The following is a 57,671-nucleotide window of genomic DNA, read 5'->3' on the forward strand; positions in this document are numbered from 1 at the left end:
ATGACCCCCTCCGGTTAAAGCAGTTTTGGCAAACTCACTTTAACCCCGTCGCCCGTCAGGGCGGCGGCAGGAGGTCCGCTAGATGATTTTCAATCTAGCCGCCTTCCTTCCTGTTTCGTCGTCCGTCGAACCGCCTAGCCTGTCCAACGAGAATACAAGCGACTTAACGATATCGTTGCCGAGCGCACCGCCCAATATCAAAGCATTGCTTTGATACTCGTATCCATGTTCTGTTTTGCAGTCGTCGATGCACTTGGCAAAGCCGTGGCGCTCAGCTACCCCGCGAACGAAGTCACATTTTTCCGTATGTTATTTGGGATGGTCCCTGCTGTCGCAGTCAGTATGCACGGACCCTCGATAACGGCTCGCATTCGTCATCTTGACATTCGCGGGCAGACTATTCGCGCTCTGACTCTGCTCGGCGCTTCAGCATTGTTTTTCGCGGGACTGCCTTATCTGCCCTTGAGCGAGGCCGTCGCCATTGTTTATTCAGAAGCGATCTTCGTCATTCTTCTCGCGCCATTCCTGCTCGGCGAGCGTTTGCTAGCCCGCAACGCCATTGCTGCTTGCATCGGCTTCGTAGGTGTTCTTTTGGTGGTGCGACCTCAAGGTAGTTTATCGAATCTCATTGGCCCCATCCTTCTGCTATCGAGCGCCCTATGCGGTGCGCTTTCCATGATTCAAATTCGAAAACTCAGAACCAGCGACGACTCCGGCATAACTGTTCTGTACTTCACAGCTTTCGGAACTGTGGTAACCGGCTTGTCTCTTTTTCTCGCTTGGCGCACTCCGACACTCAGAGATCTGGCGATCATGGCATTGCTGGCTGTTTTCGCCACAGTGGGCCAACTCCTTTTCACTGTCGCGGTAAGGCGAGAGAGTGCAGCAGCGTTAGCACCGTATACCTATACCAGTATCATTTGGGCCACGTTATTCGGCTTCATCGTATGGGGCGAGACGCTGAGTTTCTTATCCATCGTTGGAATAGCATCAATTATTGGAAGTTCCATCGCTGTGGCGGTCCGCGAACAACCTCCTGAGGGACCAGCGGTTTAATGCCGGAGCGAGTTCGAGCGTAGAGACTGCTTAGGTGCCAACCAAGTTCTGCCCCGACTGCCGAGCGGCCGTCATCGAGAAAGCTGAAGGTCCCTGAAGGGTCGGTAGCGCGTGTTCCCTTCGCGCTATCGCTGTAGGCCGCCGCCTCGGAGGGGTTGGGCGTCGCGGGCAATCGGTGCCTCGAGGAGACAACCAAACTCGCGGCCAAAGTCGACAGAGACGCGCGCGTGGACGGCGCCCTGCTTGTCAAAGAACCGCTGGGTTCCTTCGAGAGTGAACACACCTTCGTGCCAGATATTTGGATGGATGTAGAGGCCCTGCTGTCCGTCAAAGCGAAAGCACACGAAGTTCTCTGGCGCTATGTCGTCCGCGGGCAACGCCAAGGGAACGTAGAACGGGCGATGGTCGAGAGGAAAGAACAGTTGTCCACCGTCTGGGTGGTAGTTCGCGTGCCAAAGCAACATGCGCTCAGGTACATTGGTGTTGTCGTCACGGGCTGCTTCAGGCTCCACTGCGTACGCAAGGATGTAGTTGCCGCCCACAGCCTCGTTTCGACCGTACAGAATGTCCCCGCGCCATTCGCTCACAAATGTGCCTTCGGTGGTGCCTGCCTCATCACCAGTTCCAGGGTCAACGGGCCTTGCACCCATTGCCGGCCACTGCACAATCTCAATCGAACACTCGCTCGGGTCGGCTACAAGCCTGCCGAATCCATCAAGCGTTGTTGGGGTCGCATCGACCACGGGCATTGACACGCGCCGAAGGCCAGAAGGAAGGCTGGGATTGAGGTAATCGATTTCTTGGGTCATTGCGGCAGTCTACAGGTGTAGAACGTTGGCGGTATCCGCACCGGGCAAATTTCACGAACCCGCCCCAGCAAAGCGTTAGCAGGAATTTTTCCATCCGGCCCTGGCACCATCAAACAATCTTCCCGATTCCCAATCGTCCGGAAGACATCGCCAGTCGCATCATCATTCATCCAGGCTGGTAAGCACGCCCTCGCAGCCTCACTCCCGACGGTGGAAAGTACCTTGCGACACAGAGCCCGTAAATGATCAGCGCCGCGACCGTGTAGGACACGAATCGCGCCGCAAAGAACAGCAAGACCACGACGACCGCGGCCAGCAGCATCTCCAGTCTCGGACCGAGCGCCGACAGCTGCCCGCCGCGCGCTTCGAAAGCGGTGCCCAGCAAAATCAGCAACGGGATCAACGCGAGCACCATGTGGATCGGCTCGAGGATCGGATAAGCCACGAGCATCGTCATCGAAGCGAGCGCGTAGTCGGTGCGGCTGTCCCGATGGCGGCGAAACACCAGATACGCGGACAGCAGGCAAGCAGCCAGCACCAACGCATGCGAAGCAATCGACAGCAACGTACCGGACACCGGCACGCTGACCGTCGCCGATAGCGTCTGCAGCGCGCCCCTCACGGCATTGTTCATCGGCGCGCCGCCACCGCTCATCGCCAGTGCCATGCCGTTCAGGCGCGGCATGTCCGACACGAAGTAGTGCCACAAAACGTCGAAGCCGACGCGCGCTCCGGTGATCAGCGTCAACGCAATCGCAACGACGCTCGCCATCACGAACGTCCGCCATTCGCGACGCAGCAACAGCAGGCCGGCGACGGCCAGGGGCGTGAGCTTGATCGCGATCGCAAAGCCAAGAAGGAGTCCAGCGGCATAACCTTTGCCACGCTCGATCAGCGCGAAAGTCGCAACCAACAGGAAGAACAGCAGTTCGTTCGATTGGCCGTCGTAGGTATCTTCGACGAGCGGAAAGCTCAGCAGCGCGACCGCCACCAGCAGCAAATTCACGCTGCGCTCCGTGCCGCGGTACGCCATCGTGACGACGAGATACAAAGCCACCGAGAACAACACGATCGACGCACTCACCCAGACGATTTTCGCGGCGAGCGGCGTCAGCAGCGCGAGCGGCGCAAACACCAGCGCGAACTGCGGCGGGTAGGCGTAGAAGATGTCGTCGCCCGTCGAGCGCGCGCCGATGCCCTGCAAAAACGCGATGAGCGCGTCGTGATCGTACAGGCGCGCCGGGTCATGCAGCACGACGTTGAAGGCGTACAGGTAGAAATTGAAATCGCCGAAGGCGTCAGGGACGTTGCCACGAAACTTCGCGACGACGTGCAGGATACGCAGCGCGAGGCAGGCTACCGCAATCAGCAAAAGGAGCGCGGCACCCGCGCCGAAGTTCGACCTGGTCCGTACGGCGCCTGCGTTGAACATGGTGTCTCTCCGCGGTACGTCAATCAACGTGGGAGTTGCTGCGCCCTTGAGACCCGCGCTAGCGGGGGCGTACCAGCAGACCATGTCGCCGGTACGGTCCGGGGATGGCCGGCATGGCCGGCCATGCCGGCTTCGCCGGACGACCGGACAGAGATTACCGATTCGCAAAAATCGATCTGTGCGCTTGCCCACACGAGACCGACCTATGTCGGGAACTTCGGCGCGTGAAGATCGTTCGTTGGCGGCGAATCGCGGCGTTAGCGGCGGCGTGCCACGCGCGTCGCGCCGATCGGCGCTTATCGGCTCACGGCTCCCATGCCAGTGCGCGCAACCTCGCGGCGTCGCTTGATCATGTAGCCGCCCCGCATTAGCACGAACCATGTCGGCACCAACCACACCGAGACCGACAAGCCCGGCGTCAGCGCCCCTGTGTTCGCGGCATGTGGTCGCCGCATGTCGCCGCTGGGCGTGGAACGCTGTCGAAGGCAGCGCTGTGGCCGATTGCACGGCTGGACCGTACGGTCCGGCTTGGCAAACCGCTAATTTTATCCGACCGATATTCCTCTGACATTCGGAGCCGTCCGCTTGGTTCTGCGCCGCACTTAAGCGCGCGGATTGTGATTGTCACGGGGATGGCGCCCGGGTATGTTGCCGAAGTCCACTTTTCATGCCGCGGAGCTTCAATATGTTGCCCAAACGTCTGCTTTGCGCCGCCGTGTTGTGCCTCTGTTTCGCGGGCGTCAGTACCTCCGCGCTCGCGCAGACGGTGCCCGCCGCCCAGCAAACGGCCGATGACGCCGCGTCGCAGGCAAGCGGCCAGCCTGCGCCAGCGCCTGCCCCCGCTACTGCCGGCAAGCCGCCTGCCGCCGCGCTCGGCGGCCCGGTGCGCAACATCGTGCTCGTGCATGGCGCGTTCGTCGACGGATCGAGCTGGAACGGCGTGGTCGCGAAGCTGCAGCAAAAGGGTTATCACGTGAGCTCGGTGCAGAACCCGCTGACCTCGCTCGCCGACGACGTCGCCGCGACCCGCCGCGTGCTCGATCGCGAGAACGGTCCGGTGCTGCTGGTCGGTCACTCGTGGGGCGGCGTCGTGATCACCGAGGTCGCCGCGAATGCGCCGAACGTCGCCGGGCTCGTGTATGTCGCCGCGCTTGCGCCGCAACTGCACGAATCGGCGATGGACGTGATGAAGGCCGGCGGCCCGATGCCGGCCGGCCAGAGCATCAGCAAGGACGCGAACGGGTTTTTGTGGATCGATCGCGCGCGCTATCACGCCGATCTCGCCGCCGACGTGCCCGAGACCGTCGCACGCGTGCTCGCCGCCGCGCAGGTGCCGATCGCCGCGAGCGCATTCGACGAACCGGTCGATCAGGTCGGCTGGAAGGACAAACCGTCGTGGTACGTGCTGACGACGAAAGACCACGCGGTGTCGCCCGATCTGCAGAAAATGATCGCCGGACGCATCGGCGCGAAGGTGGTGCCGGTCGCGTCGAGCCATCTCGCGCCGGTATCGCACGCCGGGGCGGTCGCGGAGGCGATCGATCACGCGGCGCGCGAGTTGAGCCGGCAGCAGCAGTAGGCCGGCGGCTCGACGCCGCGCGGCTCAGCGCAGCATGAACGACATCGCCGACAGACAGTTCAGCATCCGCACCGCATGCTCGGCCGACGCCGCACTGAAGCGCAACGTCACGCCATCGACGCGCGTAAGCGTCGGCCATTGGCAGAACAGATCGGCGAGCCCGCTCGTTTGCACGCGCAGTTCGCAGTCGATCGTTCGCGGCTCCGCGCGCGTCGCGGCAGGCGCGCGGCCCGCTTCGACATGCTGACGGACCACGTCGCGCGCGGCGGCCCGCAGTGCCTCGCGCACGCTCGCGGGCGACTGCGTGACGCCGCTTGCTTGCCCGGTCGCGGTCTTCGTGACGACGAAACGCGCGCCGGGAAAACGCGGCGCGGTTTCCTCGGCGAACACGTCGTCACCCGATAAAAGCACCACACGCGCGCCATATTCTTCGGCGAGCGCACCGTACAGCCCCGCTTCGCCCAGCTCCACGCCGTTGAACGCCACGCGCGCGAACGCGAAGCTGTTGATCGTGTGCGCGAGGATGCCGCGCGTTTGCGCCTTCGCGTGATAGCCGATCATGAAAACCAGCGCCGCACCGTATTCGAGCCCGGCCATCATGCCGAGCGTGCGCGGCTTGCCGAGCACGAGCTGGGCGCGCGGATCGAGCAGATCGGGCAACAGGTTGCGAAAGCCGCCGTGCGAATCATTGACCCACACGTCGGTCGCGCCGCCCGCGAACGCGCCTTCGACGGCCGCGTTGGCTTCGAGCGTCATCCAGCGTCGCGCGGCTTCGTATTCGCCGTTGCCCGCGCGCGTCTGCTCGGCATGGAACACGCCGGCGATGCCTTCGATGTCGGTGGAGATCAGGACTTTCATCGCGCGGAATTCCTCAGCAGGTGGGCAAGGTCCGGCACGCTGTCGCGCAGCGACAGCCGCCGATGGCCGTCGCGACCGGTGACGGTCTCGGCGCTCCACAATGCATCGACGATCGCCTGCTCGACGCTGTCGGCGCAGGCGCGAAACAACGGGTCGAGGCCATGATCGGCGACGAGCGGCGGCAGCACGACGAAGTCCGCGCCGTGCGGCACCGTGTACGCGGTCGAAAACGCCAGCGCGATATCGCCGCTGCCGTGGCCGTACACCGAGCCGGTGCGCGCAAGGCCGGCCGCCGCGCGCAACGACAAGCGTTTCAGCTGGCGCGCGTCGAGCGGCGCATCGGTCGCGACGATCATGATGATCGAGCCTTGCTCGGGTTGATCGGGGGGCGCGTTAGCAGCGGCACTGGCAGCATTCGCCGCCTCAGCGACGGCCGCGCGTTCGGCCAGAATGCGGCCGAGCGGCGTGCCGTCGATTGTCAGCATCGGCAGACGGCCGAAGTTGGCAAGCACGAGCGCGCCAACGGCGTAGTCACGGCCCGCCGCACTGAACACGCGCGACGCAGTGCCGATGCCGCCCTTCAGATCGAAACACGACATGCCGCGCCCCGCGCCGAGCGCACCGCTCGCGACATCGGCGCTTGCCGCGTCGAATGCTTCGTTGAAATGCTGTTCGGTCACGACAAACGCCTGAATGTCGTTCAGGTAGCCGTCGTTGCATTCGAACACGAGCGGATTGACCGTCGACCATTCGCGGCCGATGCGCGGATTCGCGCGAATCGCCGCGCGGATCTGCGCCTGCGCGACCGTACCGACGCCGAACGTGTTGGTCAGCGCGATCGGCGTCTCCAGCGTGCCGAGTTCGTCGAGCTGCACGAGCCCGATGCTCTTGCCGAAGCCGTTGATCACCGACGCGGCGGCCGGCACCTTGTCGACGAACGGATCGCCGCGATGCGGCCGGATCACGGTCACGCCGGTTTGCAGCGCGCCTTCGGCAAGCGTGCAATGACCGACGCTGACGCCGTCCACGTCGGCGATCGTGCCGAGCGCTCCGGCCGGCAACGTGCCGATATGCGGCGCGCGCTCAGCCGAATGATGGCTGCTCATGCTCATGGCCGATCCAGCTTCGGATCGAGCGCATCGCGCAGACCGTCGCCGAGCAGATTGAACGCGAGCACGGTCAGGAAGATAGCGAGGCTCGGAAACAGCGCGATATGCGGCGCGGTCACCATGTCGGCGCGAGCTTCGTTGAGCATCGCGCCCCACTCGGGCGTCGGCGGCTGCGCGCCCAAGCCGAGAAACGACAGGCTCGCCGCCGTGATGATCGACGTGCCGATGCGCATCGTCAGGTACACGACGACCGATGAAATCGTGCCAGGCAGAATGTGCCGCACGATGATCGTCCAGTCCGACGCCCCGATGCTGCGCGCCGCTTCGATATAGGTGAGCTGCTTGAGCATCAGCGTATTGCCGCGCACGAGCCGAGCGAACGCCGGAATGCTGAAGATCGCCACGGCGCAGATCACGTTGATCATGCCGTTGCCGAGAATCGCGACCACACCGATCGCGAGCAGAATGCCGGGGAACGCGAACAGCACGTCGGCCACGCGCATTGTGATGCGATCCCACCAGCCCTCGTAGTAACCGGCAAGCAGACCGAAGAACGTGCCGATCACCGCGCCGATCGCCACGGACAGAAAGCCTGCCTCGAGCGAAATGCGCGAGCCGACGAGGATGCGGCTGAAGATATCGCGGCCCAGCGAATCGACACCGAACCAGTGCGCGGCCGACGGCCCCGCGTTCAGCGCGTCGTAGTCGAAGAAGTTCTCGGGGTCGTACCGGACGATATGCGGCGCGATGATCGCGATCACGATCAGGAGCAGAACGAACACGCCGGCGGCCAGCGCGACATGCTGCTTGCGGAACTTGCGCCAGAATTCGCTCCACGGTGTGCGGATCGCGCGTTCGGAGGCAACGGGAGTGGCCGCATTCGGCCCGGTGGCAGTGGTGCTCATGCGGGCCTCACTTGAAACGGATGGTCGGGTTGATCACCGCGTACAGCACGTCGACGATCAGGTTGATGACGATGAATTCGAGCGAGAACAACAGCACCTCGGCCTGAATGATCGGATAGTCGCGCATCGACACCGCATCGACGAGCAAACGGCCGAGACCGGGCCAGTTGAACACCACTTCGACGACGATCGAGCCGCCGAGCAGAAAGCCGAACTGCAGACCCATCATCGTGACGACGGGAATCAGCGCGTTGCGCAGGCAGTGCTTGATGATCACGAGCCGCTCGGGCAGGCCCTTCGCGCGCGCGGTGCGCACGAAGTCCTCGTGCAGCACTTCGACGAACGAGGCCCGCGTGAAGCGCGCCATCACGGCCGCGACCGCCGCGCCGAGCGTCAGCGACGGCAGCACGTAGCTGCGCCACGAACCGTCGCCGACGATCGGCAGCCAGCCGAGCTGCACCGAGAAAATCTGCATCAGCAGCATGCCGAGCGCGAACGCCGGAAACGAAATGCCCGACACCGCGAGCGTCATGCCCAGGCGGTCCGGCCAGCGGTTGCGCCACACCGCCGAGGCGATGCCGATCGCCATGCCGATCACGACCGCCCATACCATGCTCGCGATCGTCAGCCACAACGTCGGGAAGAAGCGTTCCGCAATCTCCTGGCTCACCGGCCGCTTGCTGCGCGTCGAAACGCCGAAGTCGCCATGCGCCATCCGCCAGAAGAAACGGACGAACTGCCGCGGCAGCGGCTTGTCGAGCCCGAGGTCGGAGCGCACGAGCGCCACGGTCGCCTCGTCCGCTTCAGGACCGGCGGCGAGCCGCGCCGGGTCGCCCGGCAGCAGATGCACGAACAGGAACACCAGCACGGCGACGATGCAGAGCGTCGGCAGCAGGCCTAGCAGACGTTTGACGAGGAAGTTCAGCATGAAACCAATCCGGCAAATGAGCGGCAAATGAGCGGCAAATCAGGCGGGCAACGAGGACTCGTGTGCGGCGGCGGGCTGGGTGAACCGCCGTCTGCGCATGCCGCCTCGTCAGCCCATCACTTGATCGCGATCTCGTCGAAGTTGAACGAGCCGTCCGGCGCGACGTAAGCGCCCGACAGACGCTTGCTGCGCGCATATACGACCTTCTCCTTGACGAGGAAGATCCACGGCGCGTCGGCCCAGATGCGCTTCTGCGCGTCGGCGTAGAGCGTGGCCTTCTGCGTGCGGTCGGTGGTTTCGAGCGCCTGCTTCAGATCGTTGTCGACCGCGTCGCTCTTGTAGTACGACGTGTTGACCATCTTCGGCGGAATCGAGTAGCCCGCGAGCAGCGGGCTGATCGCCCAGTCGGCCTCGCCGGTCGACGACGACCAGCCCGCGTAGTACATCCGCACCGGCGCGGTCGCCGGGTCCTGTGCGCTTTCGACCTTGGCGACGCGCTGACCCGCTTCGAGCGCCTCGACGCTGGCCTTGATGCCGACCTGCGCGAGCTGCTGCTGCACGAACTGGATCACCTTCTGCGCGGTCGAGTAGTTATACGCGGACCATAGCGTCGTTTCGAAGCCGTTCGGATAGCCCGCTTCCTTCAGCAGTTCGCGCGCCTTCGCGGGATCGTACGGCCAGGGTCCGAGCTTGACCGCATAGTCGACGCCCTGCGGCACGACGCCGTCGGCCGGCGTCGCGTAACCGGCGAACGCGACCTTCGTCAGCGCTTCCTTGTTGACCGCGTAGTTCAGCGCTTCACGCACCTTCGGGTTGTCGAACGGCTTCTGGTTCATGTTCATGCTGATGTAGCGCTCGATGATCGACGGCGCCGCGATCAGATCGATCTTCGGGCTCGACTGCAGTTGCGCGGCCTGCTCGAACGGCACCTGGAACGCGAAGTCCGCTTCGCCGGTGCGCATCAGCGCGGCGCGCGTGTTGTTGTCGACGACCGGCTTCCAGTCGATCGCGTCGATCTTCGGATAACCCTTCTTCCAGTAGCCGGCGAACTTCTTCACGGTCAGGTCGCCGGCCGGGTCCCACTTCACGAGTTCGAACGGGCCCGTGCCGACCGGATGAAACGCGATGTCCTTGCCGTACTTCTTCAGCGCGTCCGGCGAGATCATCACCGCAGACGGATGCGCGAGCACGTTGATGAACGCCGAGAACGGCGCCTTCAGCGTGACGCGCACCGTGTAAGGATCGACCACTTCCGTTTTCTCGATGCGGCTGAACATGTTGTAGCGCTTCAGCTTGTTGGCCGGATCGGTCACGCGGTCGAAGTTCGCCTTCACGGCGGCGGCATTGAAGTCGGTGCCGTCCTGGAACTTCACGCCATGGCGCAGCTTGATCGTATAGACGCGCGCGTCGGGGCTCGCCTCATAGCTGTCGGCAAGCACATTGACGAGCTTCATGTCCTTGTCGAAGCCGAACAGCCCCTGATAGAACGATTTCGCGACCGCCTGCGACAGCGTGTCGTTCGCGTCGTACGGATCGAGCGACGTGAAGGTCGACGCGACGGCCATCACGACCGTCGTTTCGGCGTGCGCCAGATTGCCCGCGAGCGTCGCGAACACCACCGCGCCGCCGCTGACGAGCGCGCGCAAACGAAACGGAGAGGACGGGAACAGCAGGTTCATGAGATTGCTCCAGGCTGCGAGTTAAGGATGTGACAGGGGCCGTTATGATTGGCGTGGCTTCTATTGCTGATGTTTCTCTTGCTGTTGCTTCGATTGCTGATGCTTCGGGTCTCGCGCTTCGGGTCTCGCGCTTCAGGTCTTCCGCTTCAATGCGATGCGGCGCTTCGCTCAATAAGCGCCGCCGACGCGATGCTGCGCGACGAAATGATCCGGTCCCACCGCGACGAGCGGCGCGACGACCGGCTCGTCGTTGAGCGCGCGAATCGGGCTCGGAATATCGTCGGCGGCGAGCAGGCGTTGCGCGTGACGGCGCGCGGGATCGGCGACCGGCACCGCGCTCATCAGCTTCTTCGTGTACGGATGCTGGGGCGCCTCGAACACCGCGCGACGCGGACCGATCTCGACGATCTGGCCGAAATACATCACCGCGACGCGATGGCTGACCCGCTCGACCACCGCCATGTCGTGCGAAATGAACAGATACGCGACGCCGAGCTCGCGCTGCAGGTCGAGCATCAGATTGACGATCTGCGCCTGCACGGAGACGTCGAGCGCGGACACCGATTCGTCGGCGATCACGACCTTCGGATTCAGCGCGAGCGCGCGAGCAATCGCGATACGCTGACGCTGCCCGCCCGAAAACTCATGCGGATAGCGGCGCGCGGCTTCGGCCGGCAAGCCGACTTTCTCGAGCAGCCACGCGACGCGCGCCTGCGCTTCGGCACCCTGCGCGACACCGTGCACGAGCAGCGGCTCCATGATCGAAAAGCCGACGGTCAAGCGCGGATTCAGCGAGGCGAACGGGTCCTGGAAAATAAACTGGATATCGCGGCGCAACGCCTGCAATGCCGGCCCGCTGAGCGAGCTGATTTCCTTGCCATTGAATTCGATCGAGCCGCTCTGACTTTCGACGAGCCTCAGCAGCGAGCGGCCCGTGGTCGACTTGCCGCAGCCCGACTCGCCGACCAGCGCGAGCGTTTCGCCGGGCCGCAGATCGAAGCTGACTTTTTCGACCGCATGCACGCGGCCTGTCATGCGGCCGAACAGGCCGCTACGGACCGGAAAGCGCGTGACCAGATCGCGCACGCGCAGGATCGGCGGCGTGTCGTCGCGCACCAGCGGCTGCGCTTCTTCGGCGACAGACGCCACCGGCTGCACCGCCGCATCGGCGCCGTTCGCGCCGGCCTGCTCGACGCTCAGGATCGGAAAGCGCGCGGGCTGATCGGTGCCGTGCATCGAGCCGAGCCGAGGCACCGCCGCGAGCAGCGCCTTCGTGTACGGATGCGACGGTGCGGCGAACAGCGTGTCCGACGCGCCCTCCTCGACCTTCTCGCCGCGATACATGACGAGCACGCGGTCGGCCACTTCGGCGACCACGCCCATGTCGTGCGTGATGAAGATCACGCCCATGTTCATCTCGTCCTGCAAGCCGCGAATCAGTTGCAGGATCTGCGCCTGGATCGTGACGTCGAGCGCGGTGGTCGGCTCATCGGCGATCAGCAGCGCGGGCTTGCACGACAGCGCCATCGCGATCATCACGCGCTGGCGCATGCCGCCCGACAGCTGATGCGGGAAACGCGCGGCAACGCGCTTTGCTTCTGGAATCCGAACGAGTTCGAGCAGACGCAAGGTTTCGGCGCGCGCCGCCTCGCGGGTCTTGCCCTGGTGCAGCGCGATCGCCTCGCTGATCTGATCGCCGACCGTGAAGACCGGGTTGAGCGAGGTCATCGGCTCCTGGAAGATCATCGCGATGTCGGCGCCGCGGACCGTGCGCATCGTGCCGGACGACGTCTTCGCGAGATCGAGCACGCTGCCGTCGCGCCGCCGGAATGCGATGCTGCCGCCGGCAAGACGGCCGCCGCCATGCTCGACCAGCCGCATCAGCGCCAGCGACGTGACCGACTTGCCAGAGCCCGATTCACCGACGATCGCGAGCGTCTCGCCGCGCTCGACCGTGAACGACAGATTGCGCACCGCGTTGAAGGTCGAGTCGCCGCGGCGGAACGCGACCGTCAGATCGTCGACCGCGAGCACGCGCCGCGGCGGCAGGGTTTCGATAAGCGGGCTGGCGGTGTGCGAGGAAGTCGGCACGGTGGTTCCTTTGCTTTGAATTCGAACGCGGCTAACGGGGCCTCAGGCATGTGGCGACACGCGCCAGCGGCTAGCGATAGATCGCCGTCACCGGCGCTTCGCCGAGCCGCGCGAAACCGCGGTACATGCCCTCGGTATTGAACGGCAGCGTGACGTTGCCCCGCGCGTCGACGGCGACGAGGCCGCCGCGTCCGTCGATCTTCGGCAAGCGGTTCATCACGACGTCGTGCGCGGCTTCTTCGAGCGAGACCTGGCGATAGGCCATCTGCGCGGCGACGTCGTAAGCGGCGACCATGCGCATGAACATTTCGCCGGAGCCGGTGGTCGATACCGCGCAGGTCGCGTCGTCCGCGTAGCAGCCCGCGCCGATCAGCGGCGTATCGCCGACGCGGCCCGCCTGCTTGTTGGTCACGCCGCCCGTCGAGGTCGCCGCGGCGAGATGCCCGTGGCGGTCGAGCGCGACTGCGCCGACCGTGCCGAACTTGCGATTCGGATCGATCGGCTCGTGCGGCGTCGGGTCGTCGTTGCTCGAAGCCGTGGACGCGAGCGTCGCGGCGTCGTGATCGAGCATCGGACGCTGCTGCTCACGGGCCAGTTGCCATTGGCGATAGCGCGCGTCGGTATCGAAGTAGCTGTTGTCGACGAACTCGAGCCCCTGCGCAGCCGCGAACGCTTCCGCGCCTTCACCGGTGAACAGCACGTGGTCGCTGCGCTCGAGCACGCGGCGCGCGGCGAGAATCGGATTGCGCACGCGCGTCACGCAACAGATCGCGCCCGCGTCGAGCGTGCGGCCGTCCATGATCGCGGCGTCGAGCTCGTGCGTGCCGGCCGCCGTGTAGACCGCGCCGTGGCCCGCGTTGAAGAGCGCGCAGTCTTCGAGCAGCCGCACCGCTTCGCTGACCGCGTCGAGCGCGCTGCCGCCGTCGGCGAGCACGCGCTGGCCAGCGCTCAGCACCGCGTTGAGCGCCGCGTGATATCCGCTTTCGGCGCTGGCCGACATCGACGTGCGCAGGATCGTGCCTGCCCCGCCGTGAATGGCAATGACTGCGTTGGAGTTCATCGTTTGGATCGGGGAGTGCGGGTGGTTCGGGGAGTGCGGGGTGCCGTGGTGGCTTTTGCTTCGGCATCCCTGGCTTTCGCGCTTCTGGCTTCGGTGCTGTCGGCCTTTGCGCCGTCGCTGCGTTTTAGCCTTGCAGCCTTCGCGCGCGCGGCTTTGCTCGGGGCGCGCGCCGGCTCCTGCGCGGCGCCGGCCGCGCCCGACTGCGGATCGAACAGCCACGGCAGCACGAACTCGCTGACCTCGGCGGCCGCCTTGACCGAGCGTTGCGCGCGATACGCGACCGCGTCGCACAACGCCTCGATGACCGCGAGCACGGCCGAATCGGCATTCGACGCGAGACGCCGGTCGGTGCGGACATACAGCGCCAGGTCCGCGAACCGCACGAGCGGCGAGCGCGGACCGTCGGTGAGCGCGAGCACGCGTGCGCCGCGTTCGGAGGCGCGCCGCGCGAGCTCGATCGTGTCCTCGACATAGCGCGGAAACGCGATGCCGATCACGAGATCGCCCGGGCCTGAACCCACGAGGTGCCGCGCCGCATGCGACGGCCCGCCGCTCAGCGCGAGCGAATGCACGTTGTCGTGATACGGCAGCAGTCCGTGCTCCATCAGGCTCGCGAGAAACGCGCTGGCGCCGAAGCCGATCACGAATACGCGACGCGCGGCGATGATCGCGTCGACGGCGGCGTCGGCGGTCGCGCGATCGATCGACGTACGCGTTGCGTGCAGATTGTTGGCGGCCTGCTCGAGCGACGCGTCGATCAGATCGTCACCGGCCGCGAGCGTTTCCTGCGCGCTGCGCAGCCGCTCGACCGGCGCGAGCGTCGCCTCGAAGCCACGCACGAGCGCCTCGCGAAACTGCGGATAACCGTCGAAGCCGAGCGCGCGCGCAAAGCGATTCGCGCTCGCGACCGACGCGCCGACCACACTCGCGAGCTCGTCGATACGCATCGTCGCCGCGCGGAACAGATGGGCCAGCACGTACTCGCCCATGCGCTGGTGGATCGGCGTGAGCGTCGGCATCGCGGCGGTAATGCGCGTGGCAATGGCCTGCTCGGCGGGGTTCGGCACAGCGGACGGGTGATGGATCATGCGGGCGGAAAGGCGCGGTTGTTCGATGCGAACTGGATGAAATTATATTTACATGAAAAATGCGCCAGAAAAAATTCATTTCCACATTCCGAGGGTTTTCACCGACCAATGCCCTTCAGACCAGGGCGTTTCGGCGGCCGAGTCCTGTTGCGCCCCGGTGAAAATCCATTTTCATCGGGGCGATGGGTGGGTTCACCGCGTGCCGCGCTCCGCCGCTCAGCACGCCGCCGCGCTCTGTTCGGGAATGCCCAGGAGCCGCGCCGCCGGCGACATCACGATGATCAGCGCCTGCACGACGAACGCGAGCGACGCGGCGACCAGACACACGTCGATGCTCCAGCGCGAGCTGAGCGCGGCGCCGAGCAGCGCGCCCACCGGCCGCGCGCCGTAGGTGGCGGTGCTGATCAGCGCGGACACGCGGCCGATCATCCGTTCGGGCGTGATCGCCTGACGCAGCGTGGTCGAGCCGACGACCCACAGGATCGGTCCCGCGCCGAGCAGGAAGAAGCTCGCGAGCGCGAGCCAGAACGATGGGACGATCAGCGTCGCCACCATCACGAGCGACGCGAGCAGGCCGCACGACGGTCCGACGATCAGCAGACGGCCGAATGCGAGACGTCGCGCGACCGCGGGCGCGGCGAGCGCGCCGCAGACCATGCCGACCCCGTACGCGCCGAGCGTCACGCCGACCGCCGAGGCATTGAGCCCCAGCCGATGCACCGCGTAAGGTACATAGACCGCCTGCAGGATGAAGAAGCCGAGATTGAAGAACACGGCGGTCAGCAGCATCGGCAGCAGCAACGGATCGCGCAGCACGAAGCGCGTGCCGTCGCGCAGCTCCAGCATGAAGTGCCGTCGCGGCGCGGCCGCGCGCGGCGGCTCGCGCAATCCCGCCAGCAACGCGACCGCGAACGCCGACAACAGCGCCGCGCCGCCATACGCCCAGCCCGCGCCGATCCAGCCGACCAGCACGCCGCCCAGCGCCGGCCCCGCCGAATACGCGACACTGCGCGCGAGTTCGAGCCGGCCGTTCGCGCTCGCATAGGCGTCGCGCGGCACGATCGACGGCACCAGCGACGGCGCCGCAACGTTGTAGGCGACCGTACCCGTCGCGGCGACGAAGCCGAGCGCGGCGAGCAGCGGCAGGTTCAGCGCATGCGTGAGCACCAGCAGCAGCACGCCCAGCATCGCGCAGACCCGTACGCTCTCGGCGAGCGTCATCAGCACGCGGCGCGAGCGGCGGTCGGCCCAGACGCCGAGCGGCATCGACAGCAACAGGAACGGCAGCGTCTGCGCGGTTTGCAGCAGACCGGTATCGCGCGCGTTGGCGCCGAGCGCGAACACCGCGACGAGCGGCGCGGCGGCGAGGCTGATCTGCTCCGCCGATTGCGCGCACAGGTTCGACCAGGCGAGGCGCTGGAATGCGCGGGGCAGACGTTGCGCATTGGACGGCGAAGACGACGAAGGGGAAGACGTGGCGGACATCGATGCACTCCCGAGTTTGACGTGAGGCATTCATCGTCGGCGCTTGGGACTTGCGGGGCGCTCCGCTTCTTGCGGTGTTATTCTTCGCTCGCCATGAATCTCGAAAGCATCCTCTTCACTCAAGGTTTCGGTTCGCGCCGCCAATGCCGCGCGCTGATCGGCGACGGCCGCGTCAGCGTCGACGGTGCGATTTGCACCGATGCCGACGCCGATTTCGCTGTTGATGGCGGCGCGTTGCGCTTTAGCGTCGACGGCGTCGAATGGCCGTATCGCGAGCACGCGTATCTGCTGCTGAACAAGCCCATCGGCTACGAATGCTCGCGCGATCCGCAGCATCATCTGAGCGTGTTCAGCCTGCTGCCGCCGCAGTTCGCCGAGCGCGGCGTGCAGTGCGTCGGCCGTCTCGATCAGGACACCACGGGCCTCCTGCTGCTCTCCGACGACGGCAAGTTCGTGCATCAGTTCACGTCGCCGAAACGCAAGGTGCCGAAGCTCTACGTCGCGACCACGCGCCATCCGCTCGACGACGCGCAGCTCGCCGCGCTGCGCGACGGCGTGCTGCTGCACGGCGAAACGAAACCGAGCGCCGCGCTCGACGCCCAGGCGCGCGCCACTCATACGCTCGCGCTCACCGTGCTCGAAGGCAAATACCACCAGGTCAAGCGCATGATCGCGGCCTCGGGCAACCGCTGCGAGGCGCTGCATCGCGAACGGATCGGTGGGCTCGCGCTTCCCGCGGCGCTCGCGCCCGGCGCATGGCAATGGCTCGACGCAGCGGGCCTTGCCGCGCTGCGGGCCGGGTAAACGACTAGCCGCAACGAGGGCCCGCCTAAGCCCTTGATGCGCCGGACAAACCCCGCGCGCATTGCGGTGCACCGAACATAGGCCGTTGCATTGCAGCATGCCGTTGCTTACATGTCGCCCTATACTCGACTAAACAAACGAATACAAAGGTTTCAAGGAGGGGCGCCATGCATATCGACGGCACGATGGCGTTTTCGCACGCAATGATCGTGTTCATCTGCTTTGCGCTGCTGCTGGTCGGCGGATTGCTGGTCATCATGCGGCTGCGGCACAAGTACCATCCGAATCTGATCGGCGCATTGATCGGCGGCATGCTGTGCTTCCTGTTGCTGGAAGTGTTGCCTACGCTGACCTGATACTGGTTGGACCGCGCAGCTCGTTTTGTGCGGGGCATTGATGCGGTGCGGCGGATACGCTTTGCGGGGGCAACCCGGCCCTCGCGAGGCGGTATTTTGTTTCTGCTGCCAGCCTAGCCGCGTTTCCCGTTCGCCTCGCGCAAAAAATCCTCGACGCTCGGATAGCGCAGACGTACCCGCAATTCCTCCTTCAGACGCCGGTTCACGAGCCGGCGCGACTCGCGCATGAACGACAGCAGCATCGGATCGATCTGCTGCTCCGCCTGCTCTCTCGTGATGCGCGGCGGGCGGGCGAGCCCGAACGCATCGGCGACCGCGTCGAAATACTCCCCCATTTTCAGCGACGAATCGTCGGACGCGTGCAGTGCGCGCGCGGGTCGGCCATGCGTGGCGAGACGCACGAGGATCGCGGCGACGTCGTCGGCGTGGATGTGATTCGTGTAGACGTCGTCGGCATCGACGAGCGCCGGCGTGCCTCTTTCGAGCCGCGCGAGCGGCAGACGGTTGCGCGCATAGATGCCCGGAATCCGCGCGATGCTCGTGGCGACGCTGCCGCGCGCCGTCGCGTGCCGCAACTGCCGCTCGGCCGACACGCGACGTTTGGCGCGCGCATTCGCGGGCCGCAGCGCGCGCGTTTCGTCGATCCACGCACCGCCGCAATCGCCGTAGACGCCCGTCGTGCTCGCGTAAACGATGCGCACCGGTGCCCGCGAAGCGCCGGTCCGGCGCACCCCGTCGGGTACAATATCGGGTGTTTCAGCGTCCAGACCTGAAGCGCGCGCACGGCGCAAGCGCGCGATCGGCACGACGGACAACCTCGCCGCGCAAGCGTTCATGCGGCCCCCGGCACCTAACGTCGCAAGCAGCGCGCGAGTGCGTCGATCGTCGTCGCCGGACTTCTGCGGCGGCGCGAGATGCAGCACCGTCGGCGCGAGGCGCGCGAGCCGTTTGAGGCTGCCGCGCGCGTCGAGATCGCCGACGAGCGGCGTCACGCCCGCGGCGCGCAACTCATCGCAGCGCGCGGCATGGCTCGTCAACGCGAAGATGCGCGCGCGCGGCCGCAAGAGGGGCACGCAGCGCATGCCGACGTCGCCGCATCCTACGATCAGCACGCGCGGCCGGCGGAAGTTTCGTGTCGCTTTCATGGTGGGCGCATTGTAGCGGTCACACGCAACAGGTACCGCGCGGTTGATCCGGCGGGTCCGATTACGATTCCGACTTTTCGATTCCGAACACTTTATGGCATTTAACGTCACGCTCCGGCAAACCGGCCGGCAGTTTCAGGTAGAACAGGATGAAACGGTGCTCTCCGCAGCGCTGCGTCAAGGCATCGGCCTGCCGTACGGCTGCAAGAACGGCGCGTGCGGTTCGTGCAAAGGCACGGTCGTGAGCGGCGAGGTCGAACAGCGCGCGCACTCGTCGTCGGCGCTGTCGAACGACGAAAAGACGCGCAAACTGGCGCTCCTGTGCTGCGCGACGGCGTGTTCCGATCTCGAAGTCGACATCCGCGAAGTGGCCGGCGTCGGCGACGTTCAGGTCAAGAAGCTGCCGTGCCGCGTGAACGCGATCGAGCGCAAGGCCGACGACGTGATCGTCGTGAAGCTGCAACTGCCCGCCAACGAACGTCTGCAATATCTGGCCGGCCAGTACCTCGAATTCATCCTGAAGGACGGCAAGCGCCGCAGCTATTCGATGGCGAGCGCGCCGCACGTCGAAGGCCCGGTCGAGCTGCACATCCGCCACATGCCCGGCGGTGCGTTCACCGACCATGTGTTCAACACGATGAAGGAGCGCGACATCCTGCGCTTCGAAGCGCCGCTCGGCACGTTCTTCCTGCGCGAAGACTCGGACAAGCCGATCGTGCTGCTCGCGTCGGGCACCGGTTTCGCACCGCTGAAGGCGATCGTCGAGCATGCGGTGTTCAAGAACATGACGCGCCCGATGACGCTCTACTGGGGCGCGCGCCGCAAGAAAGACCTGTATCTGCTCGAACTCGCCGAGCAATGGGCGCGCGAGATTCCGAACTTCAAGTTCGTGCCGGTGCTCTCCGAGCCCGATGCGGGCGACGCATGGACGGGCCGCACGGGCTTCGTGCATCGGGCGGTGATCGAGGATCTGCCCGATCTGTCGGCCTACCAGGTGTATGCATGCGGCGCGCCGGTGATGGTCGAATCGGCGCTGCGCGACTTCACGCAGCATCACCAGTTGCCGGAAGACGAGTTCTACGCGGACTCGTTCACCAGCGCGGCCGATCTCGCGAACGCGGTCTGATTGCACGGCGGCAAATTCCCCCCGATGCAGCGCAAGTGCAAATTCATCGTTTACACCAGCGCTTTTCTTATCGTATTCTTTCGCGCATGAACCGCATCCAGTCCGAATTCCGACGTCGCCGCTCGCCGCTCCCATAGGGACGCCGCTGGCTTCGTCACGGACTCGCGCCACACAAAACCTGGGCGCAAGCTGTTCGAATCATGAAAGCCACGGCATGCCGTGGCTTTTCTGTTTTTCCGGCCGCCGTTCTTATTGGCCAAATCGTCACCGTTTCTTCACCCTGCTCTTACCCTTTTGCCTGGAGCCTGCCGTCATGAATTTCAATGAGTATCCAATCGATTCGCTGATGTACATAACGAACCGGCCTGAAATCGTTTTCACGCACGGCAAAGGCTCGTGGATTTACGACAACAACGGCAAGCGCTACCTGGATTTCATCCAGGGCTGGGCGGTCAATAGCCTCGGCCACTGCAACGACGGCATGATCGAAGCGCTGAACCAGCAGGCCAAGCTGCTGATCAACCCGTCGCCGGCGTTCTACAACGAGCCGATGGCGAAGCTCGCGGGCCTGCTCACGCAGCACAGCTGCTTCGACAAGGTGTTCTTCGCGAACAGCGGCGCCGAGGCGAACGAAGGCGCGATCAAGCTCGCGCGCAAGTGGGGCAGGAAGTTCAAGGACGGCGCGTTCGAGATCATCACGTTCGACCACAGCTTCCACGGCCGCACGCTCGCGACGATGTCGGCCAGCGGCAAGCTGGGCTGGGACACGATCTACGCGCCGCAGGTGCCGGGCTTCCCGAAGGCGGACCTGAACGACATCGCGTCGGTGGAAAAGCTGATCAACGAGAAGACCGTCGCGGTGATGCTCGAGCCGATCCAGGGCGAAGGCGGCGTGATCCCCGCAACCCGGGAATTCATGCAGCAACTGCGCGAGCTGACGAAAAAGCACAACATTCTGCTGATCGTCGATGAAGTGCAAAGCGGCTGTGGTCGCGCCGGCACGCTGTTCGCGTATCAGTTGTCGGGCATCGAGCCGGACATCATGACGCTCGGCAAGGGCATCGGCGGCGGCGTGCCGCTCGCGGCGCTGCTGTCGAAGGCGGAAATCGCCGTGTTCGAAGCGGGCGACCAGGGCGGCACCTACAACGGCAATCCGCTGATGACCGCGGTCGGCTACTCGGTAATCTCGCAGCTGACGGCACCGGGCTTCCTCGAAGGCGTGCGCTCGCGCGGCGAATATCTGCGCACGAAGCTGCTCGAGCTGTCCGAGGAGCGCGGCTTCAAGGGCGAGCGCGGCGAGGGTCTGCTGCGCGCGCTGCTGCTCGGCAAGGACATCGGCAACCAGATTGTCGAGAAGGCGCGCGACATGCAACCCGACGGCGTGCTGCTGAACGCCGCGCGTCCGAACCTGCTGCGCTTCATGCCGGCGCTTAACGTGACGACCGAAGAAATCGACCAGATGCTGGCGATGCTGCGCTCGGTTCTCGACTCGCTGTAATCAACCACGGAGCGCACCGATGACAACGAACACGACGCTGTCGATCCGCCGCTTCGACGCGACCGATACCGAAGCCGTGATTGCGCTATGGCAGGACGTGTTTCCCGAGCATCGCGACGTGACGCGACCGCAGCGCAACCCGCGTCTGTCGATCGCCAACAAGCTCGCGACGCAACCGGAGCTGTTCTTCGTCGCGGTGCTCGATGGCCGCATCGTCGGCACCGTAATGGGCGGCTATGACGGACACCGCGGCTGGCTGTATTCGCTCGCGGTCGATGCATCGCTGCGACGTCATGGCATCGGCACGCGACTCGTCGCGCACGTCGAGAGCGAGTTGACCAAGCGTGGTTGTCCGAAGCTGAATCTGCAGGTGCTATCGTCGGCGACGCCTGAAGTGCGCGCGTTCTACGATGCGCTCGGCTATCGCGCCGATGCGGTGATCAGCCTCGGCAAGCGGCTCGGCGAATACGCGGACGCGGCCCCGGCGGGCTGATTCGCGTCGCACACCTGATCAAAGAAGGCCGCATGCGCTGATTCGCGTATGCGGCCTTTTTGAATGGTTCTCCAACTGAGCGGCGCACATATCGGCGGATTCGGACAAACAGCGTATGGCGGACAGACGGATTGCCTAAAATCGTTTACGCACGAGACGACGCCGGCGCTGGAAAGACAGGTTTGCGGCGAATCGCGACCCTTTCCCCCGGGGGCGGCTCATGCGTCTGAGTCCCAACGCGTTGGAATCCTAAGGGGAATCTTCATGGCGACTTATGTGGTGCTCCTGCAATTTACGGATCAGGGTATCCGCACGATCAAGAACAGTGCAGAGCGAGCCGGGCAGGCGGCGGAAATGGCGAAATCTTTTGGCTGCGAAATGAAGCAGATCTACTGGACGTTAGGGGCATACGACGTTGTCTCGGTCGTCGAAGCGGCAGACGAGCAGAGCTTCCTCGCCTTCGGCTTCGCACTCGGCTCGGCCGGCAATGTCCGCTCGCAAACGCTGCGTGCGTTCACAAAAGACGAAATCAGTTCGGTTATCGGGCGACTCCCTTAATTCACGTCCCAACCAGAAAAATAAAAGGCGCCCCGCGACATTGCATCGCGGGGCGCCTTGCAAGCCGGACGTGTGCGCCACCGGCGCGCACGTCCAACTCGTCACATGCTTATTCACCCACTCTTCGCCCGCTCATTCGCCCAAATACGCGGCCCGAACCTTCGGATCGTCAAGCATCTGTTTCGCGTCGCCCGACATCGTGATCAGACCGGAGTCCATCACGTAACCGCGATTCGCCGCCTGCAGCGCGAGCCGCGCGTTCTGCTCGACGAGCAGCACAGTCATGCCTTCAGAGGAAATCAGGCGCACCACTTCGAAGATCTTCTCGACCATGATCGGCGACAGACCCATCGACGGTTCGTCGAGCAGCAACAGTTTCGGACGCGAGATGATCGCGCGCGCCATCGCGAGCATCTGCTGCTCGCCGCCCGACAGCGTGCCTGCGTATTGCGATGCACGCTCCTTCAGACGCGGAAAGAAGCCGAACATGCGCTCGACGTCCGACTTGATGCCATCGTCATCGTTGCGCAGATACGCACCCATCTGCATGTTCTCGACGATCGACATGCGCGCGAAAATGCCGCGCCCTTCCGGCACCATCGCGAGACCGCGCTTCAGAAGCTCATGCGCCGGCAGGCCCTTGATCGACTGACCCATGTACTCGATGTCGCCGGCCGCATACGCCTTCAGGCCCGTGATCGCCTTCATCGTCGTGGTCTTGCCCGCACCGTTCGCGCCGATCAGCGTGACGAGTTCGCCCTGCCCGACCTCGAGGTCGACACCCTTGACCGCCTGGATGCCACCGTAGTTGACCTGCAGGCCCTTGATTTTCAACATTGCTTGTGTCGTGGACATCAGTGGACCCCCGCACCCAGATAAGCTTCGATCACCTTCGCATCCTTCTGCACGTCCTGCGGCAGACCCTGAGCAATCACCTTGCCGTAGTCGAGCACCGTCATCTGGTTGCACAGGCCCATCACGAGCTTCACGTCGTGTTCGATCAGCAGAATCGTCTTGCCGTCCGCGCGGATCTTGTCGAGCAGCTTGGTCAGCTCGACCTTCTCGGTGGCGTTCATGCCGGCCGCCGGTTCGTCGAGCGCGAGCAGCTTCGGATCGGTCGCCAATGCACGGGCGATTTCCAGCCGACGCTGGTGGCCATACGAAAGGTTGCGCGACGTGTAGTCCGCGTACTGCGTGATGCCGACGTAGTCGAGCAGTTCGAGCGCGCGTTCCTTGATCTCGCGCTCTTCCTGACGCTCGGCCGGGGTCTGGAACACCGCGCCGAGCAGACCGTGTTTGGTGCGCACGTGACGGCCGACCATCACGTTTTCCAGCGCGGTCATGCCGCCGAACAGACGGATGTTCTGGAACGTGCGCGCGATGCCCGCCTTCGCGACCTGATAGACCGCGGTCGGCGTGTAGTTTTCGCCATCGAGTTTGAACTCGCCCGAATCGGGCGTATACAGACCCGTGATCACGTTGAAGAAGGTTGTCTTGCCGGCGCCGTTCGGGCCGATCAGACCGTAGATCTCGCCTGCGCGGATCTGCAGTCCGACCTCGGAAAGCGCTTGCAGGCCGCCGAAGCGCTTGTTGACGCCCTTCACCGACAGACGGATCGCTGCGTTGTTGCTTACGTTATCGCTCATGTCTTTTTCTCCACCGGACCTTATGCGCGCACCGGCTTCTTGCCGCCACGCTTCGCCAGCTTCGCAATCCTGTCCTCGTGCTTCGGCGCGGGCCACAGGCCTTCCGAGCGGTACAGCATGATCACGACCATCGCCAGACCGTACAGCAGCTGACGGATCACTTCGGTATCGACGATTTCATGGCCGAAGATCATGTTCTGCAGCGGACCCATCGTCGAGCGCAGGAACTCGGGGAACACCGCGAGCAGCACCGCGCCAAGGATCACGCCCGGAATGTGGCCCATGCCGCCGAGCACCACGCAGGCGAGCACCACGACCGATTCCCAGAACGTGAACGATTCCGGCGACACGAAGCCCTGGAACGAGCCGAACATCGCGCCCGACAGGCCGCCGAACGACGCGCCCATCGCGAACGCAAGCAGCTTCACGTTACGGGTGTTGATGCCCATCGCCTTGGCGGCGATTTCGTCTTCGCGGATCGCGGCCCACGCGCGGCCGATACGCGAATGCTGCAGACGCGTACAGGTCCAGATCACGAACAGCGCGCACAGCACGAACAGGTAGTAGTACAGGTACACCGACGGAAACTGCATGCCGAACAGCGAGTGCGTCTGCGCGAGGCTGAAGCCGCCGACCTGCACCGGGTCGATGCCGGTGATGCCCTTCGGGCCGTTGGTGATGTTCACCGGACGGTCGAGGTTGTTCATGAAGATCCGCACGATTTCCCCGAAGCCGAGGGTCACGATCGCGAGGTAGTCGCCACGCAGACGCAGTGTCGGCGCACCGAGCAGAATCCCGAACATCGCGGCGAGCGCCATCGCGATCGGCGCGATGATCCAGATCGGCACGTGGATGCCGTTCGGCGCGAGATGCGCGATCCACTCGAATTGCGTCGCGAGGTGCGGTGAGCTCAGCAGCGCGGCCGTGTAGGCGCCGATCGCGTAGAACGCGATGTAGCCCAGGTCCAGCAGGCCGGCAAAGCCGACCACCACGTTCAGGCCCAGCGCGAGCATCACGTACAGCATCGCGAAGTCGAGCACGCGGACCCAGTAGTTGCCGCCCGCGGCGCCGATGACCATCGGCGCCGCGATCACGAAGATCGCCGTGAGAATACCGATGGTCAGCGTCTTCGTGCGGTTCTTTTCGGGGATGAGCGTCGTGGACGGCTCGATCGGTTGAATTGAGGTCATGATTGTTGACTCCTTGTGGCCCGGGATCAGGCGCGATCCGCGACACGTTCGCCGAGCAGGCCCGACGGACGGAACACCAGCACGACGATCAGCACGATGAACGCGAATACGTCCTGGTAGTTACTGCCGAACACGCCGCCTGTGAGGTTGCCGATATAGCCGGCACCCAACTGCTCGATCAGGCCGAGGAGCACGCCGCCGACCATCGCGCCGCCGAGATTGCCGATACCGCCGAGCACCGCCGCGGTAAAGGCCTTCAGGCCAGGGATGAAGCCCATGTAGAAATGCGCGTTGCCGTATTCGGACGCGATCATCACGCCGGCGAGCGCAGCCAGCGCCGAGCCGATCATGAAGGTCGCCGAAATCACGAAATTCGGGTTCACGCCCATCAGACTCGCGACGTTCGGGTTCTCTGCGATTGCGCGCATCGCACGGCCGAGCCTGGTCTTGTGCACGAGCAGCAGGAGGCCGCCCATCACGAGGAACGCCGCCACGATGATCACGATTTCAGTCATCGAGATCACGGCGCCGGGCGTCGTGTCGGTGGCCTTGATCACGTTGATCGGGTCGGTGGGCAACAGCTGTGGGAACGGCAGCGGATTGCGCGACCAGATCATCATCGCGAGCGTCTGCAGCAGGATCGATACCCCGATCGCGGTGATCAGCGGTGCGAGACGCGGCGCGCGCCGCAACGGCCGGTAGGCCACGCGCTCGATCGTGTAGCCGACCACCGCGCAGACCGCCGCTGCGATGATCAACGCGATCACGAGCGTCAGCACATTGCCGAGGCCGGGGAAGTGGTTCTGCAGCACACCTATGGCGGAGAGCGCAACCATCGCGCCCACCATCAACACGTCGCCATGAGCGAAGTTGATGATGCCCAGAATGCCGTAAACCATCGTATAGCCCAGTGCGATGATGGCGTAGACACTGCCAAGCACCAGTCCATTCAGGATCTGCTGGATGAAGATATCCATTTAATGCTCCTTAGCCCGTGCGACTGGATTCGCGTTTTTCATCTGCCGGTGGGCGGTGATGCGCTACGAATCTCAACGGCACTGCGGGTACTGATGTAAAAGACCGGTAAGGGTTATCCGCTGCCGGCTTGCCCTGACGACCGTGATGCGGTCGCGAGCCCCCCTTGGGCGGATGCAAAAACGGCACCGTTGGATGGTGTCGGTGCCGTCAGGCCGAACTTCCCGTCATCACATCTTTACGACGTCGAGCACTGCTTTCTTGCCGTCCTTGAAGTCGTAAAGCGTAATGGCGCCCTCTTTCAAATCACCCTTGTCGTCGAACGCGATGTGGCCGATTACCCCGTTGTAATCGGTCGAAGGCATCGCAGCCAGCACCTTGGGCGCCTCGATAGAATTAGCGCGCTTCATTGCATCGACGATCACGTACACAGCGTCATACGTGAACGGCGCGTAAATCTGCACCGGTGTGTGGAAGCGGTCTTCGTACTTCTTTTCGAAGTCCGCTCCATTGGTCATTTTCGAAAGCGCGAGTCCTGCTTCCGAACAGACCAGGTTTTGCACGGCGGTACCCGCCAGCTCACCTACCTTGTCGGTACACACACCGTCGCCGCCAAGGATTTTTGCCCTGATACCGAGCGCCGCCGCCTGCTTCGTAAACGGCCCGCCCGTCGCGTCCATGCCGCCGAACATGATGGCGTCCGGCTGAACACTCTTGATCTTCGTGAGAATGGCCCGGAAATCCGTGGCCTTGTCGCTCGTCGCCTCCCGCGCGACGATCTTCGCGCCGCTCGCCTCGGCGGTCTTCGCGAACTCGTCCGCGAGACCTTTGCCGTAGGCGGTCGCATCGTCCACGACCGCGATGCGTTTGGCGCCCAGCGCCTTCGTCGCGTAATTGGCGAGTGCCGGACCCTGCTGCGCGTCGGTCGCGACCACCCGATAGGTCGTCCTGAACCCTTGCTGCGTATAGGCCGGATTCGTCGACGACGGCGAGATCTCGACGATGCTCGCGTCGCTATAGATCTTCGACGCCGGAATCGAGACCCCGGAGTTCAGGTGTCCGATCACCGCGACCACATGATCGTCGACCAGCTTCTGCGCGACGGCGGTGCCGGTTTTCGGGTCCGCCGCATCGTCCTGCGCGTCGAGTTGCAGCTGGATCTTGCGACCGTCGATCGTCAAACCCTGCGCATTGATTTCTTCGACCGCGAGGCGCGCCCCATTTTCGTTGTCCTTGCCCAGGTGCGCGATGCCGCCCGTCAACGGAGCCGCGTGACCGATCTTCACGATAGTCGCTTCGCTCGCGGCGGCAACCGCCGCGGCCGAGGCCGCCGATGCGCCCGTTCCTGCTTCGCCATCCTGTTTCTTGCCGCACGCGGTCAGCATCGCAACCGTGGCCGCGATCGACACGGCGTAAGCAAATTTGACTCGCATCAAGTAAGGTCTCCTGCGCCTTGCAAAATCCACTGTCCAGGACCTCAAGGCCTTGAGAACGCGCGCATTGTAACTCCAATTATGCGGGTGGCAATATTGTTGAACCGGTGGGGTTTTCCTGCATTGCAACCTGCTGTTGAAAGCAAGATCCGCTAAAAAGCGCAACCCGGTTGCGATCTGTTTTCGTGCATCAGTTGCACCGTCGCCGGGCCCGATGGCATCAAGTGTTGCGGCCTGTCGGCCTGCATGTCGGATAGACGGGGCCTGCGCCGCGTATGCTCCCTTTATCGCGCGCGCGTCAAGATGCACTAATTCAGTGCACGATTAATTCGTCTTAACTCTCTTGACAAGTTAAAACGGGGACGTATCGATGGAAAATCAATAAAAACCCCGACCACTTTTGAAAATGGTTTGTGCGCGACAGCACGGAAATGTTCGAATTCATTCGATCTGGCACCTAATATACTCAGCGGATCAACAGACTCGCGCCATAAAAAAAGCGCGCCCTCGGGCGCGCTTTCCTTTCAGCGGGGCTAACGGATTGTCAGGCTGGCAAACCGAGCCCGCGCGGCAGCGGGAACGCGATGTTTTCCTCGATGCCCTCTAGCGCGCGCACGTTGCGCACACCCAGTTCACGCAGACGCGCGATCACCGCCTGCGCCAGCACCTCCGGCGCCGACGCACCGGCGGTCACGCCAATGCGGCGCTTGCCCTCGACCCAAACCGGATCGATCTGATCGGGCGAATCGACCATATAGGCTGGCACGCCGAGCTTTTCGGCGAGCTCGCGCAAGCGGTTCGAATTCGAGCTGTTCGGACTGCCGACGACGATCACCACGTCGCACTGCGGCGCCATGAACTTCACTGCGTCCTGGCGATTCTGCGTGGCGTAGCAGATGTCCTGCTTCTTCGGCTCACGGATGGACGGGTACTTGGCCTTCAGCGCGCCGATGATTTCTGCGGCGTCGTCGACCGACAGCGTGGTTTGCGTGACGAAGGCGATCCGTTCCGGATCGGCGAGCTGCAACGCCTGCACATCCTCGATGTCCTCGACCAGATGCATGCCCTCGGCCGCCTGGCCCATTGTGCCTTCGACTTCTGGGTGGCCCTTGTGGCCGATCATCACGATGTCGAAACCGTCCTGGCGCATCTTCGCGACTTCGATATGCACCTTGGTCACGAGCGGACAGGTGGCGTCGTACACGCGCAGCCCGCGCGACTCCGCCTCCGAGCGCACGGCCTTCGACACGCCATGCGCGCTGAAGATCACCGTGTTGCCCGCCGGCACTTCGTCCAGGTTCTCGATGAAGATCGCTCCCTTCTTGCGCAGGTCTTCGACCACATAGGCGTTATGGACGATTTCGTGACGCACGTAGATCGGCGAGCCATACAGCTTGATGGCCCGCTCGACGATCTCGATCGCCCGGTCGACGCCTGCGCAGAACCCGCGTGGCTGGGCCAGCAGGATCTCCGCTTCGGCAAGAGTCGTATCCGTGATGCTCATGTTTACAGAATCCCGATGATTTTCACTTCAAACGCCAGCGCCTGGCCGGCAAGCGGGTGATTGAAATCGAACAGGGCCGACGTTTCGCCGACTTCCTTCAGTACGCCGGCATAGCGCCCGCCGCCCGGCGCGTTGAATTCTACCAGGTCACCCGGGGAAAAATCCTCGCCGATCATGCTGTTCTCCCGCAGCGTGGCGAGGGACACGCGCTGGATCAGATCCGGATTGCGCGGGCCGAACGCCTGCCCCAGCGCTAGCTGAAAGGTCGAATGGTGGCCCACCTTCAAACCTAGCAAAATATCTTCCAGCGGCGGCGCCAGTTGACCGGCGCCGAGCAGCAGCGTGGCCGGCTTGTCATTGAACGTGTTGATCACTTCGGCGCCATCGGCAAGGGAAAGCCGGTAATGCAGCGTGACGTGTGAACCGGGTTTCACCTCGGAAATATCGATGATGCTCATGCAATGCTCGCTCAGTCGAAGCGCGCTGCACGCGTGCGCCGCGGGGCAGTCGACGCGTGTGGCAAACCGTCGGCATGCCGTGCGCAAAGCGTTTATTGTAAGCCACCTAGCGGGCGCCGGCGTGAGTCCGTCGCGCGCGAGGTCGGCACGGCCCGGCGGCGCGTTGCACCGCGCGCGCCGTCAACCTTACGCGGAGGACTCTATATATATGGCTGATTTCGCCAGCACAATCGACGAAACACCTGCGGCAACGCTGCGACCGAAGGCGCCGGCACGCGCCGGAGGCGGCGTGAAAGCCGCCGCGAATCGGTCGGCCGAGGCCCCGTCAGAAGCCGCCGACTCCACCGCCCGCTGCCGGCGGCAACTGTTTCGGGGTAAATGGCTCCGGCGCGACATGCCGCGCGAGCGACTGATCGAGCAGGGCCCCGACGTGCTGTCGGACACCGAAATGATCGCGCTCGTGCTCGGCTCCGGCCTGCCCGGTCACGACGTGTTCAGTGTCGCGCGGGCGCTGCTGGCTCGCTTCGGCTCCCTGCGCGCGATGCTCGACGCGACTTATGCGGACTTCGACGGCATTCGCGGCATCGGCCCCGCCAAAAAAGCGCAATTACTCGCGATCATGGAAATGGCGCGTCGCTCGCTCGTCGACAAGATGCGCAAGCGCTCGCTAATGAATTCGCCCGAAGCGGTCGAAAGTTATCTGCGCCTTCTGATCGGCGGACAGCGGCAGGAGGTGTTCGTGTCGCTGTTTCTCGACGCCCGGCATCGGCTGATCCGCTGCGAGGAAAGCGCGCGCGGCTCGCTCACGCGCATGGCCGTATATCCGCGCGAGATCGTGCGGCGGGCGCTCGCCGCGAACGCGGCCAGCCTGATCGTCGCGCATAATCATCCGTCCGGCGCCGTCGAGCCGAGTGCCAGCGACTGCCGCCTCACGCAGACGCTGCGCGACGCGCTCGCGCTCGTCGATGTGCAGTTGATCGATCATCTGGTGATCGGAGCGGACAGCGTATACTCGTTCGCCCGCGCCGGCTGGCCGGGGCTCGCGCGCAAGCCCGCCCGAGCGCGGGCAGCGGAAGGGCCGCCGTACGGCGCCGTGTCCCGCACCGCAAATAAGGTTTGATTTTGCGGCTTTTTTTCTGCTAGAATTCCGGTTTGCCTATTTCCAACCCCCTGTTCCGAAGCCATCAAGGCGTTCCGCAAAGGTCAGGCAGCTGTGGTAGCGAAGTGTCTCGATGCAAATTCGGCGCAACTTCGCACACTTTCAGCGCGGCTCTTTTCGGGAAACTTTCACGGCGTTCGAACTCAGAATTAGCGTATTAGGAGTGCTCTCATGGCACGCGTATGCCAAGTAACTGGGAAAGCGCCGATGAGCGGCAACAACGTTTCCCACGCGAACAACAAGACCAAGCGCCGGTTCCTGCCGAACCTGCAAAACCGCCGTATCTGGGTGGAAAGCGAAAACCGTTGGGTGCGCCTGCGCGTTTCGAACGCCGGCCTGCGCCTGATCGACAAGAACGGTATCGACGCTGTGCTCGCAGACCTGCGCGCACGCGGTGAAGCCTAAGGAGTAAATCATGGCGAAAGGCGCACGCGACAAGATCAAGCTGGAATCGACCGCAGGCACGGGTCACTTCTACACGACCACGAAGAACAAACGCAACATGCCGGAAAAGATGTTGATCAAGAAATTTGATCCGGTCATCCGCAAGCACGTTGACTACAAGGAAACCAAGATCAAGTAATCTTGGCTCTCCAGCCTGACGAAGGCAAAAACATGAAAAGCCTCGCATCCGTGCGAGGCTTTTTTGTTTTTGCGCGGACCTCGCGATAGCTCCGCAATGCGCGCGCGAATCGCCCTATTCCGTTTGGCCAGCTTTCGCCAGGGCGTTGCGGCGCGTATCCTTTGTCGTTTTCGCGGCGTGCGGTTCGCGCGCCGTCATCGCAAAACGAAAGACGGAGATGTGGGCAATGGAATTCGATGTGGCGATTGTCGGTAGCGGTCTGGCCGGGTTGAGCGTCGCGCTCAATCTCGCGCAGACACGGCGAGTTGCTGTGATCGCCAAGCGATCGCTGACCGAAGGCGCGAGCGACTGGGCGCAAGGCGGCATCGCCGCGGTGCTCGATTCGGCGGACAGCGTCGAGAATCACGTGCGCGATACGCTGACCGCAGGCGGCGGCCTGTGCGACGAGGCGGCGACACGCTTTATCGTCGAGCATGGGCGCGCCGCGATCGAATGGCTGATCGGACAGGGCGTGCCGTTCACGAAAGACGAGGCCGCCGAACTGGGCTTTCATTTGACGCGCGAAGGCGGCCATAGCCATCGCCGGATCATTCACGCGGCCGACGCGACCGGCCATGCGGTCGTCGCCACGCTCAGCGAGCAGGTGCGCCAGCATCCGAACATCACGCTGTTCGAAAACCATCACGCAATCGACCTGATCACGTCCGAACGCCTCAGCCTGCCCGGCCGCCGCTGCCATGGCCTGTATGCGCTCGATCTGCAAAGCGGCCGCACCGTTACGATCGAAGCGCCGCATACGGTGCTCGCGACCGGCGGCGCCGGCAAGGTCTACCTGTACACGACCAACCCCGACACCGCGACCGGCGACGGCATCGCGATGGCATGGCGCGCCGGCTGCCGCGTGTCGAACATGGAATTCATCCAGTTCCACCCGACGTGCCTGTTTCACCCGTATGCGAAGTCGTTCCTGATTTCGGAAGCAGTGCGCGGCGAAGGCGGCATTCTGAAACTGCCGGATGGCACGCGCTTCATGCCCAATCACGACGAGCGCGCGGAGCTCGCGCCGCGCGACATCGTCGCGCGGGCGATCGACTTCGAGATCAAGAAACGCGGCATCGATTGCGTGTACCTCGACATCAGCCACCAGCCGGCCGCGTTCCTGCTCGAGCATTTCCCGACGATCCTGGCACGCTGCCTCGAGTTCGGCATCGACATCACGAAAGAGCCGATTCCAGTGGTACCGGCCGCGCATTACACGTGCGGCGGCGTCGTCACCGATCTGGCGGGCCGCACCGATCTCGCCGGTCTCTACGCGGTCGGCGAAACGTCCTGCACCGGCTTGCACGGCGCGAACCGACTTGCCAGCAATTCGCTGCTCGAATGCCTCGTGATCGGCCGCTCCGCCGCCCAGGCGATCGAAGCGGAAGGCTTCGCCGCCGCCGTTCACGCGCCGCTGCCGGCTTGGGACGAAAGCCGCGTGTCCGATCCGGACGAGGAGGTCGTGGTCGCGCACAACTGGGACGAACTCCGCCGCCTGATGTGGAACTACGTCGGTATCGTGCGCACCGACAAGCGGCTCGAGCGCGCGAAGCATCGGCTCGCGCTGCTGCGCGACGAGATCCACGAGTACTACGCGAACTTCAAGGTGAGCCGCGATCTGCTGGAGCTGCGCAATCTGGTCGATGTGGCGTCGCTGATCGTGGACAGCGCGCGCTCGCGGCGCGAGAGCCGCGGCCTGCATTTCAGCCGCGACTGGCCGTCCACATTACCCAAGGCGCTACCGACGGTGCTCACGCCGAAGTATGTACGCAGGCGGAATACCTGACAGCCTTGGGCCGAAATACACGCTGAAACGACGCCGCAAACGACAAGGCCATTGCCGGTAAGCTCCGGCAATGGCCTTGTTAAGTCGTCACGAGCGTCGACTGTCGCGCTAAAACGCGCGGCGCTCAAACGATCCGCATCGAGTAGTCGGTCGCGCGCACGTCTTTGGTCAGTGCGCCAATCGACACGCGGTCCACGCCCGTCTCCGCGATCGTGCGCACGGTCTCGAAATTCACGCCGCCGGACACTTCGAGCACCGCGCGCCCGGCCGTGATGCGAACCGCGTCGCGCATCATGTCGAACGAGAAGTTGTCGAGCAGGATCGACTGCGCGCCATGCGCGAGCGCGGTTCCCAGTTGTTCGAGCGTTTCGACTTCGATCTGGATCGGCACGCCCGCATTCAACGCGAGCGCCGCGTCCATCGCCGCGCCCAAGCCGCCGGCCGCGGCGATATGGTTTTCCTTGATCAGAATGCCGTCATACAGCGCGAGCCGCTGGTTCGCACCGCCGCCGATGCGCACCGCGTACTTCTGCGCGAGCCGCAACCCCGGGAGCGTCTTGCGCGTATCGAGAACGCGCGCGCGCGTGTGAGCAATCGCGTCGACATAGCGGCGCGTCGCGCTCGCCACGCCCGACAGCAGCTGCAAGAAATTCATCGCGTTGCGCTCGGCAGTCAGCAGCGCGCGCACCGGCCCGCGAAGATCGCAGACCGTCGTGTCGGCGCTCATGCGGTCGCCCTCGCGATAACGCCACTGAACTACGATGCGAGGATCGACCGCGCGCATCACCGCGTTGAACCACGGCACGCCGCACAGTACCGCTTCCTCGCGCACGATGATGCGCGCGTCGCGAACGTCATCGGCAGGCACGAGGCGGCCGGTCTGATCCCCGGTGCCGATATCTTCGGCGAGTGCATCGGCGACATTGCGCGCGAGCGCCGCGTCGAACGCCACGCCATATTGCGCGTGAATCGCCGCGAAAAGCGGCGACACTGCGTCGGCCCCTTCGCGCGCCACTACCTGCTCAGGCGCCTTCTCCACCACCTTCATTACGCTGCTCCCACATTCGAATACAGTTGCGCGTCGCGCGCGAGATCGCCGCTCGCCTGCACGCGCTTCTTGTGACGCGCCGCGAAATCGAGCATGCGATCGATCGGCAGACGCGCACGCTCGCCGATCCCGCGATCGACGAAGATTTCGTTGTGGCCGCGCTCGAGCACATCGGCCAGATTGGCGAGTCCGTTCATCGCCATCCACGGGCAATGCGCGCAGCTCTTGCAGGTCGCGCTGTTGCCGGCCGTCGGCGCGGCAATCAGCGTTTTGCCGGGCGCGGCGAGTTGCATCTTGTGCAGGATGCCGAGGTCGGTCGCGACGATGAAATGTGTCGCATCGATCTTCTGCGCGGCGTCGATCAACTGCGTAGTCGAGCCGACCACGTCCGCCTGTGCGACCACGTTGGCCGGCGACTCCGGATGCACGAGCACCTTCGCATGCGGATAGTCGGCGCGCAGCAGATCGAGCTCGATGCTCTTGAATTCGTCGTGCACGAGGCACGAGCCCTGCCACATCAACATGTCCGCGCCGGTCTTGCCCTGGATGAAGCTGCCGAGATGACGGTCCGGCGCCCAGATGATCTTCTCGCCGCGCGCATGCAGATCGGCGACGATCTCCAGCCCGATCGACGACGTCACCATCCAGTCCGCGCGCGCCTTCACGGCCGCGCTCGTGTTCGCGTACACGACCACCGTGCGATCCGGGTGCGTGTCGCAGAACGCCGAGAACTCGTCGACCGGACAGCCGAGGTCGAGCGAACAGGTCGCATCCAGATCCGGCATCAGAATGCGCTTGTCTGGACTGAGAATTTTTGCGGTCTCGCCCATGAAGCGCACGCCCGCGACCACCAACGTCTGCGCTTCGTGATCGCGCCCGAAGCGCGCCATTTCCAGCGAATCGGCCACGCAACCGCCGGTTTCGTCGGCGAGCTCCTGCAATTCAGCGTCGACATAATAATGCGCGACCAGCACCGCTTTCTCGCGCTTGAGTAACTCGCGAATGCGCGCCTTCAGCGCCCGTTTCTCTTCGACCGACGGCGTCCCGGGCACCTTCGCCCACGCCTGTCCGATCCCGCAGGCCGTGCCCTGCGCCTGAGGCCGATCGTATTCGACGGTCTTGATCGCCTGCTGCTCCATCATGTCTCTGCCCTCACCTGGCCGCCGCGGCTTGCCGCTCGCGCTACACACGCGATGCTTTTCCACGGCCCAAAAACGCAAAACCCCGCCAACGCGGGGTTTTGTGACGTTCTGAAATTTTAATGGATTTCAGGCATAGCGACGCAGTCGCATCGCGAAGTCTTGCAGCGCCTTGATACCGCTCTGCTCTGCGCGATGGCACCAGTCCTGCAATTGCACCAGCAATTGCTCGCGCGACGCGTTGGAGCGCTCCCACATCGCCGCCAGTTCGTTGCGCATGTCGATGTAGGTCTTCAGCTTCTGGCTGTTCGCGAAAATCTGCGGCAGCTGGAGCTTCTGCGGCTCGTTCAGGCCCGCCTCTTCCTTGTGGAACCAGCTACGCGCACCACGCATCACCTGATACTTTTCGCGCGCGCCGACTTCCTTCAGATGCGCGAGCTCCTGGCGGTATGCGCGCTTGATCGCCTTCGCGTAACGCGCCATCACTTCGTAGCGGTTCGCGAGTACGGCCTGCAACGTGTCCTGATCGAGCACGAGCTTGCCGGTGGTCAGGCGCGGCGTCGGCGCGACCTTCTTCACCTTGGCCAGACGAAACGCCTGCATGATGCGGATGTACATCCAGCCAATGTCGAACTCGTACCACTTGTTCGACAGCTTCGCCGACGTCGCGTACGTGTGGTGATTGTTATGCAGCTCCTCGCCGCCGATGATGATGCCCCACGGGAAAATGTTGGTGCTCGCATCCGACGAATTGAAGTTGCGATAGCCCCAGAAGTGCGCGAGGCCGTTGACCACGCCCGCGGCCCAGAAAGGGATCCACACCATCTGCACGGCCCAGATGGTCAGGCCGACGACGCCGAACAGCGCGACGTTGATCACCATCATGAGGCTCACGCCAAGAATCGGGTATTTCGTGTAGACGTTGCGCTCCATCCAGTCGTTCGGCGTTCCGTGACTGAACTTGCGCATCGTTTCTTCGTTTTTCGCTTCGGTGCGATAGAGCTCGGCGCCTTCGAGCAGCACCTTCCAGATGCCGCGCGTCTGCGGGCTGTGCGGATCCTCTTCGGTCTCGCACTTCGCGTGGTGCTTGCGGTGAATTGCGGCCCACTGGCCGGTCAGCATGCCAGTGGTCATCCACAGCCAGAAGCGGAAAAAATGACTGGCGATCGGGTGCAGATCCAGCGCGCGATGCGCCTGGCAGCGATGCAGATAGACGGTCACACCGATAATCGTGATGTGCGTCGCGATCAGCGTGTACACGACGAGTTGCCACCACGAGAAATGCAGCAGCCCGTGGGCAAGGAAATCGAGCAAAGAATTCAACAAGGTAAGTTACCTGCAGAACGAGAGATACGAAGCACACGCGGCGCGTGTGTCATGAAAGTGAAAGCATACAGCGGGATAGGACGATATTCTACTTGAAGGGTTCCAAGTGTTTGTAACAAATAGGGATTTTTTGTGCGCCATCAAGTCGATAGCGATTGCCTGGGCACTGGCACATGCCTCGCCGCGGCGCGAAACGGGGCTTAACGGCCTTCGTTTGCGGCACCGTCGGCGGGCCTGAGCGCCGGATCGGACGTGGTGTCGGAAACCGGATCGGTCATCGCCACCGGGTGCGGCGTTGCGCCGCTTGCCTGACCGACGATGCGCAGCTCGCGTTGCGGGAGCGCAATAGTGATGCCGTGCTCGGAAAAGAGACGCCAGATATTCCGGTTGACGGTCGAGAGCACGCCGCGCGTGCCGCTGGCCGCATCTTCGATCTAGAAACCCAACTCGAGATTGATGCCGTCCGGGGCCAAAGCCGACCAGAAATGGCGTCGGCGACGGTTCGCGCAGCACCCGCGGCACGTCGGCGGCGGCCGGGGCGAGCAGCGTCATCGCCGAGCCGACGCCGGATATGTGGGCGATCTGCACGGCCGCCCTCGCATAGCCGCGGGTCAGATACGACGACTGGTTCTACACGACGTGGGTGATCAGCTTTTCGTTCGGAATCAGCGTCTCGATGCGGTCGAGTCCGCGCACCACGGTATAGCGTGTGCGGATCTGCGTGACGCGGCCCTGCAGGCCGCTCACGTTGATCGTGTCGCCGATCCGCAACAAGCGGTCCAGAAAGATGATGAAGCCCGATACATAGTTGCGCGCGATCACGACCTTCAGATTCGCGTCGAGCGTCTTCGAGCGCATCAGGCGATCTTCGAACGACGAGCCGAGCCACATCGCGACGATCATCGTGACGCCGACCCACAACAGTCCCATGATCAGTGACAGCAGCGTCATATGCGCATTACCGACGCGAAAGCTCACGCTGTCCATCCACGCGATCACGGCGCTCTGAAGGCCCAACAGCGTGAGTACCATGCCGATCCACACGACTACCGACACGATCTTCTCGACGAAAAACAGCCACGGATGCTCGCCACCTTCGCGGTTGAACACTCGCCGCGCGAAGAAGAACACGATGTAGATCAGCCCGATGCCGGCGAGCGGCACCAGCGCCAGATCGAGCAGCGCGGTGTCCATGAACTGGCGGGCGATCGCCCGCGCGAGCCACACCAGTGCCGCACCGATCAGCGGAAAAGCCGCCCGGTCGAGGCTTTCCATGCCGAAACGCAGGCTCTCGTAGCGCGGCGATTGCGGCCGCTTGATGCGGCGGCGCAGCGTCCGGGCGAGCAGCCACGCGACGAGCAGCGTCGCAAGCAGGATCGCGACCTGCCACAGCATCACGGGATGATCGAAGTCGCACGCGATGTCGGTGAACATGTGGGGTAAGGTCGTATGCATGGATGTCGCCGGAGTGGCCGGCACGCGCGGATTCATCCGCGATTCCGCGCGTGCCCGCCTGCAGCCGGTTGCCTAGCTCTGGCGCTCGAGCACGGCGGCGAAAAAGCCGTCGGTCGCGTGGCGGTGCGGCCACAGCGACAGGTAGTCGCCCATCTCCAGTTCGATGCGCTGCTCGGCAAGGACGTCGCGCACGGGCACCAGCACGAAATCAGGGTGAGCGGCGAGGAACTGCTGCACGACCACCCCGTTTTCCGCTTCGAGAATCGAGCACGTAGCATAGACGAGCCGCCCTCCCTTCTTTACGAGACGCGCCGCGCTCGCGAGAATCGACGCCTGCTTCGGCGCCAGTTCGGCGATCGATTCCGGCGACTGGCGCCACTTCAGGTCCGGATTGCGGCGCAGCGTGCCGAGGCCGCTGCACGGTGCATCGACGAGCACGCGGTCGATCTTGCCAGCCAGACGCTTGATCTTCGCGTCGTGTTCGCTGTCGATCAGCACCGGGTTCACGTTCGACAGGCCGCTGCGCGCGAGACGCGGCTTCAGCTTCGCGAGACGCCGCTCGGAGATATCGAACGCGTAGAGCCGGCCGGTCGAGCGCATTGCCGCGCCGAGCGCCAGCGTCTTGCCGCCCGCGCCCGCACAGAAATCGACGATCATCTCGCCGCGCCGAGGCGCGACCAGCGAGCACAGCAGCTGGCTGCCCTCGTCCTGCACTTCGAGCCAGCCCTGCTGGAACGCGTCGAGCTTGGTGAGCGCCGGCTTGCCGACCACGCGCACCCCGAGCGGTGCGAACGGCGTCGCGCCCGCCTCGATGCCCGCCTTCGACAGCGCACCCAGCACGTCGTCGCGCCTCGCCTTGATCGGGTTCGCGCGCAGATCGAGCGGCGCCGGGTAGTTCAGCGCGGCGGCCAGCTGCGCGAGCTCGGCGGCCTCGAAGCGCGAGCTGAGCGCCTGGCTGATCCAGTCGGGCAGGTTCAGGCGAATCCGCAGCGGCAAGCTTTCCGGGTCGATCTTCGACACATGTTCGAGCCACGTTGCCTCGGCCTCGGTGACGAACGGCTTGAGCGCCGAGCGTCCGGCAGTCTGCATCAGGCCCAGCAGCGCCATGCGACGCGCGGGGCTGCCAGTGCCGCTTTCGGCCAGATGCGCGAACTCCATCCGGCGGCGCAGCACGGCGAACACCGCCTCGGCGATCACGCCGCGCTCGGCGTGCCCGAGCTTCGGATGCGCGCGGAAGAAGCGGCTCGTGGTGGCGTCGGCGGGGCCGTTCAGCCGCAGCACTTCGGCCAGCAGCGTTTCAGTTTGTCCAATCAGGAAACCATGCAATCTCATGCGCCCTCTCCGGCGGTGTGACCGGCAAAGAGCCATTGCGGCTCCGACGGCGTAAGCGTGACGCGCGAGCCGTCCAGAGCGAGACGCCCTTCGACGAACCAGCGCACCGCGCGTGGATAAATGATGTGCTCGGTCGCGAGCACGCGTGTGGCGAGCGTCTGTGCGGTATCGCCCGCCTCGACAGGCACCGCCGACTGCAGGACGATCGGCCCGTGATCCAGCTTCGATGTGACAAAATGCACCGACGCGCCGTGGAACCGCACGCCGGCGTCGAGCGCCTGCTGGTGAGTCTTCAGGCCCGGAAAGCTCGGCAGCAGCGACGGATGCACGTTCAGCATGCGCCCGGCGTAATGGTCGACGAAGCGCTCGGTCAGCACCCGCATGAAGCCCGCGAGCACGACGAGGTCCGGCGCGGTGGCGTCGATCTGTTCGGCGAGTGCCGCGTCGAAGCTGTCGCGATCCGGATACTCGCGGTGGTCGACCACCGCCGTGGCGATGCCATGCGACGCCGCGAACGCGAGCCCCGCTGCATCAGGACGGTTGGCAATCACGGCGGCGATCCGCGCCGGCCAGCCCTCGCTCGCGCAGGCGCGCACGATGGCTTCCATGTTGCTACCCCGCCCGGAAATCAGGATGACCAGTTTTTTCATGCGCGGATTTTATCATTCGGCAATCGCCCGACCGCGACCGCGCAGCCGTCTATTGCGCCAAGCGTTTATAATCGATTGTTTTGCGGCACCCCGCCCGCGCCCCTATTGCAATCGCAGCAACGCCTGCAACCCGCTATCGTGAGAGTCTTCCGCGGTCTTCCCAATGCCGAGAGCCGTGCGCCGTGCGCGCTGACCATCGGCAACTTCGACGGTGTCCACCGCGGCCACCAGGCTCTGCTCGCGCACGTACGAGCGGCCGCAAACGCGCGTGGCCTGCCCGTCTGCGTGATGACCTTCGAGCCGCACCCGCGCGAGTTCTTCAACCCGGCCGGCGCGCCGCCGCGCATCGCGATGCTGCGCGACAAGCTCGAGGCGCTGCGCACCAACGGGGTCGACCGGGTCGTCGTCGAGCACTTCAATCACACGTTCGCGAGCCAGTCGCCAGATGCGTTCGTCGAGCGGATCATCGTCAACGGCTTGCACGCGCGCTGGATCATGATCGGCGACGACTTCCGATACGGCGCGAAGCGCGCCGGCGATTTCGCGTCGCTGCAGACGGCCGGCAAGCAGTACGGCTTCGAAGTCGAACAGATGGCGACGGTCGCCGATCCGTCGGGCGCGCGCATCTCGAGCTCGGGCGTGCGCGCGGCGCTGGTCGCGGGCGACCTCGACTCGGCGCGCGCAGCGCTCGGCCGCGACTATCTGATAAGCGGCCACGTCACCCATGGCATGAAGCTCGGCCGCGATCTCGGCTTTCCGACGCTCAATCTGCCGATCGCGCACAAGCGTCCGGCATTGGCCGGCATCTTCGTCGTACAGGTGCACGGCATCGCCGAGCAACCGCTGCCGGGCGTCGCGAGCCTCGGCCTGCGCCCCACCGTCGACGATTCCGGCCGTGTGCTGCTCGAAGTGCACCTGCTCGATTGGCACGGCGACGCGTATGGCAAACTCGTGCGCGTCGAATTTCTGAAGAAGCTGCGCGACGAGGAGAAGTTCGTCGACCTCGAAACGCTGACCGCCGCGATCGCGCGGGACGTCGCCAATGCGCGCGCATGGTTCGCTGCTGTCGGCGCCGGCACACCGGGCAGCCGTTCCACCGGTTTCGCCACCTCGGCCACCGACCGAATTAGATAACCGCCGCGGTTCGGGCCGGCGCGGCGCGCCGCACGAACCGTCGCCGCGCGCATCGAAGGGCGTCCGGGCTTCACGCGGAGCCGCCTGCCGGGCGCGTCCCACGCTCCTCGCGCAGCGCGCAATCCGCGCGCTGCTACGCATAGAAACGAATTCACCGCCACCCACATCATGAGCAACAAGAAAGCCGATTCGAAACCGCAGTCCCGCTACCCGGTCAACCTGCTCGACACGCCGTTCCCTATGCGCGGCGACCTCCCCAAGCGCGAGCCGCAATGGGTCAAGGACTGGCAGGAACGCAGGGTGTACGACAAGATCCGCGTCGCCTCCAGGGGCCGCACGAAGTTCATCCTGCACGATGGCCCGCCGTATGCGAACGGCGACATTCACCTCGGTCACGCGGTGAACAAGATCCTGAAGGACATGATCGTCAAGGCGCGCAATCTGGCAGGCTTCGACGCGGTCTACGTGCCGGGCTGGGACTGTCACGGCATGCCGATCGAGATCCAGATCGAAAAGCAATTCGGCAAGTCGCTGCCGGCGGCCGAAGTGATGCAGAAGGCGCGCGCCTACGCGACCGAGCAGATCGAGAAGCAGAAGGCCGGCTTCCGCCGTCTGGGCGTGCTCGGCGACTGGGACAATCCGTACAAGACGATGAACTTCGCGAATGAAGCCGGCGAAATCCGCGCGCTCGCGAAAATCATGGAAAAAGGCTACGTATTCCGCGGCCTGAAGCCGGTCAACTGGTGTTTCGACTGCGGCTCGGCGCTGGCCGAAGCGGAAGTCGAGTACAAGGACAAGACCGACCCGACCATCGACGTGCTGTTCAGCTTCGCCGAACCAGAGAAGACCGCGCAGGCGTTCGGCCTCGCCGCGCTGCCGCGCAACCAAGGCGGCATCGTGATCTGGACCACCACGCCGTGGACCATCCCCGCCAACCAGGCGCTGAACCTTCATCCGGAAATCGTCTACGCGCTCGTCGACACGCCGCGCGGCCTGCTGATCCTCGCCGAGGAACGCGTCGAGGCGTGCCTGAAGCTGTACGGCCTCGAAGGCACGGTCGTCGCGACGACGCCGGGCGAAAAGCTCGTGAACCTGCGCTTCAACCACCCGCTCGCGTCCGCGCATCCGGGCTACAAGCGCACTGCGCCGGTCTACCTCGGCGACTACGTGACGACCGAAACCGGCACCGGCATCGTGCACTCGTCGCCGGCGTACGGCGTGGAAGACTTCGTGTCGTGCAAGGCGCACGGCATGGCTGACTCGGACATCATCAACCCGGTGATGGGCGACGGCCGCTACATCGAGTCGCTCGCGCTGTTCGGCGGCCTGTCGATCTGGGCGGCCAATCCGCAGATCGTCGAGGCGCTGCAAGGCGCCGGCTCGCTGCTGCGCACCGAAAAGTACACGCACAGCTACATGCACTGCTGGCGCCACAAGACGCCGATCATCTACCGCGCCACTTCGCAGTGGTTCGCCGGCATGGACGTGAAACCGAACGACGGCAACAAGACGCTGCGCGAGACCGCACTCGAAGGCATCGAGAACACGGCGTTCTATCCGTCGTGGGGCAAGCAGCGCCTCTTCAGCATGATCGCGAACCGCCCGGACTGGACGCTGTCGCGGCAGCGCCAGTGGGGCGTGCCGATGGCGTTCTTCGTGCACAAGGAAACTGGCGAGCTGCATCCGCGCACGCTGGAGTTGCTCGAACAGGTCGCGCAGCGCGTCGAGAAGGAAGGCATCGAGGCATGGCAGACGCTCGATCCGCGAGAGCTGATCGGCGAGGACGCCAACCTGTACGAAAAGAACCGCGACACGCTCGACGTGTGGTTCGATTCAGGCACCACGCACTGGCACGTGCTGCGCGGCTCGCACAAGGACGAGCTGCAGTTCCCGGCCGACCTGTACCTCGAAGGCTCGGACCAGCATCGCGGCTGGTTCCATTCGTCGCTGTTGACCGCGTCGATGCTCGACGGCCGGCCGCCCTACAACGCCCTGCTCACGCACGGCTTCACCGTCGACGGCGAAGGCCGCAAGATGAGCAAGTCGCTCGGCAACGGCATCGATCCGCATGAAGTCGCAAACCGCCTCGGCGCGGAAATCATCCGTCTGTGGATCGCGTCGACCGACTACTCGGGTGAGCTCGCGATCTCCGAGGAAATCCTGAAGCGCGTCACGGAAGGCTATCGCCGTATCCGCAACACGCTGCGTTTCCTGCTCGCGAACCTGTCGGACTTCGACTTCGCGCAGCACGCGCGCCCGGTCGAAGACTGGCTCGAGATCGACCGTTACGCGGTGGCGCTGTCGGCGAATCTGCAGAACGACGTCCTCGCGCACTACGAGAGGTACGAGTTCCACCCGGTCGTCGCCAAGTTGCAGACGTTCTGCTCGGAAGACCTGGGCGGCTTCTACCTCGACGTGCTGAAGGACCGCCTCTACACGAGCGCGGCGGATTCGGTCGCCCGCCGCTCGGCGCAGACCGCGCTCCACCACATCGCTCACGGGCTGCTGCGCGTGATGGCCCCGTTCCTGTCGTTCACCGCGGAAGAAGCGTGGAAGGTGTTCCAGCCCAATAGCGAGACGATCTTCACCGAGACGTACCACGCGTACCCGGCCATGCCGGACGCGGGCGCGCTGCTCGACAAGTGGACGCTGCTGCGCGCGGTGCGCGGCGACGTGACCAAGGCGCTCGAAGAGGCGCGGGTCGCGAACCTGATCGGCTCGTCGCTGCAGGCGGAAGTCGAAATCCGCGCAAGCGGCGCGCGTTACGACGCACTCGCGAGCCTCGGCGACGACCTGAAGTTCGTGCTGATCACGTCGGCGGCGAACGTCGTCAAGGTCGACAGCGAAGCCGATGAAGGCGTCGAAGTGATCGCGTCGACGTACCTGAAGTGCGAGCGCTGCTGGCACTATCGCGCGGACGTCGGCGCGAACGCCGAGCATCCGTCGCTGTGCGGCCGCTGCTTCAGCAATCTGTTCGGCAGTGGCGAAACGAGGAGCGCGGCATAATGGCGAGAACCATGTCGAAGACGCCCACCGGAAGCAGTTCGCTCGCACCTTGGCTCGGCGTCGCGCTGATCGTCATTCTGTTCGACCAGCTGACGAAAATCGCCGTGCGCAAGGTGTTCGCTTACGGTGTGCCGCACGAGGTCACGCCGTTCTTCAACCTGATTCTCGTGTTCAACCGCGGCGCCGCGTTCAGCTTCCTCGCGATGGCGGGCGGCTGGCAGCGCTGGGCGTTCACCGCGCTCGGCGTGGTCGCGGCGCTCGTGATCTGCTATCTGCTCAAGCGGCATAGCGGGCAGAAAATGTTCTGCACGGCGCTCGCGCTGATTCTCGGCGGCGCGCTCGGCAATGTGATCGACCGGCTCGCGTACGGCCACGTGATCGACTTCCTGGATTTCCACGTGGGCGGCTGGCACTGGCCGGCGTTCAATCTCGCCGACAGCGCGATCACGATCGGCGCGATCCTGCTCGTGATCGACGAGCTGCGGCGGGTACGCGGCACACGCTAACTTCGCCGAAGTGATGCACGGTCGCGGCTGCGCGAACCGTGCATCAGGTCCGGTTTGAAGCGCGCGGCGACGACGGGCAACGCCCGCGCGCCGCCGCGCGATCACGCTTTGTCGGAGGCTTTCGTTGGCAACCGCAGAACTCGCAGGCAAACACCTCGTCCTCGGCATGACGGGCGGCATCGCCTGCTACAAGATCGCCGAACTCACGCGTCTGCTGACCAAGGCAGGCGCGACCGTGCAGGTCGTCATGACCGAAGCGGCCACCCAGTTCATCACCCCCGTCACGATGCAGGCGCTGTCGGGCCGGCCGGTCTACACGAGCCAGTGGGACGGTCGCGTGCCGAACAACATGGCGCACATCGATCTATCGCGCGAAGCCGACGCGATCGTGATCGCGCCGGCGTCGACCGACTTCCTCGCCAAGCTCGCGCACGGCATGGCCGACGATCTGCTGTCGACGCTGTGCATCGCACGCGACTGCCCGCTGCTCGTCGTGCCGGCGATGAACCGGCAGATGTGGCAGAACCCGGCCACGCAACGCAACGTCGCACAACTGCGCGCGGACGGCGTCGAGGTTCTCGGCCCCGATTCGGGCCCGCAGGCCTGCGGCGAAATCGGCGATGGGCGCATGCTCGAAGCGGCCGCGACCTACGAGGCAGTCGCGTCGTTCTTCGCGCCGAAAATCCTGTCCGGCCGGCGCGTGCTGCTGACCGCCGGGCCGACCTTCGAACCGCTCGACCCGGTGCGCGGCATCACCAATCGTTCGAGCGGCAAGATGGGCTTCGCGCTCGCGCGCGCCGCGCAGCAGGCCGGCGCCGACGTGCATCTGGTGGCCGGTCCGGTCGCGCTGGAAACGCCGTGGGGCGTCTTGCGCGAGGACGTGCAGACCGCGCAGCAGATGCACGACGCGGTGATGCGCGCGGTCGCGGAGGCGGACATTTTCATCGGCGTCGCGGCGGTGGCCGACTGGCGTGTCGACCACGTCAGCGATCGGAAGATCAAGAAGACCGCGGAGCGCATGCTGCCGAGCTTTTCGTTCGTCGAGAATCCGGACATCCTCGCTGCAGTCGCCAGGCTGCCAAAGCCGCCGTTCACGGTCGGCTTCGCCGCGGAGAGCGACAACCTCGAAGTCCATGGCGAGGAAAAGCGCGCACGCAAGAACGTGCCGCTGCTGATCGGCAATCTGGGGCCGCAAACGTTCGGGCTCGACGACAACGAAGTGATTCTGTTCGAAGCAGGCCGCGCGACGAAGCTGCCACGCGCCGACAAGCAGACGCTGGCGCGCGCGCTGATCGCGGAAATCGCGAAGCGTCTGCCGCCCGGCATCAGTCCGATTGGCTGAACGAGCGAACGGCAGTGGGCCCGTGTGGCCCTGCCACCTTTGCCCGGTTAGCCGGCCGGAATCACCTGGAGCACTACTGCCATGACGCTTCTCTCCGTGCTCGATCAAACACCGGTGATCGCCGGCCATTCGGTGGCGGACGCGATCGCCGCGACCGTCGAACTCGCGCAGCTCGCCGACGACCTCGGCTACACGCGCTACTGGTGCGCCGAGCACCACGGCCTGCGCGGCGTGTCGAATCCCTGCCCTGAAGTGATGCTGGCGCGCCTCGGCAGCGTGACCAAACGCATTCGCATCGGCTCGGGCGGCATCATGCTGCCGTACTACAGCCCGTTCAAGGTCGCCGAGCAGTTCATGATGCTCGAGGCGCTGTTTCCGAATCGCGTCGATCTCGGCGTCGGACGCGCGCCGGGCGGCGACATGCGCACCGCGCAGGCGGTCGCCGCCGGCGCTTACAATCGCGGCGAGCTGTTTCCGCAGCAGGTCGCCGAGTTGCTCGGCCTCATGCACGGCGCGCTGCCCGACGATCATCTCGCGCAGGGCGTGCTGCTGCAGCCGCAGATCGATACGCGCCCGCAGCTGTGGATGCTCGGGTCGAGCGAATTCGGCGGTCTGCTCGCGGCACAGCTCGGCATCCGCTTCTCGTTTGCGCATTTCATCAACGCGCATTTCGGCAGGCAGGTCGCGCTTGCGTATCGCGAGCGTTTCAAGCCTGGCAACGAGGCATCGCAGCCGTATCTCGCGGCCGCGGTCTTCGTGATCTGCGCAGATACCGAGCAGGAAGCCGCGGACCTCGAAAAAGCCGTCGATCTGCGTCGCGTGCAGATGGCGCATGGTCTGAACGAACCGATACCGTCGATCGAGCAAGGCATCGCGCAAGAATATGGCGAGCGCGAACAGCTCGTGATCGACCGCGAAAAGCCGCGCAGCATCATCGGCACGCCTGAGCGCGTGACCGAACGGCTCACGGATTTACAGCAGCAGTTCCAGGCCGACGAGCTCATGGTGCTGACCGTCGCCGGCAGCTATCGTGCGCGCTTGCGCTCCTACGAACTGCTCGCCGACGCGTTTCAGCTCGGCTCGAACCAGGTGGCTTGATCGCAAAGGCGTTGCCAGTCAGCCGCGTGCCCCTTCACCAATCTCAACTCCAACTATCGAACCTGAATGAAACTCGACCTGAAGATTCTCGATCAGCGCATGCGCGAACAGCTCCCCGCTTACGCGACGACCGGTAGCGCCGGCCTCGATCTGCGCGCCTGCCTCGACGAACCGCTGACGCTGAAACCCGGCGAAACCGCGCTGGTGCCGACCGGACTCGCGATCCACGTCGGCGACCCCGGTTATGCGGCGCTGATTCTGCCGCGCTCGGGTCTCGGCCATAAGCATGGGATCGTGCTCGGCAATCTGGTCGGCCTGATCGATTCCGATTACCAGGGCCAATTGATGATTTCGACGTGGAATCGCGGCGAGACGACATTCGTGCTGAATCCGATGGAACGCCTCGCGCAACTCGTGATCGTGCCCGTCGTGCAGGCTGGGTTCAATATCGTCGATGACTTCGAGGAAAGCGTGCGCGGCGCGGGCGGGTTTGGTAGCACCGGCAAGCGTTGATCGATTGCTGCGACGCGGCGGCTGGCGCCTTCAGCGCACGCCGTGAGAAAAAACCAGAGCATAAAAAAAACGGCGCGGGATAAAACCCGCGCCGTTCTGCCTTTGGCGTCCGGCCAGCTTAACGCAACGCGGGCCTGACTGACATCACTCGACTTCCACCGCCTCCGGATTCGGATTGCGCGGCGCCGGATGCTCGTCGAAGGTCAACTGCACCTTGTCGTCGGCATCGACGTCGACCGTGACGCGGCCGCCGTTCATCAGCTTGCCGAACAGCAGCTCGTCGGCGAGCGCGCGACGGATCGTGTCCTGGATCAGGCGCTGCATTGGCCGCGCGCCCATCAGCGGATCGAAACCGTGCTTCGCCAGATGCTTGCGCAGCGCATCGGTGAACAGCGCATCGACCTTCTTCTCGTGCAGTTGATCTTCCAGCTGCATCAGGAACTTGTCGACCACGCGCATGATGATTTCCTCATCGAGCGAACGGAAGCTGATCGTCGCGTCCAGACGGTTGCGGAACTCAGGCGTGAACATGCGCTTGATGTCGACCATCTCGTCGCCCGCCTCGCGGCGGTTCGTGAAGCCGATCACCGACTTGCCCATCGCCTCGGCGCCCGCGTTCGTCGTCATGATGATGATGACGTTGCGGAAGTCCGCCTTGCGGCCGTTGTTGTCCGTCAGCGTGCCGTGGTCCATCACCTGCAGCAGCACGTTGAAAATGTCCGGATGCGCCTTTTCGATTTCGTCGAGCAGCAGCACGCAATGCGGCTTCTTCGTGATCGCCTCGGTCAGCAGGCCGCCCTGGTCGAAACCGACGTAGCCCGGCGGCGCGCCGATAAGCCGGCTCACCGCATGACGCTCCATGTACTCCGACATGTCGAAGCGGATCAGCTCGATGCCGAGCGTGAACGCAAGCTGCTTCGCGACCTCGGTCTTGCCGACGCCGGTCGGACCCGAGAACAGGAATGCGCCGATCGGCTTGTCGAGCTTGCCGAGGCCCGCGCGCGCCATCTTGATCGCGGCCGACAGCGCGTCGATCGCCGGATCCTGGCCAAACACGACGCTCTTCAGGTCGCGGTCGAGCGTCTGCAGCTTGCTGCGATCGTCCTGCGACACGCTTTGCGCCGGTACGCGCGCGATCTTCGAGATGATTTCCTCGATCTCGTTCTTGCCGATCGTCTTCTTCTGCTTCGACTTTGGCAGAATGCGCTGCGCCGCGCCCGCTTCGTCGATCACGTCGATCGCCTTGTCCGGCAAATGACGGTCCGTAATGAAGCGTGCCGACAGCTCGGCCGCCGCCGACAGCGCACCCGACGAGTACTTGACGCCGTGGTGCTCTTCGAAGCGCGACTTCAGGCCACGCAGGATCGCGACCGTCTGCTCGACGGTCGGCTCGGTCACGTCGACCTTCTGGAAACGACGCGACAGCGCCGCGTCCTTTTCGAAGATGCCGCGATATTCGGTGAAGGTGGTTGCGCCGATGCACTTCAGCGTGCCCGACGAAAGCGCCGGCTTCAGCAGGTTCGACGCATCCAGCGTACCGCCCGACGCGGCGCCCGCGCCGATCAGCGTATGGATTTCGTCGATGAACAGAATGGCGTGCGGACGCTCCTTCAGTTCCTTCAGCACCGTCTTCAGACGCTGCTCGAAGTCGCCGCGATACTTGGTGCCCGCGAGTAACGCGCCCATGTCGAGCGAATACACCTGGGCATCAGCGAGAATATCCGGCACTTCGCCGCGCGTGATGCGCCATGCGAGCCCTTCGGCGATCGCGGTCTTGCCGACACCGGCCTCGCCGACCAGCAGCGGATTGTTCTTGCGGCGGCGGCACAGCACCTGCACCACACGCTCGACTTCCGACTCACGTCCAATCAGCGGATCGATGCGGCCGTCCTTCGCCATCTGGTTCAGGTTCTGCGTGAACTGGGCGAGCGGCGTTTCCTTCTGCGCGGCTGCTTCGTCGGACTCGGCATTCGCGTCGCTCGCCTTCGCGGCGTCCGAGCTGCTCGTCTTGGCGATGCCGTGCGAGATGAAATTGACCACGTCCAGACGCGTGACGCCCTGCTGCTGCAGGTAGTACACCGCATGCGAGTCCTTCTCGCCGAAGATCGCGACCAGCACGTTTGCGCCGGTCACTTCCTTCTTGCCGTTCGAGGTGGACTGCACATGCATGATCGCGCGCTGGATCACCCGCTGGAAACCGAGCGTGGGCTGCGTGTCGACGTCGTCCGTGCCCGGCACGGTCGGCGTGTTGTCATGAATGAAGTTGCGCAGGTTCTGGCGCAGATCCTCGATATTGGCCGCGCATGCGCGAAGTACCTCTGCCGCCGTCGGGTTATCCAACAGCGCGAGCAAAAGATGTTCGACCGTTATGAACTCGTGCCTTGCCTGGCGCGCTTCCATGAACGCCATATGCAGGCTGACTTCCAGTTCCTGGGCAATCATGCTTCCTCCATCACACACTGCAGCGGATGCCCGGCCTGCCGTGCGTGGGTAACGACTTGCTCGACTTTGGTCGACGCGATGTCCCGCGTATAGACCCCACAAACTCCCCTGCCCTCGCGATGCACCTTCAACATGACCTGCGTTGCGGTTTCACGATCCTTATTGAAATATTCCTGCACGATCATCACGACAAATTCCATCGGCGTGAAGTCGTCATTCAGCAGCACCACCTTGTACATGGACGGCGGCTTGAGTTTCTGCTCCTGCCGCTCCAGTACGGTGCCGTCCTGCTTGTCCGGGATAATCGCCATACACCCATTCTAAACAACTAGGACAGGCCCGCAATCCTGTCGAAACCCGGCCGCCCGGCCGATGAGCCCGTTCGCTGCCGCCCGGCGGTCACGACGCTGTCATGTTCGGCCTGGCCTGCGCGTTTTCGACGAGCCGATTGCGGTGCCGGCCCCGATCCTGTCATGCGCGGCGCGTGCTGCACCGCGGTCGGATCGAGTATCGCACAACCTGCCGGTACTGGCTGCGAGCGCTCGCCGCGCTGGGCGTCGGCGCCGCGGGCACAGTCAGCAAGTGAGTCGATTATGCGACTTTTCAAGCCACGCCGCTTGCGCCACCGCACATACGGAAGCGGTAAAAACCCTGGAAAGCGGCCTGTTTGCAGCGCGACAACGACGTCTCAAAATTTTCTTGACACTCGAATAAAGAGCCCCAACAATTAAGCTGGCACTTTTTTCACTAAGCCATAATTTCGAAAAAATGCCGATGGTGAGCTTGTGAGGAGGGAACGACCGCCTCGCGTGGTCGTGGCTTTTCGAGGGCTCGTGGTAGTGACATGAGTTACAGGGGAAGTTGGAATGGCAACTGGTACGGTCAAATGGTTTAACGACGCAAAGGGTTTCGGATTCATCACGCCTGACGAGGGCGGCGAGGATCTGTTTGCACACTTCTCGGCCATCCAGATGAATGGCTTCAAGACGCTGAAGGAAGGCCAGAAGGTCACCTTCGAAGTCGTGCAAGGCCCGAAAGGCAAACAGGCATCGAACATTCAGGCGCCAGTCTGAAGCGTTTCGACACCCGTCCTTTTTGAAACCCGGCTCCGCGCCGGGTTTCTTTTTTGCGGCAGTTTTCTATTGCAACGGATTATCCGGCTTGAAAACCGCGCGAAAATTTCGGGTAAAAAAATACCCCGGCCGTTTGCTGGCGCCGGGTTTTTATGCAAACCGGATAATCCCGGCGCGGCAATTACATATTTTCGATCATCACTTGCCCAAATGCCGAGCACGACACCTGAGTCGCGCCTTCCATCAGGCGGGCAAAATCGTAAGTAACCCGCTTTTGCAGGATCGATTTTTCCATCGAGCTGATTATCAGATCCGCCGCCTCGAACCAGCCCAGGTGGCGCAACATCATTTCCGCTGACAGGATTTCCGAGCCGGGGTTCACGTAATCCTTGCCCGCGTATTTCGGCGCCGTGCCGTGCGTCGCTTCAAACATCGCAACCGAGTCGGACAGGTTCGCGCCAGGCGCGATTCCGATTCCGCCGACCTGCGCGGCGAGCGCATCCGAGATGTAGTCGCCGTTCAGGTTCAGCGTGGCGATCACGTCGTATTCGGCCGGACGCAGCAGGATCTGCTGCAGGAACGCGTCGGCAATCACGTCCTTCACGACGACATCGCCGCCGGTCTTCGGATTACTGACTTTCATCCAGGGACCGCCGTCGATCAGTTCCGCGTTGAACTCCTTCTGCGCGAGCGCGTAGCCGTAGTCGCGAAACGCGCCTTCGGTGTACTTCATGATGTTGCCCTTGTGCACCAGCGTGACCGAGCGGCGTTCATTGTCGATAGCGTACTGGATCGCCTTGCGCACCAGACGCTCGGTACCTTCGCGCGACACCGGCTTGATGCCGATACCCGACGAATCCGGAAAGCGGATCTTCTTCACGCCCATTTCTTCGCGCAAGAACTTGATGATCTTCTTCGCCTGTTCGGATTCAGCTGGCCATTCGATGCCCGCGTAGATGTCTTCCGAATTCTCGCGGAAGATCACCATGTTGGTCTTCTCGGGCTCGCGCACCGGCGACGGCACGCCCTTCAAATATCGCACCGGGCGCAGGCACACGTAGAGGTCCAGTTCCTGGCGCAACGCGACGTTCAGCGAGCGGATGCCGCCTCCGACTGGCGTGGTGAGCGGCCCCTTGATCGACACGATGTATTCCTTGACCGCCTGCAGCGTTTCGTCCGGCAGCCATACGTCCGGGCCGTACACCCGGGTCGCCTTCTCGCCCGCGTAGATTTCCATCCAGTGGATTTTCTTCTTGCCGCCGTACGCCTTTTCGACCGCCGCATCCACGACCTTGAGCATGACCGGCGTGATGTCCAGACCGGTGCCGTCGCCTTCGATGTATGGGATGATCGGCTCGTCGGAAACGTTGAGCGAAAAGTCGGCGTTGACGGTGATCTTATCGCCACCTGTCGGAATCTTGATGTGCTGATACGGCATGATCGGACTCCAGTGAAAGCTGTGCAAAAGCTGATGGGAGACTGCGAAAGAGACGCCCTCGCCGCGCAATGCCGAACCGCCGCGAGCGGCCTGGCCGTTATTCTAGCCCACGCCCCACGCGCGGCGCGGCCGCCCCTCGCTCCGGGTTTTCCAACATAGACGGCCTCTCAAACGCGCCGCGCTCCTCTATAAGATAGAAGAATCTGCGTCCCGGTTTATGCATTATCATCGCGCCGTATCGCTCTGCCGTATCGCTCTCCTATGCGCCTTCTCGCCCTCAACAAGCCGTTCGGCACCATCTGTCAATTTTCGCCACACGAGACGCGGACGTCGCTTGCCGACTGGGTCAAGCTACCCGGCGTCTATCCGGCCGGCCGGCTCGACTCCGATAGCGAAGGCCTGCTGCTGCTCACCGACGACGGCGCGCTGCAGGCGCGCATCGCCGAGCCGCGTCACAAGCTCGTCAAACGCTATTGGGCGCAAGTCGAAGGCGCGCTCGACGACGCCGCGTTGAAAAAGCTCGCGCGCGGCGTCGATCTCGGCGATTACGTGACACGCCCATGTCAGGCGACCTATGTTGAGCCGTCCAGCTCGCTGTGGGCGCGCACGCCGCCGATCCGCTATCGCGCCGCGATCCCGACCACATGGATCGAGCTGTCGATTACCGAAGGCAAGAACCGCCAGGTGCGTCGCATGACAGCGGCGGTGGGTTTTCCGACGCTGCGTCTCGTGCGCGTCGGCATCGGTGCGCTTGACATTTTTTCACTCGGACTGCAACCCGGACAGAGCACGGAGTTGCGAGCGAACGCGCCATGGGATGGCGTTGCCTGAACATTATTTGACGATTGTTCGTTCATCGCCGCAACACCGCGTGCCGAACTCACGCACGCGCGAATCAGCCTGCACGTTCTCACTCCAAACAGGTTTCACGGCTGTGACAATCAAGCTAACTCGTTGTAGCAGCTCGCAAAATAATGCGTGAAACGCAGGCCCGAAATGCGTGAAACAAGAGAGCTCGCCGCGAGCCTGCACCACGCGGTTTGATCGCGTGTCATGACGATCAAAATTTCCGCGCGATTCGCGTCAACCGCCGTACAGCTCCACGCGTTATCCGACGCAGATGCCGCCGAAGCTATCCGGCATTCAGCCTTAAAGACCTTTGCATAAGCCGTTTTCGCGCGGCGAGTGCGAAAGTCCGAACGCTATCAGACGCGTCGAAAAATTTGTTCGATGCGGCTGTCAACCGAAAGGTGGATGGCACGTTTACCGACATGACTCTACATATGCCGGGTCATTTGGTTAATTAACTCAAGCTGAGGATTCACACAATGAACAAACTGATCGCCGCTCTGGTCGCTGGCCTCTTCGCAACGGCAGCATTCGCACAAGCATCGGCACCGGAAGCAGCTTCGGCAGCTCCGGCAGCAGCAGCTTCGTCGGCAAAGAAGACCACCAAGCACGCTCACAAGAAGTCGCACAAGAAGGCAGCCGCTGCAGCTTCGGCAGCTTCGGAGTAAGTTGCTTGTAAAAACGCAGTAAAGAACTAGCTTCATTGCCGTTCTTACGGCGTTGTAAGGCAGATCACCGCAAGGCGATCTGCCTTTTTGTTTTTGACGCGCTCGCGTAACATGCGCGAGTCAATTTCAGCAAGGAGTCTTGCCGTGCGATTTTCCATGCGCTCGTCGATGGCGCGTTTCGCCATTGCCGTAGCACTGCCGCTCGCGGCGCTGTCGTTCGTCGTCACCACGGCTCCCGCCCAGGCGCAGCAGATGCCGCCGGGCGCCAAGCAGCCGAGCGAGTTTCCGCGCGTCAAGCTGACCGCTGGCATGTTCGTGATCGACGCGGCCGTCGCCGCCAACGACGCGGACCGCGAACAGGGCTTGATGTATCGCACGAAGCTCGCGCCGAACGAAGGGATGCTGTTCGTGTTCAACGAGAACGCGGGCCACTGCTTCTGGATGAAGAACACGCTGATCCCGCTGTCGATCGCATTCATGCGCGCCGACGGCACGATCACCGACATCGACGAGATGCAGGCCGAGACCACCAACAACCACTGCCCGACGCACAACGGCGTGTTTGCGCTGGAAATGCCCAAGGGCTGGTTCTCGGCGAAAGGCATCAAGCCGGGCATGCAGATCCAGGGCTTACCGCCGGTGCCGGGTATCACGCAGTAAAACCCTCAGCGCCGGGCCGCGCGCCCCTGCAGCCCGTAAATGACCCCGGAGCGGCCTCTGAGCGGCGACACCGCCCCGCCACGCTGTCCCGCGAAAAAGCCGGCGTCTCAACCCGAGGCGCCGGCTTTTTTTCGCCTGCGCAGCCCCGCGCCACCAGCCTTCGCGCCGGCTGGCAAGATTCATGCAAAAGACCAATCGACGCGCTATCCTTGTAATCTCGATAAGGTAACGCCAGATAAAGCACCACTCAGACTCCCCGGGCGGCCCACGCGGTCGCCCGGCATGCGTTTCAGGCGCGCCATTACAAGGAGATTCACGTGCCCCGCAAGACTCCCATCGAGCGCTACCGGAATATCGGCATCAGCGCTCACATCGATGCCGGCAAAACCACCACCACCGAACGGATCCTGTTCTACACCGGCGTGACCCACAAGATCGGCGAGGTTCACGACGGTGCGGCGACGATGGACTGGATGGAACAGGAGCAGGAGCGCGGCATCACGATCACGTCGGCGGCCACGACCGCGTTCTGGAAAGGCATGGCCGGCAACTATCCCGAGCATCGGATCAACATCATCGACACCCCCGGGCACGTCGACTTCACGATCGAAGTCGAGCGCTCGATGCGCGTGCTCGACGGCGCCTGCATGGTGTACGACTCGGTCGGCGGCGTGCAGCCGCAATCGGAAACCGTGTGGCGTCAGGCGAACAAGTACAAGGTGCCGCGCATCGCATTCGTCAACAAGATGGACCGGGTCGGCGCGGACTTCTTCCGCGTGCAGCGGCAGATCGGCGATCGTCTGAAGGGGGTCGCCGTGCCGATCCAGATTCCGGTCGGCGCGGAAGAGCACTTCCAGGGCGTGGTCGACCTCGTCAAGATGAAAGCGATCTACTGGGACGACGACAGTCAGGGCATCAAGTTCGAGTACCGCGACATCCCGGCTGAACTCGCGGCCACCGCGAAGGAATGGCACGACAAGATGGTCGAGGCCGCGGCCGAGGCGAACGAGGAACTGCTCGAGAAATACCTCGGCGGCGAACCGCTGAGCGAAGCCGAAATCAAGCACGGCATCCGCGCGCGCACGATCGCCAACGAGATCGTGCCGATGTTGTGCGGCAGCGCGTTCAAGAACAAGGGCGTGCAGGCGATGCTCGACGCGGTGATCGACTATCTGCCGTCGCCGGTCGACGTGCCCGCGATCACCGGTCACGACGAGCACGACAAGGAAATCGAGCGTCATCCCAACGACGAGGATCCGTTCTCGGCGCTCGCCTTCAAGATCATGACCGACCCGTTCGTCGGTCAGCTGATCTTCTTCCGCGTGTACTCGGGCGTCGTCAACTCGGGCGACACGGTCTACAACGCGGTCAAGGAAAAGAAGGAACGCCTCGGCCGGATCCTGCAGATGCACGCGAACGAGCGCAAGGAAATCAAGGAGGTCTACGCGGGCGACATTGCTGCGGCCGTCGGCCTGAAGGAAGCGACCACCGGCGACACGCTCTGCGATCCTAATCATGTGATCATCCTTGAAAAGATGATCTTCCCGGACCCGGTGATCTCGCAGGCCGTCGAACCGAAGACCAAGGCCGACCAGGAAAAGATGGGCATCGCGCTGAACCGTCTCGCGCAGGAAGACCCGTCGTTCCGCGTGCAGACCGATGAGGAATCCGGACAGACGATCATCTCCGGCATGGGCGAGCTGCACCTCGAAATTCTGGTCGACCGGATGAAGCGCGAGTTCGGCGTGGAAGCGACCGTCGGCAAGCCGCAGGTCGCGTATCGCGAAACCGTGCGCAACAAGGTCGAGGACGTCGAAGGCAAGTTCGTCAAGCAGTCGGGCGGCCGCGGTCAGTATGGCCACGCGGTGATTACGTTGGAGCCGTCCGAGCAGGGCAAGGGCTACGAATTCGTAGACGCGATCAAGGGCGGCGTGATTCCGCGCGAATTCATCCCCGCGGTCGACAAGGGCATCGTGGAAACGCTGAAAGCCGGCGTGCTCGCGGGCTATCCCGTCGTCGACGTGAAGGTCACGCTGACCTTCGGTTCGTACCACGACGTCGACTCGAACGAAAACGCGTTCCGCATGGCCGGCTCGATAGCGTTCAAGGAAGCGATGCGCAAGGCGAAGCCCATCCTGCTCGAACCGATGATGGCCGTCGAGGTGGAAACGCCCGAGGACTTCATGGGCAACGTGATGGGCGACCTGTCGAGCCGACGCGGCATGGTGCAGGGCATGGAAGACATCGCGGGCGGCGGCGGCAAGCTGGTGCGCGCGGAAGTGCCGCTCGCCGAGATGTTCGGCTATTCGACGTCGCTGCGCTCGGCCACCCAGGGCCGCGCGACCTACACGATGGAGTTCAAGCATTACGCCGAGACGCCGAGCAATGTCGCCGAGGCCGTGATCAACGCGAAGAAGCAATGACACTGACGCGGCGGCGTTGAGCGCGACAAGCCGAAGCCCGCTCCCTGTGAGCGGGCTTTTTTTATGGCGCCGTTTGCATCGTCGAGTCACGCACCCGTTTTTTGAACGTGCCAGAATGTTGATCAGCCATGCAGCACGCCCCTGAATCGTAAGACCGAAGCGAACGACTCGAACGCGGCACGCCAGCCGAGGAGGAGACACGATGAGCCACGATCACGAACATCCGCATTACCGGGCCGAGCACGACGCCACCGAAGCCAGCCAGCAGATCGACTGGCGCGAACACGGCGTGAAGGTCATCCGCGGCGATCAGCTCGACACCAACACCGCGCAAACGCCGGGCATGAACCGCGCGGCCGCGATCAACGCGGCGCGCGTCGGCGCGCAGAAAATCTGGGCCGGCACCGTGACGATCCATCCGAATGCGAAGACCGGCGCGCATCATCATGGCGCGCTCGAAAGCGTGATCTATGTTGTGCGCGGCCAGGCGCGCATGCGCTGGGGCGAGCATCTGGAATTCACCGCCGAGGCCGGTCCCGGCGACTTCATCTTCGTGCCGCCCTACGTGCCGCATCAGGAGATCAACGCGAGCACCGACGAGCCGCTCGAATGCGTGCTCGTGCGCAGCGACAACGAAGCGGTCGTCGTCAATTTGAACATCGACGCGGTCGAGCAGCCGGAAACCGTCTACTGGGTCGATCCGATCCACAAGCATCCGCACGATCACTAAGCCGCTC

The 57,671-nt window shown here is 63.9% G+C and carries 51 protein-coding genes and 1 pseudogene; 24 read left to right on the forward strand and 28 right to left on the reverse strand.

The features are described 5' to 3' along the window. Positions 1-171: 171 nt before the first annotated feature. A complete protein-coding gene (locus HDG39_RS13135) occupies positions 172-1,056 on the forward strand; it encodes a DMT family transporter (protein WP_184006611.1) in 885 nt (294 codons plus the stop codon). Positions 1,057-1,181: 125 nt separating this feature from the next. Here HDG39_RS13135 and HDG39_RS13140 read toward each other — a convergent pair whose 3' ends face one another. Together HDG39_RS13140 and HDG39_RS13145 are read right to left on the reverse strand one after the other, a co-directional pair. After that, a complete protein-coding gene (locus tag HDG39_RS13140; RefSeq protein ID WP_184006346.1) occupies positions 1,182-1,865 on the reverse strand; it encodes an ureidoglycolate lyase in 684 nt (227 codons plus the stop codon). 166 nt (positions 1,866-2,031) lie between these two features. Continuing rightward, on the reverse strand, positions 2,032-3,297 hold the full coding sequence (locus tag HDG39_RS13145; protein WP_184006347.1) for a glycosyltransferase family 87 protein: 1,266 nt from the start codon (positions 3,295-3,297) through the stop codon (positions 2,032-2,034). A 685-nt stretch (positions 3,298-3,982) separates the two neighbouring features. Here HDG39_RS13145 and HDG39_RS13150 point away from each other — a divergent pair. Beyond that, positions 3,983-4,876 carry an alpha/beta fold hydrolase gene (locus tag HDG39_RS13150; protein WP_184006348.1) on the forward strand — a complete coding sequence of 298 codons (894 nt, stop codon included), beginning with the start codon at positions 3,983-3,985 and terminating at the stop codon, positions 4,874-4,876. 24 nt (positions 4,877-4,900) lie between these two features. Here the strand turns inward: HDG39_RS13150 and HDG39_RS13155 are convergent, their stop codons facing one another. From HDG39_RS13155 to HDG39_RS13195, 9 genes are all read right to left on the reverse strand, one after another. Next, positions 4,901-5,734 carry a M55 family metallopeptidase gene (locus HDG39_RS13155; RefSeq protein WP_184006349.1) on the reverse strand — a complete coding sequence of 278 codons (834 nt, stop codon included), beginning with the start codon at positions 5,732-5,734 and terminating at the stop codon, positions 4,901-4,903. Then, complete coding sequence (locus tag HDG39_RS13160; RefSeq protein WP_184006350.1) at positions 5,731-6,846, reverse strand: DmpA family aminopeptidase; 1,116 nt, start codon at positions 6,844-6,846, stop codon at positions 5,731-5,733. Before HDG39_RS13160 ends, HDG39_RS13155 begins: the two co-directional genes overlap by 4 nt. Continuing rightward, on the reverse strand, positions 6,843-7,748 hold the full coding sequence (gene gsiD / locus HDG39_RS13165) for a glutathione ABC transporter permease GsiD (protein WP_184006351.1): 906 nt from the start codon (positions 7,746-7,748) through the stop codon (positions 6,843-6,845). The genes HDG39_RS13160 and gsiD overlap by 4 nt, the downstream gene beginning before the upstream one ends. A 7-nt stretch (positions 7,749-7,755) precedes the next feature. Then, entirely contained in the window at positions 7,756-8,676 is a 921-nt protein-coding gene (gene gsiC / locus HDG39_RS13170) for a glutathione ABC transporter permease GsiC (RefSeq protein WP_184006352.1), read from the reverse strand. Positions 8,677-8,792: 116 nt separating this feature from the next. Continuing rightward, on the reverse strand, positions 8,793-10,355 hold the full coding sequence (gsiB, locus tag HDG39_RS13175; protein WP_184006353.1) for a glutathione ABC transporter substrate-binding protein GsiB: 1,563 nt from the start codon (positions 10,353-10,355) through the stop codon (positions 8,793-8,795). A gap of 168 nt (positions 10,356-10,523) precedes the next feature. Further along, a complete protein-coding gene (locus HDG39_RS13180) occupies positions 10,524-12,446 on the reverse strand; it encodes a dipeptide ABC transporter ATP-binding protein (protein WP_184006354.1) in 1,923 nt (640 codons plus the stop codon). Between the two features lie 70 nt (positions 12,447-12,516). Beyond that, a complete protein-coding gene (locus HDG39_RS13185; protein ID WP_184006355.1) occupies positions 12,517-13,506 on the reverse strand; it encodes an isoaspartyl peptidase/L-asparaginase family protein in 990 nt (329 codons plus the stop codon). Next, on the reverse strand, positions 13,503-14,594 hold the full coding sequence (locus HDG39_RS13190; RefSeq protein WP_184006356.1) for a MurR/RpiR family transcriptional regulator: 1,092 nt from the start codon (positions 14,592-14,594) through the stop codon (positions 13,503-13,505). The genes HDG39_RS13185 and HDG39_RS13190 overlap by 4 nt, the downstream gene beginning before the upstream one ends. A 216-nt stretch (positions 14,595-14,810) precedes the next feature. Next, positions 14,811-16,079, reverse strand: a complete 1,269-nt coding sequence (locus HDG39_RS13195) for an MFS transporter (protein WP_184006357.1) — start codon at positions 16,077-16,079, stop codon at positions 14,811-14,813. Positions 16,080-16,172: 93 nt separating this feature from the next. On the opposite strand from HDG39_RS13195, the gene HDG39_RS13200 reads away from it, so the two are divergent. Beyond that, complete coding sequence (locus HDG39_RS13200; RefSeq protein ID WP_184006358.1) at positions 16,173-16,883, forward strand: pseudouridine synthase; 711 nt, start codon at positions 16,173-16,175, stop codon at positions 16,881-16,883. 167 nt (positions 16,884-17,050) lie between these two features. Then, complete coding sequence (locus HDG39_RS13205) at positions 17,051-17,239, forward strand: hypothetical protein (protein ID WP_184006359.1); 189 nt, start codon at positions 17,051-17,053, stop codon at positions 17,237-17,239. A gap of 113 nt (positions 17,240-17,352) precedes the next feature. Here the strand turns inward: HDG39_RS13205 and HDG39_RS13210 are convergent, their stop codons facing one another. Then, positions 17,353-18,384, reverse strand: a complete 1,032-nt coding sequence (locus HDG39_RS13210; protein WP_184006360.1) for an NAD-dependent epimerase/dehydratase family protein — start codon at positions 18,382-18,384, stop codon at positions 17,353-17,355. A gap of 94 nt (positions 18,385-18,478) precedes the next feature. On the opposite strand from HDG39_RS13210, the gene HDG39_RS13215 reads away from it, so the two are divergent. The 4 genes from HDG39_RS13215 (at position 18,479) to HDG39_RS13230 (ending at position 22,059) form a co-directional block, all read left to right on the forward strand. Next, positions 18,479-19,510, forward strand: a complete 1,032-nt coding sequence (locus HDG39_RS13215; RefSeq protein ID WP_184006361.1) for a CDP-6-deoxy-delta-3,4-glucoseen reductase — start codon at positions 18,479-18,481, stop codon at positions 19,508-19,510. A 313-nt stretch (positions 19,511-19,823) separates the two neighbouring features. Then, on the forward strand, positions 19,824-21,008 hold the full coding sequence (locus HDG39_RS13220) for an acetylornithine transaminase (protein WP_184006362.1): 1,185 nt from the start codon (positions 19,824-19,826) through the stop codon (positions 21,006-21,008). Positions 21,009-21,027: 19 nt separating this feature from the next. Then, positions 21,028-21,501, forward strand: a complete 474-nt coding sequence (locus HDG39_RS13225) for a GNAT family acetyltransferase (RefSeq protein ID WP_184006363.1) — start codon at positions 21,028-21,030, stop codon at positions 21,499-21,501. A 264-nt stretch (positions 21,502-21,765) separates the two neighbouring features. Further along, positions 21,766-22,059: a GYD domain-containing protein gene (locus tag HDG39_RS13230; RefSeq protein WP_018421572.1), complete on the forward strand. Its 294-nt coding sequence runs from the start codon at positions 21,766-21,768 to the stop codon at positions 22,057-22,059. A 132-nt stretch (positions 22,060-22,191) separates the two neighbouring features. On the opposite strand, the gene HDG39_RS13235 is transcribed toward HDG39_RS13230, so the two are convergent. From HDG39_RS13235 to HDG39_RS13265, 7 genes are all read right to left on the reverse strand, one after another. Continuing rightward, positions 22,192-22,896, reverse strand: coding sequence for an ABC transporter ATP-binding protein (locus HDG39_RS13235; protein WP_026225995.1), 705 nt, complete (start codon positions 22,894-22,896; stop codon positions 22,192-22,194). 17 nt (positions 22,897-22,913) lie between these two features. Then, a complete protein-coding gene (locus HDG39_RS13240; protein WP_027198609.1) occupies positions 22,914-23,705 on the reverse strand; it encodes an ABC transporter ATP-binding protein in 792 nt (263 codons plus the stop codon). A 20-nt stretch (positions 23,706-23,725) separates the two neighbouring features. After that, positions 23,726-24,895, reverse strand: coding sequence for an ABC transporter permease subunit (locus tag HDG39_RS13245; RefSeq protein ID WP_018421575.1), 1,170 nt, complete (start codon positions 24,893-24,895; stop codon positions 23,726-23,728). 26 nt (positions 24,896-24,921) lie between these two features. After that, positions 24,922-25,872 carry a branched-chain amino acid ABC transporter permease gene (locus tag HDG39_RS13250; RefSeq protein ID WP_184006364.1) on the reverse strand — a complete coding sequence of 317 codons (951 nt, stop codon included), beginning with the start codon at positions 25,870-25,872 and terminating at the stop codon, positions 24,922-24,924. A gap of 228 nt (positions 25,873-26,100) precedes the next feature. Further along, positions 26,101-27,303 carry a branched-chain amino acid ABC transporter substrate-binding protein gene (locus HDG39_RS13255; RefSeq protein WP_184006612.1) on the reverse strand — a complete coding sequence of 401 codons (1,203 nt, stop codon included), beginning with the start codon at positions 27,301-27,303 and terminating at the stop codon, positions 26,101-26,103. Between the two features lie 544 nt (positions 27,304-27,847). After that, entirely contained in the window at positions 27,848-28,807 is a 960-nt protein-coding gene (gene ispH, locus HDG39_RS13260; RefSeq protein ID WP_184006365.1) for a 4-hydroxy-3-methylbut-2-enyl diphosphate reductase, read from the reverse strand. Between the two features lie 2 nt (positions 28,808-28,809). Continuing rightward, a complete protein-coding gene (locus HDG39_RS13265; protein ID WP_184006366.1) occupies positions 28,810-29,265 on the reverse strand; it encodes an FKBP-type peptidyl-prolyl cis-trans isomerase in 456 nt (151 codons plus the stop codon). A 208-nt stretch (positions 29,266-29,473) separates the two neighbouring features. Between HDG39_RS13265 and radC the strand changes: the two genes are divergently transcribed. The 4 genes from radC to nadB all read left to right on the forward strand — a co-directional run bounded on the left by radC (position 29,474) and on the right by nadB (position 32,832). Beyond that, positions 29,474-30,385 carry a RadC family protein gene (gene radC / locus HDG39_RS13270; protein WP_184006367.1) on the forward strand — a complete coding sequence of 304 codons (912 nt, stop codon included), beginning with the start codon at positions 29,474-29,476 and terminating at the stop codon, positions 30,383-30,385. Between the two features lie 210 nt (positions 30,386-30,595). Next, on the forward strand, positions 30,596-30,829 hold the full coding sequence (rpmB, locus tag HDG39_RS13275; protein WP_007180631.1) for a 50S ribosomal protein L28: 234 nt from the start codon (positions 30,596-30,598) through the stop codon (positions 30,827-30,829). 10 nt (positions 30,830-30,839) lie between these two features. Beyond that, the gene (gene rpmG / locus HDG39_RS13280) at positions 30,840-31,007 is read left to right on the forward strand and encodes a 50S ribosomal protein L33 (protein ID WP_008919555.1); all 168 of its coding nucleotides are present in this window, start codon (positions 30,840-30,842) and stop codon (positions 31,005-31,007) included. 226 nt (positions 31,008-31,233) lie between these two features. Beyond that, on the forward strand, positions 31,234-32,832 hold the full coding sequence (gene nadB, locus HDG39_RS13285) for an L-aspartate oxidase (RefSeq protein ID WP_184006368.1): 1,599 nt from the start codon (positions 31,234-31,236) through the stop codon (positions 32,830-32,832). A gap of 124 nt (positions 32,833-32,956) precedes the next feature. Here nadB and nadC read toward each other — a convergent pair whose 3' ends face one another. The 6 genes and pseudogenes from nadC to purN all read right to left on the reverse strand — a co-directional run bounded on the left by nadC (position 32,957) and on the right by purN (position 39,782). Next, the gene (gene nadC / locus HDG39_RS13290) at positions 32,957-33,880 is read right to left on the reverse strand and encodes a carboxylating nicotinate-nucleotide diphosphorylase (protein ID WP_184006369.1); all 924 of its coding nucleotides are present in this window, start codon (positions 33,878-33,880) and stop codon (positions 32,957-32,959) included. Next, on the reverse strand, positions 33,880-35,019 hold the full coding sequence (gene nadA, locus HDG39_RS13295) for a quinolinate synthase NadA (RefSeq protein WP_184006613.1): 1,140 nt from the start codon (positions 35,017-35,019) through the stop codon (positions 33,880-33,882). The genes nadC and nadA overlap by 1 nt, the downstream gene beginning before the upstream one ends. 129 nt (positions 35,020-35,148) lie before the next feature. Further along, on the reverse strand, positions 35,149-36,345 hold the full coding sequence (locus tag HDG39_RS13300) for a DesA family fatty acid desaturase (protein ID WP_026225997.1): 1,197 nt from the start codon (positions 36,343-36,345) through the stop codon (positions 35,149-35,151). Between the two features lie 200 nt (positions 36,346-36,545). Further along, positions 36,546-37,779, reverse strand: a pseudogene (locus HDG39_RS13305) (mechanosensitive ion channel family protein). Positions 37,780-37,872: 93 nt separating this feature from the next. After that, the gene (locus HDG39_RS13310; protein WP_184006370.1) at positions 37,873-39,132 is read right to left on the reverse strand and encodes an RsmB/NOP family class I SAM-dependent RNA methyltransferase; all 1,260 of its coding nucleotides are present in this window, start codon (positions 39,130-39,132) and stop codon (positions 37,873-37,875) included. Next, entirely contained in the window at positions 39,129-39,782 is a 654-nt protein-coding gene (purN, locus tag HDG39_RS13315) for a phosphoribosylglycinamide formyltransferase (protein WP_184006371.1), read from the reverse strand. The genes HDG39_RS13310 and purN overlap by 4 nt, the downstream gene beginning before the upstream one ends. A 138-nt stretch (positions 39,783-39,920) precedes the next feature. Here purN and HDG39_RS13320 point away from each other — a divergent pair, with 138 nt between their 5' ends. The 6 genes from HDG39_RS13320 to dut all read left to right on the forward strand — a co-directional run bounded on the left by HDG39_RS13320 (position 39,921) and on the right by dut (position 47,381). Then, positions 39,921-40,916 carry a bifunctional riboflavin kinase/FAD synthetase gene (locus tag HDG39_RS13320; protein ID WP_184006372.1) on the forward strand — a complete coding sequence of 332 codons (996 nt, stop codon included), beginning with the start codon at positions 39,921-39,923 and terminating at the stop codon, positions 40,914-40,916. Between the two features lie 168 nt (positions 40,917-41,084). Continuing rightward, complete coding sequence (gene ileS / locus HDG39_RS13325; protein ID WP_184006373.1) at positions 41,085-43,922, forward strand: isoleucine--tRNA ligase; 2,838 nt, start codon at positions 41,085-41,087, stop codon at positions 43,920-43,922. Continuing rightward, positions 43,922-44,428, forward strand: coding sequence for a signal peptidase II (lspA, locus tag HDG39_RS13330; protein WP_184006374.1), 507 nt, complete (start codon positions 43,922-43,924; stop codon positions 44,426-44,428). The genes ileS and lspA overlap by 1 nt, the downstream gene beginning before the upstream one ends. A gap of 124 nt (positions 44,429-44,552) precedes the next feature. Then, positions 44,553-45,770 (forward strand): bifunctional phosphopantothenoylcysteine decarboxylase/phosphopantothenate--cysteine ligase CoaBC, encoded by a 1,218-nt coding sequence (gene coaBC / locus HDG39_RS13335; protein WP_184006375.1) that lies wholly within the window; start codon positions 44,553-44,555, stop codon positions 45,768-45,770. An 81-nt stretch (positions 45,771-45,851) separates the two neighbouring features. After that, entirely contained in the window at positions 45,852-46,868 is a 1,017-nt protein-coding gene (locus tag HDG39_RS13340; protein ID WP_184006376.1) for an LLM class flavin-dependent oxidoreductase, read from the forward strand. A gap of 66 nt (positions 46,869-46,934) precedes the next feature. After that, positions 46,935-47,381, forward strand: coding sequence for a dUTP diphosphatase (dut, locus tag HDG39_RS13345; RefSeq protein ID WP_184006377.1), 447 nt, complete (start codon positions 46,935-46,937; stop codon positions 47,379-47,381). 144 nt (positions 47,382-47,525) lie between these two features. Here the strand turns inward: dut and clpA are convergent, their stop codons facing one another. Then, entirely contained in the window at positions 47,526-49,823 is a 2,298-nt protein-coding gene (gene clpA, locus HDG39_RS13350; protein WP_018421594.1) for an ATP-dependent Clp protease ATP-binding subunit ClpA, read from the reverse strand. Continuing rightward, complete coding sequence (gene clpS, locus HDG39_RS13355; RefSeq protein WP_008919570.1) at positions 49,820-50,134, reverse strand: ATP-dependent Clp protease adapter ClpS; 315 nt, start codon at positions 50,132-50,134, stop codon at positions 49,820-49,822. Before clpS ends, clpA begins: the two co-directional genes overlap by 4 nt. A gap of 555 nt (positions 50,135-50,689) precedes the next feature. Here clpS and HDG39_RS13360 point away from each other — a divergent pair. Continuing rightward, complete coding sequence (locus tag HDG39_RS13360; protein WP_018421595.1) at positions 50,690-50,896, forward strand: cold-shock protein; 207 nt, start codon at positions 50,690-50,692, stop codon at positions 50,894-50,896. Positions 50,897-51,077: 181 nt separating this feature from the next. Here HDG39_RS13360 and icd read toward each other — a convergent pair whose 3' ends face one another. Further along, on the reverse strand, positions 51,078-52,334 hold the full coding sequence (gene icd, locus HDG39_RS13365; RefSeq protein WP_184006378.1) for an NADP-dependent isocitrate dehydrogenase: 1,257 nt from the start codon (positions 52,332-52,334) through the stop codon (positions 51,078-51,080). A gap of 261 nt (positions 52,335-52,595) precedes the next feature. On the opposite strand from icd, the gene HDG39_RS13370 reads away from it, so the two are divergent. The 5 genes from HDG39_RS13370 (at position 52,596) to HDG39_RS13390 (ending at position 57,664) form a co-directional block, all read left to right on the forward strand. Continuing rightward, entirely contained in the window at positions 52,596-53,165 is a 570-nt protein-coding gene (locus tag HDG39_RS13370) for a pseudouridine synthase (RefSeq protein WP_018421597.1), read from the forward strand. Between the two features lie 497 nt (positions 53,166-53,662). Beyond that, entirely contained in the window at positions 53,663-53,851 is a 189-nt protein-coding gene (locus HDG39_RS13375; protein WP_018421598.1) for a hypothetical protein, read from the forward strand. A 144-nt stretch (positions 53,852-53,995) separates the two neighbouring features. Then, complete coding sequence (locus HDG39_RS13380; RefSeq protein ID WP_184006379.1) at positions 53,996-54,511, forward strand: DUF192 domain-containing protein; 516 nt, start codon at positions 53,996-53,998, stop codon at positions 54,509-54,511. A gap of 317 nt (positions 54,512-54,828) precedes the next feature. After that, positions 54,829-56,934: an elongation factor G gene (gene fusA / locus HDG39_RS13385; RefSeq protein ID WP_184006380.1), complete on the forward strand. Its 2,106-nt coding sequence runs from the start codon at positions 54,829-54,831 to the stop codon at positions 56,932-56,934. 202 nt (positions 56,935-57,136) lie between these two features. Then, positions 57,137-57,664 (forward strand): cupin domain-containing protein, encoded by a 528-nt coding sequence (locus tag HDG39_RS13390; RefSeq protein WP_184006381.1) that lies wholly within the window; start codon positions 57,137-57,139, stop codon positions 57,662-57,664. The last annotated feature ends 7 nt before the right edge of the window (positions 57,665-57,671 follow it).

Source organism: Paraburkholderia lebeckiae (assembly GCF_014201005.1).
GTDB lineage: Bacteria > Pseudomonadota > Gammaproteobacteria > Burkholderiales > Burkholderiaceae > Paraburkholderia > Paraburkholderia tuberum.

What these genes read in the sequence shown, in the direction of transcription:
- HDG39_RS13145 (WP_184006347.1), bottom strand. Translation starts at nt 3,297, where the DNA reads ATGTTCAACGCAGGCGCCGTACGGACCAGGTCGAACTTCGGCGCGGGT.
- HDG39_RS13250 (WP_184006364.1), bottom strand. Translation starts at nt 25,872, where the DNA reads ATGGATATCTTCATCCAGCAGATCCTGAATGGACTGGTGCTTGGCAGT.
- nadB (WP_184006368.1), top strand. Translation starts at nt 31,234, where the DNA reads ATGGAATTCGATGTGGCGATTGTCGGTAGCGGTCTGGCCGGGTTGAGC.
- HDG39_RS13150 (WP_184006348.1), top strand. Translation starts at nt 3,983, where the DNA reads ATGTTGCCCAAACGTCTGCTTTGCGCCGCCGTGTTGTGCCTCTGTTTC.
- HDG39_RS13235 (WP_026225995.1), bottom strand. Translation starts at nt 22,896, where the DNA reads ATGTTGAAAATCAAGGGCCTGCAGGTCAACTACGGTGGCATCCAGGCG.
- gsiB (WP_184006353.1), bottom strand. Translation starts at nt 10,355, where the DNA reads ATGAACCTGCTGTTCCCGTCCTCTCCGTTTCGTTTGCGCGCGCTCGTC.
- HDG39_RS13210 (WP_184006360.1), bottom strand. Translation starts at nt 18,384, where the DNA reads ATGAAAGCGACACGAAACTTCCGCCGGCCGCGCGTGCTGATCGTAGGA.
- HDG39_RS13160 (WP_184006350.1), bottom strand. Translation starts at nt 6,846, where the DNA reads ATGAGCATGAGCAGCCATCATTCGGCTGAGCGCGCGCCGCATATCGGC.
- HDG39_RS13190 (WP_184006356.1), bottom strand. Translation starts at nt 14,594, where the DNA reads ATGATCCATCACCCGTCCGCTGTGCCGAACCCCGCCGAGCAGGCCATT.
- HDG39_RS13215 (WP_184006361.1), top strand. Translation starts at nt 18,479, where the DNA reads ATGGCATTTAACGTCACGCTCCGGCAAACCGGCCGGCAGTTTCAGGTA.
- ileS (WP_184006373.1), top strand. Translation starts at nt 41,085, where the DNA reads ATGAGCAACAAGAAAGCCGATTCGAAACCGCAGTCCCGCTACCCGGTC.
- nadC (WP_184006369.1), bottom strand. Translation starts at nt 33,880, where the DNA reads ATGAAGGTGGTGGAGAAGGCGCCTGAGCAGGTAGTGGCGCGCGAAGGG.
- icd (WP_184006378.1), bottom strand. Translation starts at nt 52,334, where the DNA reads ATGCCGTATCAGCACATCAAGATTCCGACAGGTGGCGATAAGATCACC.
- HDG39_RS13140 (WP_184006346.1), bottom strand. Translation starts at nt 1,865, where the DNA reads ATGACCCAAGAAATCGATTACCTCAATCCCAGCCTTCCTTCTGGCCTT.
- rpmG (WP_008919555.1), top strand. Translation starts at nt 30,840, where the DNA reads ATGGCGAAAGGCGCACGCGACAAGATCAAGCTGGAATCGACCGCAGGC.
- radC (WP_184006367.1), top strand. Translation starts at nt 29,474, where the DNA reads ATGGCTGATTTCGCCAGCACAATCGACGAAACACCTGCGGCAACGCTG.
- HDG39_RS13360 (WP_018421595.1), top strand. Translation starts at nt 50,690, where the DNA reads ATGGCAACTGGTACGGTCAAATGGTTTAACGACGCAAAGGGTTTCGGA.
- HDG39_RS13340 (WP_184006376.1), top strand. Translation starts at nt 45,852, where the DNA reads ATGACGCTTCTCTCCGTGCTCGATCAAACACCGGTGATCGCCGGCCAT.
- HDG39_RS13205 (WP_184006359.1), top strand. Translation starts at nt 17,051, where the DNA reads ATGCATATCGACGGCACGATGGCGTTTTCGCACGCAATGATCGTGTTC.
- dut (WP_184006377.1), top strand. Translation starts at nt 46,935, where the DNA reads ATGAAACTCGACCTGAAGATTCTCGATCAGCGCATGCGCGAACAGCTC.
- HDG39_RS13230 (WP_018421572.1), top strand. Translation starts at nt 21,766, where the DNA reads ATGGCGACTTATGTGGTGCTCCTGCAATTTACGGATCAGGGTATCCGC.
- HDG39_RS13185 (WP_184006355.1), bottom strand. Translation starts at nt 13,506, where the DNA reads ATGAACTCCAACGCAGTCATTGCCATTCACGGCGGGGCAGGCACGATC.
- HDG39_RS13265 (WP_184006366.1), bottom strand. Translation starts at nt 29,265, where the DNA reads ATGAGCATCATCGATATTTCCGAGGTGAAACCCGGTTCACACGTCACG.
- purN (WP_184006371.1), bottom strand. Translation starts at nt 39,782, where the DNA reads ATGAAAAAACTGGTCATCCTGATTTCCGGGCGGGGTAGCAACATGGAA.
- ispH (WP_184006365.1), bottom strand. Translation starts at nt 28,807, where the DNA reads ATGAGCATCACGGATACGACTCTTGCCGAAGCGGAGATCCTGCTGGCC.
- HDG39_RS13310 (WP_184006370.1), bottom strand. Translation starts at nt 39,132, where the DNA reads ATGAGATTGCATGGTTTCCTGATTGGACAAACTGAAACGCTGCTGGCC.
- HDG39_RS13370 (WP_018421597.1), top strand. Translation starts at nt 52,596, where the DNA reads ATGCGCCTTCTCGCCCTCAACAAGCCGTTCGGCACCATCTGTCAATTT.
- gsiC (WP_184006352.1), bottom strand. Translation starts at nt 8,676, where the DNA reads ATGCTGAACTTCCTCGTCAAACGTCTGCTAGGCCTGCTGCCGACGCTC.
- nadA (WP_184006613.1), bottom strand. Translation starts at nt 35,019, where the DNA reads ATGGAGCAGCAGGCGATCAAGACCGTCGAATACGATCGGCCTCAGGCG.
- HDG39_RS13225 (WP_184006363.1), top strand. Translation starts at nt 21,028, where the DNA reads ATGACAACGAACACGACGCTGTCGATCCGCCGCTTCGACGCGACCGAT.
- HDG39_RS13195 (WP_184006357.1), bottom strand. Translation starts at nt 16,079, where the DNA reads ATGTCCGCCACGTCTTCCCCTTCGTCGTCTTCGCCGTCCAATGCGCAA.
- lspA (WP_184006374.1), top strand. Translation starts at nt 43,922, where the DNA reads ATGGCGAGAACCATGTCGAAGACGCCCACCGGAAGCAGTTCGCTCGCA.
- HDG39_RS13200 (WP_184006358.1), top strand. Translation starts at nt 16,173, where the DNA reads ATGAATCTCGAAAGCATCCTCTTCACTCAAGGTTTCGGTTCGCGCCGC.
- HDG39_RS13390 (WP_184006381.1), top strand. Translation starts at nt 57,137, where the DNA reads ATGAGCCACGATCACGAACATCCGCATTACCGGGCCGAGCACGACGCC.
- HDG39_RS13245 (WP_018421575.1), bottom strand. Translation starts at nt 24,895, where the DNA reads ATGACCTCAATTCAACCGATCGAGCCGTCCACGACGCTCATCCCCGAA.
- clpA (WP_018421594.1), bottom strand. Translation starts at nt 49,823, where the DNA reads ATGATTGCCCAGGAACTGGAAGTCAGCCTGCATATGGCGTTCATGGAA.
- gsiD (WP_184006351.1), bottom strand. Translation starts at nt 7,748, where the DNA reads ATGAGCACCACTGCCACCGGGCCGAATGCGGCCACTCCCGTTGCCTCC.
- HDG39_RS13255 (WP_184006612.1), bottom strand. Translation starts at nt 27,303, where the DNA reads ATGCGAGTCAAATTTGCTTACGCCGTGTCGATCGCGGCCACGGTTGCG.
- clpS (WP_008919570.1), bottom strand. Translation starts at nt 50,134, where the DNA reads ATGGCGATTATCCCGGACAAGCAGGACGGCACCGTACTGGAGCGGCAG.
- HDG39_RS13375 (WP_018421598.1), top strand. Translation starts at nt 53,663, where the DNA reads ATGAACAAACTGATCGCCGCTCTGGTCGCTGGCCTCTTCGCAACGGCA.
- HDG39_RS13155 (WP_184006349.1), bottom strand. Translation starts at nt 5,734, where the DNA reads ATGAAAGTCCTGATCTCCACCGACATCGAAGGCATCGCCGGCGTGTTC.
- rpmB (WP_007180631.1), top strand. Translation starts at nt 30,596, where the DNA reads ATGGCACGCGTATGCCAAGTAACTGGGAAAGCGCCGATGAGCGGCAAC.
- HDG39_RS13240 (WP_027198609.1), bottom strand. Translation starts at nt 23,705, where the DNA reads ATGAGCGATAACGTAAGCAACAACGCAGCGATCCGTCTGTCGGTGAAG.
- HDG39_RS13220 (WP_184006362.1), top strand. Translation starts at nt 19,824, where the DNA reads ATGAATTTCAATGAGTATCCAATCGATTCGCTGATGTACATAACGAAC.